Source organism: Roseibium sp. LAB1, assembly GCF_054658235.1.
Genome location: NZ_BAAGIB010000010.1, coordinates 1 through 54,067 on the forward strand (window position 1 = coordinate 1; position 54,067 = coordinate 54,067).

60 protein-coding genes and 1 pseudogene (1 of these 61 cut by a window edge) are annotated in these 54,067 nt (G+C 58.2%); 42 read left to right on the top strand and 19 right to left on the bottom strand.

What is annotated here, in order from left to right:
- Positions 1 to 311 precede the first annotated feature (311 nt).
- Positions 312 to 695: a hypothetical protein gene (locus tag ACYQ54_RS27675; protein WP_460088220.1), complete on the top strand. Its 384-nt coding sequence runs from the start codon at positions 312 to 314 to the stop codon at positions 693 to 695.
- A gap of 69 nt (positions 696 to 764) precedes the next feature.
- Here the strand turns inward: ACYQ54_RS27675 and ACYQ54_RS27680 are convergent, their stop codons facing one another.
- From ACYQ54_RS27680 to repC, 4 genes are all read right to left on the bottom strand, one after another.
- On the bottom strand, positions 765 to 1,544 hold the full coding sequence (locus tag ACYQ54_RS27680; RefSeq protein WP_460088223.1) for a hypothetical protein: 780 nt from the start codon (positions 1,542 to 1,544) through the stop codon (positions 765 to 767).
- A gap of 62 nt (positions 1,545 to 1,606) precedes the next feature.
- Entirely contained in the window at positions 1,607 to 2,119 is a 513-nt protein-coding gene (locus ACYQ54_RS27685; RefSeq protein WP_460088225.1) for a thermonuclease family protein, read from the bottom strand.
- Between the two features lie 168 nt (positions 2,120 to 2,287).
- Positions 2,288 to 2,824, bottom strand: coding sequence for an RrF2 family transcriptional regulator (locus ACYQ54_RS27690; protein WP_460088228.1), 537 nt, complete (start codon positions 2,822 to 2,824; stop codon positions 2,288 to 2,290).
- 5 nt (positions 2,825 to 2,829) lie between these two features.
- Positions 2,830 to 4,173 (bottom strand): plasmid replication protein RepC, encoded by a 1,344-nt coding sequence (repC, locus tag ACYQ54_RS27695; RefSeq protein ID WP_460088230.1) that lies wholly within the window; start codon positions 4,171 to 4,173, stop codon positions 2,830 to 2,832.
- Positions 4,174 to 4,821: 648 nt separating this feature from the next.
- On the opposite strand from repC, the gene trbB reads away from it, so the two are divergent.
- Genes trbB through ACYQ54_RS27755 form a run of 12 tightly spaced genes read left to right on the top strand, consistent with a single transcriptional unit; the run spans position 4,822 to position 15,183 of the window.
- Entirely contained in the window at positions 4,822 to 5,835 is a 1,014-nt protein-coding gene (gene trbB / locus ACYQ54_RS27700; RefSeq protein WP_460088233.1) for a P-type conjugative transfer ATPase TrbB, read from the top strand.
- A complete protein-coding gene (locus ACYQ54_RS27705) occupies positions 5,825 to 6,184 on the top strand; it encodes a TrbC/VirB2 family protein (protein WP_460088235.1) in 360 nt (119 codons plus the stop codon). The genes trbB and ACYQ54_RS27705 overlap by 11 nt, the downstream gene beginning before the upstream one ends.
- On the top strand, positions 6,177 to 6,473 hold the full coding sequence (locus tag ACYQ54_RS27710; RefSeq protein ID WP_228933519.1) for a conjugal transfer protein TrbD: 297 nt from the start codon (positions 6,177 to 6,179) through the stop codon (positions 6,471 to 6,473). Before ACYQ54_RS27705 ends, ACYQ54_RS27710 begins: the two co-directional genes overlap by 8 nt.
- A 2-nt stretch (positions 6,474 to 6,475) precedes the next feature.
- Positions 6,476 to 8,923 carry a conjugal transfer protein TrbE gene (locus tag ACYQ54_RS27715; protein ID WP_460088238.1) on the top strand — a complete coding sequence of 816 codons (2,448 nt, stop codon included), beginning with the start codon at positions 6,476 to 6,478 and terminating at the stop codon, positions 8,921 to 8,923.
- Positions 8,901 to 9,692 carry a P-type conjugative transfer protein TrbJ gene (trbJ, locus tag ACYQ54_RS27720; protein ID WP_460088241.1) on the top strand — a complete coding sequence of 264 codons (792 nt, stop codon included), beginning with the start codon at positions 8,901 to 8,903 and terminating at the stop codon, positions 9,690 to 9,692. The genes ACYQ54_RS27715 and trbJ overlap by 23 nt, the downstream gene beginning before the upstream one ends.
- Positions 9,693 to 9,696: 4 nt before the next feature.
- Positions 9,697 to 9,939, top strand: a complete 243-nt coding sequence (locus ACYQ54_RS27725; protein ID WP_460088244.1) for a hypothetical protein — start codon at positions 9,697 to 9,699, stop codon at positions 9,937 to 9,939.
- Positions 9,940 to 9,959: 20 nt separating this feature from the next.
- Entirely contained in the window at positions 9,960 to 11,177 is a 1,218-nt protein-coding gene (trbL, locus tag ACYQ54_RS27730) for a P-type conjugative transfer protein TrbL (protein WP_460088247.1), read from the top strand.
- Between the two features lie 15 nt (positions 11,178 to 11,192).
- Positions 11,193 to 11,855: a conjugal transfer protein TrbF gene (trbF, locus tag ACYQ54_RS27735; RefSeq protein ID WP_460088249.1), complete on the top strand. Its 663-nt coding sequence runs from the start codon at positions 11,193 to 11,195 to the stop codon at positions 11,853 to 11,855.
- A gap of 29 nt (positions 11,856 to 11,884) precedes the next feature.
- Positions 11,885 to 12,718, top strand: coding sequence for a P-type conjugative transfer protein TrbG (trbG, locus tag ACYQ54_RS27740; RefSeq protein ID WP_460088252.1), 834 nt, complete (start codon positions 11,885 to 11,887; stop codon positions 12,716 to 12,718).
- Positions 12,719 to 12,720: 2 nt separating this feature from the next.
- On the top strand, positions 12,721 to 13,185 hold the full coding sequence (locus ACYQ54_RS27745) for a conjugal transfer protein TrbH (protein WP_460088254.1): 465 nt from the start codon (positions 12,721 to 12,723) through the stop codon (positions 13,183 to 13,185).
- Between the two features lie 12 nt (positions 13,186 to 13,197).
- Complete coding sequence (gene trbI, locus ACYQ54_RS27750; protein ID WP_228933584.1) at positions 13,198 to 14,541, top strand: IncP-type conjugal transfer protein TrbI; 1,344 nt, start codon at positions 13,198 to 13,200, stop codon at positions 14,539 to 14,541.
- A 48-nt stretch (positions 14,542 to 14,589) separates the two neighbouring features.
- On the top strand, positions 14,590 to 15,183 hold the full coding sequence (locus ACYQ54_RS27755) for a hypothetical protein (RefSeq protein WP_460088256.1): 594 nt from the start codon (positions 14,590 to 14,592) through the stop codon (positions 15,181 to 15,183).
- Positions 15,184 to 15,205: 22 nt separating this feature from the next.
- Here the strand turns inward: ACYQ54_RS27755 and ACYQ54_RS27760 are convergent, their stop codons facing one another.
- The 3 genes from ACYQ54_RS27760 to ACYQ54_RS27770 are packed head-to-tail and all read right to left on the bottom strand — an operon-like array spanning position 15,206 to position 17,464.
- Positions 15,206 to 15,649, bottom strand: a complete 444-nt coding sequence (locus ACYQ54_RS27760; RefSeq protein WP_460088258.1) for a DUF6527 family protein — start codon at positions 15,647 to 15,649, stop codon at positions 15,206 to 15,208.
- Entirely contained in the window at positions 15,646 to 16,827 is a 1,182-nt protein-coding gene (locus ACYQ54_RS27765; RefSeq protein ID WP_460088259.1) for a ThiF family adenylyltransferase, read from the bottom strand. Before ACYQ54_RS27765 ends, ACYQ54_RS27760 begins: the two co-directional genes overlap by 4 nt.
- A complete protein-coding gene (locus ACYQ54_RS27770; RefSeq protein ID WP_460088261.1) occupies positions 16,802 to 17,464 on the bottom strand; it encodes a multiubiquitin domain-containing protein in 663 nt (220 codons plus the stop codon). The genes ACYQ54_RS27765 and ACYQ54_RS27770 overlap by 26 nt, the downstream gene beginning before the upstream one ends.
- 146 nt (positions 17,465 to 17,610) lie before the next feature.
- Here ACYQ54_RS27770 and ACYQ54_RS27775 point away from each other — a divergent pair, with 146 nt between their 5' ends.
- Genes ACYQ54_RS27775 through ACYQ54_RS27795 form a run of 5 tightly spaced genes read left to right on the top strand, consistent with a single transcriptional unit; the run spans position 17,611 to position 20,565 of the window.
- On the top strand, positions 17,611 to 17,820 hold the full coding sequence (locus ACYQ54_RS27775) for a transcriptional regulator (RefSeq protein ID WP_298987331.1): 210 nt from the start codon (positions 17,611 to 17,613) through the stop codon (positions 17,818 to 17,820).
- Complete coding sequence (locus tag ACYQ54_RS27780; RefSeq protein ID WP_298987328.1) at positions 17,817 to 18,464, top strand: hypothetical protein; 648 nt, start codon at positions 17,817 to 17,819, stop codon at positions 18,462 to 18,464. Before ACYQ54_RS27775 ends, ACYQ54_RS27780 begins: the two co-directional genes overlap by 4 nt.
- Before the next feature lie 16 nt (positions 18,465 to 18,480).
- Entirely contained in the window at positions 18,481 to 18,999 is a 519-nt protein-coding gene (locus ACYQ54_RS27785; protein WP_460088263.1) for a helix-turn-helix domain-containing protein, read from the top strand.
- Positions 19,000 to 19,008: 9 nt separating this feature from the next.
- Positions 19,009 to 19,992: an ImmA/IrrE family metallo-endopeptidase gene (locus ACYQ54_RS27790; protein WP_460088375.1), complete on the top strand. Its 984-nt coding sequence runs from the start codon at positions 19,009 to 19,011 to the stop codon at positions 19,990 to 19,992.
- Complete coding sequence (locus ACYQ54_RS27795) at positions 19,993 to 20,565, top strand: hypothetical protein (protein ID WP_460088265.1); 573 nt, start codon at positions 19,993 to 19,995, stop codon at positions 20,563 to 20,565.
- Between the two features lie 83 nt (positions 20,566 to 20,648).
- Here the strand turns inward: ACYQ54_RS27795 and ACYQ54_RS27800 are convergent, their stop codons facing one another.
- The 3 genes from ACYQ54_RS27800 to ACYQ54_RS27810 form a co-directional block, all read right to left on the bottom strand.
- The gene (locus ACYQ54_RS27800) at positions 20,649 to 21,074 is read right to left on the bottom strand and encodes a hypothetical protein (protein ID WP_460088266.1); all 426 of its coding nucleotides are present in this window, start codon (positions 21,072 to 21,074) and stop codon (positions 20,649 to 20,651) included.
- Entirely contained in the window at positions 21,067 to 21,309 is a 243-nt protein-coding gene (locus ACYQ54_RS27805) for a type II toxin-antitoxin system prevent-host-death family antitoxin (protein ID WP_460088269.1), read from the bottom strand. Before ACYQ54_RS27805 ends, ACYQ54_RS27800 begins: the two co-directional genes overlap by 8 nt.
- 235 nt (positions 21,310 to 21,544) lie before the next feature.
- Positions 21,545 to 21,961, bottom strand: coding sequence for a MerR family transcriptional regulator (locus tag ACYQ54_RS27810; RefSeq protein WP_460088270.1), 417 nt, complete (start codon positions 21,959 to 21,961; stop codon positions 21,545 to 21,547).
- 76 nt (positions 21,962 to 22,037) lie between these two features.
- On the opposite strand from ACYQ54_RS27810, the gene ACYQ54_RS27815 reads away from it, so the two are divergent.
- From ACYQ54_RS27815 to merA, 4 genes are read left to right on the top strand one after another with little or no spacing between them, the layout of a single operon-like run.
- On the top strand, positions 22,038 to 22,427 hold the full coding sequence (locus tag ACYQ54_RS27815) for a mercuric transporter MerT family protein (RefSeq protein ID WP_055661665.1): 390 nt from the start codon (positions 22,038 to 22,040) through the stop codon (positions 22,425 to 22,427).
- Between the two features lie 18 nt (positions 22,428 to 22,445).
- Entirely contained in the window at positions 22,446 to 22,757 is a 312-nt protein-coding gene (locus tag ACYQ54_RS27820; protein WP_460088273.1) for a heavy-metal-associated domain-containing protein, read from the top strand.
- Between the two features lie 4 nt (positions 22,758 to 22,761).
- The gene (gene merF / locus ACYQ54_RS27825; RefSeq protein ID WP_460088276.1) at positions 22,762 to 22,995 is read left to right on the top strand and encodes a mercury resistance system transport protein MerF; all 234 of its coding nucleotides are present in this window, start codon (positions 22,762 to 22,764) and stop codon (positions 22,993 to 22,995) included.
- Between the two features lie 4 nt (positions 22,996 to 22,999).
- Positions 23,000 to 24,424 carry a mercury(II) reductase gene (gene merA, locus ACYQ54_RS27830; protein WP_460088376.1) on the top strand — a complete coding sequence of 475 codons (1,425 nt, stop codon included), beginning with the start codon at positions 23,000 to 23,002 and terminating at the stop codon, positions 24,422 to 24,424.
- A gap of 229 nt (positions 24,425 to 24,653) precedes the next feature.
- On the opposite strand, the gene ACYQ54_RS27835 is transcribed toward merA, so the two are convergent.
- The 6 genes from ACYQ54_RS27835 to traA form a co-directional block, all read right to left on the bottom strand.
- The gene (locus ACYQ54_RS27835) at positions 24,654 to 25,265 is read right to left on the bottom strand and encodes a lysozyme family protein (protein WP_460088277.1); all 612 of its coding nucleotides are present in this window, start codon (positions 25,263 to 25,265) and stop codon (positions 24,654 to 24,656) included.
- A 4-nt stretch (positions 25,266 to 25,269) separates the two neighbouring features.
- Entirely contained in the window at positions 25,270 to 26,496 is a 1,227-nt protein-coding gene (locus ACYQ54_RS27840) for a conjugal transfer protein TraB (protein ID WP_460088278.1), read from the bottom strand.
- Positions 26,497 to 26,529: 33 nt separating this feature from the next.
- Entirely contained in the window at positions 26,530 to 26,856 is a 327-nt protein-coding gene (locus ACYQ54_RS27845) for a type II toxin-antitoxin system RelE/ParE family toxin (RefSeq protein ID WP_460088279.1), read from the bottom strand.
- Positions 26,853 to 27,143, bottom strand: coding sequence for a type II toxin-antitoxin system ParD family antitoxin (locus ACYQ54_RS27850; protein WP_460088280.1), 291 nt, complete (start codon positions 27,141 to 27,143; stop codon positions 26,853 to 26,855). The genes ACYQ54_RS27845 and ACYQ54_RS27850 overlap by 4 nt, the downstream gene beginning before the upstream one ends.
- A 64-nt stretch (positions 27,144 to 27,207) precedes the next feature.
- Entirely contained in the window at positions 27,208 to 27,729 is a 522-nt protein-coding gene (gene traF, locus ACYQ54_RS27855) for a conjugative transfer signal peptidase TraF (RefSeq protein ID WP_460088283.1), read from the bottom strand.
- 35 nt (positions 27,730 to 27,764) lie between these two features.
- The gene (gene traA / locus ACYQ54_RS27860; RefSeq protein ID WP_460088284.1) at positions 27,765 to 31,388 is read right to left on the bottom strand and encodes a Ti-type conjugative transfer relaxase TraA; all 3,624 of its coding nucleotides are present in this window, start codon (positions 31,386 to 31,388) and stop codon (positions 27,765 to 27,767) included.
- A gap of 1,071 nt (positions 31,389 to 32,459) precedes the next feature.
- Here traA and ACYQ54_RS27865 point away from each other — a divergent pair.
- The 4 genes and pseudogenes from ACYQ54_RS27865 to ACYQ54_RS27880 all read left to right on the top strand — a co-directional run bounded on the left by ACYQ54_RS27865 (position 32,460) and on the right by ACYQ54_RS27880 (position 35,721).
- Positions 32,460 to 32,711 (top strand): TraC family protein, encoded by a 252-nt coding sequence (locus ACYQ54_RS27865; protein WP_460088287.1) that lies wholly within the window; start codon positions 32,460 to 32,462, stop codon positions 32,709 to 32,711.
- Positions 32,712 to 32,739: 28 nt separating this feature from the next.
- Positions 32,740 to 32,940 (top strand): annotated as a pseudogene (gene traD, locus ACYQ54_RS27870) (conjugal transfer protein TraD); the annotation flags it as partial.
- Between the two features lie 40 nt (positions 32,941 to 32,980).
- Positions 32,981 to 34,855: a Ti-type conjugative transfer system protein TraG gene (traG, locus tag ACYQ54_RS27875; protein ID WP_460088379.1), complete on the top strand. Its 1,875-nt coding sequence runs from the start codon at positions 32,981 to 32,983 to the stop codon at positions 34,853 to 34,855.
- Between the two features lie 128 nt (positions 34,856 to 34,983).
- Positions 34,984 to 35,721 (top strand): tyrosine-type recombinase/integrase, encoded by a 738-nt coding sequence (locus tag ACYQ54_RS27880; RefSeq protein ID WP_460088288.1) that lies wholly within the window; start codon positions 34,984 to 34,986, stop codon positions 35,719 to 35,721.
- 49 nt (positions 35,722 to 35,770) lie between these two features.
- On the opposite strand, the gene ACYQ54_RS27885 is transcribed toward ACYQ54_RS27880, so the two are convergent.
- Positions 35,771 to 38,740 (bottom strand): Tn3 family transposase, encoded by a 2,970-nt coding sequence (locus ACYQ54_RS27885; protein WP_460088289.1) that lies wholly within the window; start codon positions 38,738 to 38,740, stop codon positions 35,771 to 35,773.
- Between the two features lie 143 nt (positions 38,741 to 38,883).
- On the opposite strand from ACYQ54_RS27885, the gene ACYQ54_RS27890 reads away from it, so the two are divergent.
- The 4 genes from ACYQ54_RS27890 (at position 38,884) to ACYQ54_RS27905 (ending at position 43,301) form a co-directional block, all read left to right on the top strand.
- Positions 38,884 to 39,453: a recombinase family protein gene (locus ACYQ54_RS27890; protein ID WP_460088291.1), complete on the top strand. Its 570-nt coding sequence runs from the start codon at positions 38,884 to 38,886 to the stop codon at positions 39,451 to 39,453.
- A gap of 261 nt (positions 39,454 to 39,714) precedes the next feature.
- Complete coding sequence (locus ACYQ54_RS27895) at positions 39,715 to 41,058, top strand: IS1380 family transposase (RefSeq protein WP_460088292.1); 1,344 nt, start codon at positions 39,715 to 39,717, stop codon at positions 41,056 to 41,058.
- A 512-nt stretch (positions 41,059 to 41,570) separates the two neighbouring features.
- Complete coding sequence (locus ACYQ54_RS27900; protein WP_460088295.1) at positions 41,571 to 42,095, top strand: PAS domain-containing protein; 525 nt, start codon at positions 41,571 to 41,573, stop codon at positions 42,093 to 42,095.
- A gap of 81 nt (positions 42,096 to 42,176) precedes the next feature.
- A complete protein-coding gene (locus ACYQ54_RS27905) occupies positions 42,177 to 43,301 on the top strand; it encodes a methyl-accepting chemotaxis protein (protein WP_460088297.1) in 1,125 nt (374 codons plus the stop codon).
- Positions 43,302 to 43,468: 167 nt separating this feature from the next.
- Here ACYQ54_RS27905 and ACYQ54_RS27910 read toward each other — a convergent pair whose 3' ends face one another.
- Together ACYQ54_RS27910 and ACYQ54_RS27915 are read right to left on the bottom strand one after the other, a co-directional pair.
- Complete coding sequence (locus ACYQ54_RS27910; RefSeq protein ID WP_460088299.1) at positions 43,469 to 44,806, bottom strand: APC family permease; 1,338 nt, start codon at positions 44,804 to 44,806, stop codon at positions 43,469 to 43,471.
- Between the two features lie 115 nt (positions 44,807 to 44,921).
- The gene (locus ACYQ54_RS27915; protein ID WP_460088301.1) at positions 44,922 to 45,128 is read right to left on the bottom strand and encodes a heavy-metal-associated domain-containing protein; all 207 of its coding nucleotides are present in this window, start codon (positions 45,126 to 45,128) and stop codon (positions 44,922 to 44,924) included.
- Positions 45,129 to 45,292: 164 nt separating this feature from the next.
- Here ACYQ54_RS27915 and ACYQ54_RS27920 point away from each other — a divergent pair, with 164 nt between their 5' ends.
- From ACYQ54_RS27920 to ACYQ54_RS27975, 12 genes are all read left to right on the top strand, one after another.
- The gene (locus ACYQ54_RS27920) at positions 45,293 to 47,800 is read left to right on the top strand and encodes a heavy metal translocating P-type ATPase (protein WP_460088304.1); all 2,508 of its coding nucleotides are present in this window, start codon (positions 45,293 to 45,295) and stop codon (positions 47,798 to 47,800) included.
- 11 nt (positions 47,801 to 47,811) lie between these two features.
- A complete protein-coding gene (gene cueR, locus ACYQ54_RS27925; RefSeq protein WP_460088305.1) occupies positions 47,812 to 48,213 on the top strand; it encodes a Cu(I)-responsive transcriptional regulator in 402 nt (133 codons plus the stop codon).
- Positions 48,203 to 48,622, top strand: coding sequence for a c-type cytochrome (locus tag ACYQ54_RS27930; RefSeq protein ID WP_460088308.1), 420 nt, complete (start codon positions 48,203 to 48,205; stop codon positions 48,620 to 48,622). Before cueR ends, ACYQ54_RS27930 begins: the two co-directional genes overlap by 11 nt.
- A gap of 10 nt (positions 48,623 to 48,632) precedes the next feature.
- Complete coding sequence (locus tag ACYQ54_RS27935) at positions 48,633 to 48,989, top strand: hypothetical protein (protein ID WP_460088309.1); 357 nt, start codon at positions 48,633 to 48,635, stop codon at positions 48,987 to 48,989.
- A gap of 49 nt (positions 48,990 to 49,038) precedes the next feature.
- Positions 49,039 to 49,653, top strand: a complete 615-nt coding sequence (locus tag ACYQ54_RS27940; RefSeq protein WP_460088311.1) for a c-type cytochrome — start codon at positions 49,039 to 49,041, stop codon at positions 49,651 to 49,653.
- A 3-nt stretch (positions 49,654 to 49,656) separates the two neighbouring features.
- Positions 49,657 to 50,547 carry a c-type cytochrome gene (locus tag ACYQ54_RS27945; protein ID WP_460088313.1) on the top strand — a complete coding sequence of 297 codons (891 nt, stop codon included), beginning with the start codon at positions 49,657 to 49,659 and terminating at the stop codon, positions 50,545 to 50,547.
- 4 nt (positions 50,548 to 50,551) lie between these two features.
- Positions 50,552 to 51,946: a multicopper oxidase family protein gene (locus ACYQ54_RS27950; protein WP_460088315.1), complete on the top strand. Its 1,395-nt coding sequence runs from the start codon at positions 50,552 to 50,554 to the stop codon at positions 51,944 to 51,946.
- A gap of 65 nt (positions 51,947 to 52,011) precedes the next feature.
- Positions 52,012 to 52,356 (top strand): hypothetical protein, encoded by a 345-nt coding sequence (locus ACYQ54_RS27955; RefSeq protein ID WP_460088317.1) that lies wholly within the window; start codon positions 52,012 to 52,014, stop codon positions 52,354 to 52,356.
- A gap of 66 nt (positions 52,357 to 52,422) precedes the next feature.
- Complete coding sequence (locus tag ACYQ54_RS27960; RefSeq protein WP_460088381.1) at positions 52,423 to 52,989, top strand: L,D-transpeptidase; 567 nt, start codon at positions 52,423 to 52,425, stop codon at positions 52,987 to 52,989.
- A complete protein-coding gene (locus ACYQ54_RS27965) occupies positions 52,986 to 53,291 on the top strand; it encodes a hypothetical protein (RefSeq protein ID WP_460088318.1) in 306 nt (101 codons plus the stop codon). The genes ACYQ54_RS27960 and ACYQ54_RS27965 overlap by 4 nt, the downstream gene beginning before the upstream one ends.
- Positions 53,284 to 53,748: a DUF411 domain-containing protein gene (locus ACYQ54_RS27970; protein ID WP_460088320.1), complete on the top strand. Its 465-nt coding sequence runs from the start codon at positions 53,284 to 53,286 to the stop codon at positions 53,746 to 53,748. The genes ACYQ54_RS27965 and ACYQ54_RS27970 overlap by 8 nt, the downstream gene beginning before the upstream one ends.
- A gap of 6 nt (positions 53,749 to 53,754) precedes the next feature.
- Positions 53,755 to 54,067, top strand: partial view of a L,D-transpeptidase gene (locus ACYQ54_RS27975; RefSeq protein ID WP_460088322.1) — the 5' end (the start) only. It continues 356 nt past the right edge of the window; 313 of the gene's 669 nt are visible here — the first part of the coding sequence; the start codon lies at positions 53,755 to 53,757; the stop codon falls past the right edge of the window.

The window sequence follows — 54,067 nt, forward strand, 5'->3', positions numbered from 1 at the left end:
ATGACCGCCTGCAGGGCGGCCTATTTGGAGATGGCAAGCGGAGAGCGCAGGGCGAAGCCCGGAGGCGGGAGGATCGTTACCGATGGCCGAGACGGGCGCTTGCGCCTGGCTCGGGGAGCGCAGCGACTAGAGCCGTGCCCAAAGGGTGCCGCCCAAATTCTCTTTACCTGTTGAGGACATTGACGAAAGCCGCAATTTCGCAATCGTGGTGCTCAGCTTCGCGGGGTCACATTAACCGGGGTTTGTTGCGACGACGGACAAGGCCATTTAAGCAGGCGACGTGGACCAGAATCCTGTGCGAGTGAAATATTTTGACTGACACTGATAACACCACGGACCTGCCGCCAGAAGACAAGATGGGCTTTGCTGTTCCGAAAACGCCGACCCATTCGCTCATGCTCTTGAACAGTTATATGCGGACCGACATGCTACAGCATATCCACTCGCGCCTTCATAAGATGAGGGATAGCGACAGGGATGGTTCACCGTTGCATCAAATGGCGAAAACCCTCGAGCAGGTCATCGACACTTGGGGTGACCTCAATCTGTTCGAGTGCTTTACCCGCAACCCCTTCCACATCGATCGGGATTACGAATTCCGGCCGGAGCAAGATTATCTCCACGACATCCGGCTAATGAAACATCACCTCAAATGCCACAGGAAAACGATCAAGGAGTTGGGTCGCTGGCACTGAACGGTGAGCTGCGAAGTCCCTTATGCAGGTTTTCTGTTCCGTTGCTATTCAGACCCCAAGCTTCGCATGTCAGGCTGCACCGCGCTTCGTGCGCCGGAACGTTTCTTTGTCCTCACAACAGTCTCTGAGTTCCGTGTCTTGCTGGAGCCGCTGATCCCAATGGCGGAACTCGGCAACAATGGCTTCACCGGCGCTGATATGCTCTTCTCTGCCGGGATGGTTATCGGCTCTCACGGCCCGGACCGTGATGAGACCCAGGTGCTGGAGATAGTCGAGTTTGCCCTTGAAGCTGTTGGGATGCATGTTCAGGCATTTCGCCAGTTTGGTCCGTGTAACGGGGCCGAATTGAGCGTTCAGCCGGGCGAGGAAGATAAAAAAGCCGATTGTTTGGAGCGCACAGGTCGGCGTCTCGCTTGCTCGCCGGCTTTCGCGTATCTGGCAGGATATGTGATGGATCAGCAGGCCGATATTGGAACCTTCGACGCGGGCGCCTTCCGGATCCCCGATCACGCGCTGCGCTTCCTTTAGGAAATCGACCATGGGCTGAGGAACTAAAAGCTCATGCCATTTCTTAAAGTGTTCCCGGTGTTCGACAACCTCGACCAGTTCGAGGCGTTTCAAATAGTCAAGTAGGTGCCGCACTCCAGTCGGCGTTACCCCGAAATATTCGGCAAGTCTGGGGGCAGAGACACTTTCTCCGCTCGCCTGGAACCAGGCTATGGCATTCAACAGACCATAGCATTTTAGGGCTTTGGATGATGTATCGCCTTTATTTGCGCAGTTTAGCAATTTGGAATAGGCGACCAAAAACAGAAGGGGGCCGGCGGGCAATTTGTTTTCTTGGTTCATTACGGCGTGAAACCTAATTTAATTGCGGAATTTGGCGTGGCTGCACCGCTCCGCCTCCTTACTCATTGGGTAAATGACTTTCGATAGGTCTGGCCGTCGAGTTTGAACGTGGACGACCAGATTCCGAGAAATTTTGAGCGGGCGATCTTTTCGAAAGACTCGTATTCGGGGACGATCAGAATGCCTTTTTCCCTGGCGGCGATCGCCATACCTTCCGCTAGTGCTTTTTTTGCGACATCGGACCCGTCCGGCAGGAAGCAGCGACCAAGAACGGTCGCGTATCCGCCAGCCCCTTCTTTGAGGCAACGAATGGTGTAGCCGAGCGTGTTTTCCGTCAGCCACCCCGCGGCCACAGCGCCGCAAGGCCACGAAATTCCTTGATAGTGGGCTCGCTGATTTATGGCGCACGCAGAAACGCCAAAAAGTTTCACGGTCAGACCACTTTCCACGATCTGGAAACTGGATCCGTCGATAACGCTGACTTTGCCTTCAATAGAATCCGCATGCGCGCCGGCGGGGACCAGCAGCACGTTTAGGAGGAAAAGATGGGAGGCAATACACTTTTTACGGGTCATGCATGCCATATGACAGCTCATTCACCCGCAAACAAGTCTTCAGTAGATCAATTTGTGTGATGATAATGATTTGACTAAATGGTCAACCATTTGAATGCCTTAGGAGAGATCTAGCTGCTATCCTTTACGTAAGGTTGCGCAGGATTCCGCCGCCCAATATCGATAATACTATGACGCATCGGTGAGCGACCGACTTTCTTTGCGCCGCTTGCTGTACCGCTCAAGGTCACCGCTGACCAATCCGTTGCTACTAATGTATTTTTCGGCGGCTCTACGGGCGACTTTTACGTTCACGTCAGTTTGCAGGTCAGCCAGACAGAACTTGTCAAAAATGCGAATAAACTCGTGGAGCGCTTGCTGGTACATGGGCTGCACCGCGCAATGGCCTTTCATGTAACAATCGCACCCTGCAGGATTGTCGCACTGCGCGAACTGCCAGCCACTTCGCTGTTCGCAGATCGAAATCACTTCCGAGACGAGAATATCGCTGATCGGTCGGGAGAGGAGGATGCCTCCGTATTTTCCGCTGCGCGTGTCGAGCAGTCCGGCCTTCGCCAAGCTCGATGTTGTCTCATTCACCGTTGACCGTTTGGTGTCGAGGACCTGACAGAGTTCGGGCGTCAAAACCCGGCGCGCTTTGTCCTCCTGAGCGTCGAGATAGAGAAAGAGCCTGACGGCCAAGTCTGAATGGCTTGAAAGTCGCATCTACATTAATTCCATGCGGCCGGCCCTTCCGGCCGATTGCCGTCCTTGGCCTTGTTCCAGTGGAAGAGCGACTTGGATAGGGCAAGCTGCCCGTTCTTCGCCTTCGTGATGATGCCGTTCAGATATGCGCCCGGAGACTGGATCAGTCCGGCTTCATGCTTTTCGAAAATGAGGGCGACGGCGACCGCGGCTTGTTCCCGGCCGAGCGCCAGGGTTGCTGCGCTCCAGGTGGAATCCGCGATCAACAGGTGTCCTCTCATCACAGTTTCGACCGTGTTTATTATGTCCGTCCAAGTCGGCACTTTGTCTGAAACTACCCATTCCTTAAATTGTGGGCAAAGCAAAAGCAAAGTTTTTGGATCCACGGGTTTTGCTGCAAGCTTTTCCGGTTGTTTTGGATCCGGGCGCCGCAAAGGCTCTTTCTCAGAGCCACTTTCATCGGCGAAGCCGATGTCAGAAGGGAATTGTTGTTCGGCGGAAGCCGAACGCCGTTTCGTGTACAAAGAAGAATCTGTTTTCTGGATTGTACTCTGTATGAAGGTGCCGCTAGTGGGACCCATGGGTGTCATTTCTGATACCCTGGAGGGCTCTTCTTCAGCGTTATCAACATCGCTGTCCCCGTGGGAAAACGTCTCGCTCGCGGCGGCATAAGCGGTTTTGACGCGCTCCAACAGAGTTTCCAGGGCGTCACACAGCTCGGCCAGCTCGTGGAGCGGAGCACTCGGCCGCCGTCGTTGAACGATCGCCTGAAGATCGCGGGTGCATCTGTCCCAGGGACCGGCAATGTGATGTTCGGATGCGGTTTCGATGATGCTGGCAATGAGCCTGCGGGAAATCGTGAACTTGCGGCTCAGCTCGCGATGCTGAACGGCCCGTTGTTTGTCCCGCTCGAACAGATCCTCCAGTTCGGGGGTTCTCAGACCGAGAGGGGAGAGGTCGATACCGAAGGACGACGCCAGCACGATCTTGCCGTTCTGATCGCGCTTTCCGAAGCGCTGCCCTTTGGGACTGTCTTTGAAGCTGATCAGTCCTGCCTCGGCAAGCTTACGAAAGTTGCGGCGCAGAGCGGACAGCTCGAAGGAACATTCGCAGACAAGGCGTGAGTTGTCGGGCCAGACGATTGGCCGGCTAAACCCGGTCCAGTCCTGCTCCTGGCTGAAACTGAGGAGTTTGTTCATGAGTTCGATCGCCTGGGAATTGAGCCGCAGGAGATGGGTAACGCGGTTGAATGCGGTGACGGCGCGTCTCTTATCGACGGCGGTCTGAGTGCCCCATTCGTCGGCAAGCGACATGGCATCGTTTATGGCAGGCGTGATCTTTCGCAGCCCGGACGGTCGTGGCTTCGGCATAGGGAATATCCTTTTTTAGACATGGCTTTCCCGTGCGCCGAAGAGGCGTTTTGCGTTGACTGATTGTCTGGAGATCCCTATTCTCAGATCATGTTTGGGAAATGATCGTCGAGTTGGCGCTCGAGGACTTTGAGAATAGGGCTTCCGTCGCTTCGGCTACGGGAGCTTTTTTCTTTTTAGGGCTGCCTCAATTTTCCTTTTAACACCATTTTTTTCGGTATTGATTGATTCATTGAATCTCGCTCAAGCTAGTCTTCCAATCGCCTCCGATCAAGTTTGAAGAACGTCCATCAAGCGTGTCTGCCGCTGCACAATTTTGAACGTGCAGCTCCACATTTTTGGACCTCCCGCTGCACACTTTTAAAACTCCCGTTGCACATTTTTGGTAGTACTATCAGTGACTAGTGCGGATTTTTCATCCTTGTAACCTCCACTTCGAGACACATGCACTAGGACAGGCGTCAATTCCTCACCGAAGGGTCCTTAAAAGGCTTGCGGCAGAGCCAAAAGTGAATACAACCCGACACGGAATTGTTGCACCCAGGGCATGAACACGCGTAAAAGAATATCGATACCGTTACATATCGCTTTATAGAGTGTTATCGAGCGGTTAAAACTCAGCCCGCTTAGACAAATCAAGGGGTGGTCATGGTGGCCGTTAAAGGTGGTGAAAGCCGTCGCAGGCTGATCGCCGGGCTAGAGGATTCGCTTGGGAAAGCGATCATGTCGGCGCTGTCGGAGCAGGACGTGGTTGAGATCATGCTCAATCCGGATGGGCAACTGTTCGTCGAGCGGGTCGGCAAGGGCATGGAGCCTTCCGGCGAGATGACGCCCCATGACGCCCAGATCATCATGGGCAAGGTCGCTCACGCCCTCGGTACGGAAATCACTTCTGACAGGCCGATCATTTCCGGAGAGTTGCCGATTGGGGGCCATCGTTTCGAGGGCCTGTTGCCGCCCGTCGTTTCCAAGCCCTCCTTCACGATCCGCAAGAAGGCATCGCTGCTCATTCCGCTTTCCAGGTACGTCGAGGACGGCGTGATGACGGACGGCCAGGCCGCCGTGATCCGTGATGCGGTTGCCGGCCGCAGGAACATTCTTGTCTCGGGCGGCACGGGCACCGGCAAAACGACCCTGACGAACGCGATCATCGGCGAAATGGTCTCGGTCGCTCCGGATCATCGCCTCGTCATTCTGGAGGACACAGCGGAAATCCAGTGCGCAGCCAGGAACGCCGTAATCTTGCACACGTCCGACACCGTCGATATGCAGCGGCTCCTGAAATCGACCATGCGCTTGCGTCCCGACAGGATCATTGTCGGCGAAGTGCGCGACGGCGCGGCGCTGACGCTGCTCAAGGCATGGAATACCGGCCATCCCGGCGGCATCGCCACGGTTCACTCCGACAATGCCTATACCGCACTGACGCGGCTCGAACAGCTCATTGCGGAAGTGTCTCAGCAGCCCATGAGCCAAGTGATTGCGGAAGCTGTTGACCTGATCGTCTCAATCGAGCGCTCCCCGGAAAAGGGTCGCATCGTTCGGGACATCGTGACCGTCTCCGGGTTCCGGGACGGCTCCTATGACGTCCACTCAGCCGTCCTACCCAAGTTCCAAACTGATATTTCCAACGAAAGGCAAGGGACCCTTCATGTCGCGTAATTTTGTGATTTTTCTAGGCCTGGCCGGGGCCGGACTTTTCTTCATCGAACCAGCCTTTGCCTCTGGTGGTGGTTCGCTTCCCTGGGAAGGCCCGCTTCAGCAAATCCAGGCATCCATCAACGGTCCTGTCGCCGGCGCTGTTGGCCTGATCGCGGTCGCGATCGCCGGCGGCATGTTGATCTTTGGCGGCGAGCTCAACGACTTCGCCCGCCGCATGGCTTACGTGGTTCTCGTCCTCGGGATCCTGCTCGGCGCCTCCACCATCGTCGGCCTGTTCGGGTCTTCCGGTGCCTCCATCGGCATCGCTCCCGAAGTGGAAGCGGCAACCGTGGAACCGGCTCATGGCTGACGCGCCGGGCCTCAACAGAGCGCGGATCCACCGCGCTCTTTCACGCCCGACACTGTTGTTCGGGGCAGACCGGGAGCTGGTGCTCGTGACCGGTCTTGCCTCGGTCATTCTGATTTTCGTGATCCTGAAACCCTATGCCGCCGTGCTCGGCGTAGCGATCTGGATCGTGGTGGTTGGCGTGCTGCGGATGATGGCAAAGGCGGACCCTCGGATGAGAGCTGTCTATCTGCGGCACGTCAAGTACCGCGCTTACTACCGGCCGACATCCACGCCCTGGCGGAAATACTGAACATGGTTGCTCTCAAAAAATTCCGGCACGTTGCGCCATCCTTTGCCGATCTTCTGCCTTATGCCGCACTGATCGACAACGGCATCGTGCTCCTGAAGGACGGGGGCTTGATGGCCGGCTGGTATTTTGCCGGGCCGGACAGCGAAAGCTCTACCGCATTTGAGCGGAACGAAGTCTCCAGGCAGATCAATTCGGTTCTTGCCCGCCTCGGCAACGGCTGGATGATCCAGATGGAAGCCGTGCGCATTCCCTCAACTGGATATCCGGACAAGGAAAGCTCGCATTTCCCGGACCCGATCACGGCGCTGATCGATGACGAGCGCCGGCAGCGTTTCGAAGCAGGGGAGGGGCATTTCGAAAGCCAGCATGCCCTCATATTGACCTACCGGCCGCCGGAGAAAAACAAGTCCAAGCTGGTCAAATACATCTATTCGGACGAAGCCAGCCGCAACACGTCATTTGCCTCCCGGACGCTTGAGCACTTCAAGACGACGATCCGCGAATTCGAACAGTATATTTCGAACGTCGTGTCGATCCGGCGCATGGAAACCCACGAAGTGCCGGAAAGAGAAGCGGGGAGGGCAGGGGAGAGGCGCGGCCGCTACGATGATCTGCTGCAGTTTGCCCGCTTCGCGCTGATCGGAGAAAACCATCCGATCCGCTTGCCCGACATTGCCATGTATCTCGACTATCTGGTGACGGCGGAATTCCATCACGGTCTTAACCCCATTATCGACGGCCGCTATGTCGGCGTCGTGGCGATCGACGGGTTCCCGGCCGAAAGCTGGCCTGGAATCCTCAATGCTCTCGATCTGATGCCGATCACCTATCGCTGGTCGAGCCGGTTCATATTCCTGGATCCGATCGAGGCGCGCGCGGTCCTGGAAAAGACACGCAAGAAGTGGCTGCAGAAGGTGCGGCCGCTGATGGACCAGCTCTTCAAGACCAATTCCGGATCGCTCGATCAGGACGCCATGGTGATGGTCGGGGAAACCGAGGACGCGATTGCCGAGGCGAACTCGCAGCTCGTCGCCTTCGGCCACTACACGCCGGTCATCGTGCTCTTCGACACGAACCAGGCGCGGCTTCAGGAGAAATGCGAGGCGGTGCGCAGGCTCGTGCAGAACGAAGGGTTTGGCGGCCGCATAGAAACCCTGAACACCACCGAAGCGTTCCTGGGAAGCCTGCCGGGTGTTTCCTATGCGAACGTTCGCGAGCCTCTGGTGAGCACGCGCAATCTCGCGGACCTCGCTCCACTCAACTCAGTCTGGGCCGGCTCTCCGGAAGCGCCATGCCCCTTTTACCCCGTTGGATCGCCGCCCCTCATGCAGGTGGCGTCAGGTTCCTCGCCGTTCCGGTTCAATCTCCATGTCGGTGATCTGGGGCACACGCTGATCTTCGGGCCGACCGGTTCGGGTAAATCGACGCTTCTGGCGCTGATCGCAGCTCAGTTCCGGCGCTATGAGAACGCGCAAGTGTTTGTCTTCGACAAGGGCAAGTCGATGTACCCGCTGACGCTTGCGGTCGGCGCGGATCATTATGACGTCGGCAAATCGGACACACTGGCCTTTGCGCCGCTCTCATCGCTTGAGGACGACACCGACAAGGCGTTTGCTGCCGAGTGGCTGGAAACCCTGATCGAAATGCAGGGCGTGAAGGTCTTGCCGGAGCACCGCAACGCGATCACGACGCAGATCGACTTGATGTCAAAGTCGCAGCGCCGGTCGCTGACCGACTTCGTGTCGGGCGTCCAGAACCGGGAGATCAAGGACGCGCTGCAATATTACACGGTGGACGGTCCCATGGGTTCGCTCCTCGATGCCGAAGAGGACGGCCTGGCGCTCTCCAAGTTCCAGACCTTCGAGATTGAGGAGCTGATGAACATGGGCGACCGGAACCTGATCCCGGTCCTGCTCTATCTCTTCCGCCGGATCGAAAAACGCCTGACCGGTGAACCAAGCCTGCTCATCCTGGACGAGGCCTGGCTGATGCTCGGCCATCCGGTGTTCCGCGACAAGATCCGGGAGTGGCTGAAAGTTCTCCGCAAGGCCAATTGCGCGGTGGTCCTGGCAACGCAATCGATCTCGGATGCCGACCGCTCCGGAATCATCGACGTTCTGAAGGAAAGCTGCCCGACAAAGGTTTGCTTGCCCAATGGCGAGGCTCGGGTTTCCGGAACGCGCGAGTTTTACGAAAAGCTCGGCCTCAACGAACAGCAAATTGAAATCATCGCCTCCGCGATCCCGAAGCGCGAGTACTACGTCACGTCTCCGGATGGGCGCCGGCTCTTCGACATGGCGCTCGGCCCGATCACGCTGTCCTTCGTCGGGGCGTCCGCCAAGGACGACCTCAAACGGATCGAAGACCTTCACCTCCACTACGGCGACAAATGGCCCACTGAGTGGCTCAAGCAAAGAGGAATTGCCAATGCCGAACAGCTTCTTGGCTAGATCGCTCGCCAGCGTTCTTATTGTGATCGGAATTGCAGGACCGGTCCAGGCTGGTGGCGCGGTCACCGGTGCAACCGAGTTCACCCAGATTCTCAACAACAGTGAGCTTATTGCCCTCGGCGGTCAGAACGCCGAGCAGATCGCCAATCAGGTGCAGCAAATCGGCAATCAGATCCAGATGATCGAAAACCAGATCTCCATCTACGAGAACATGCTGCAGAACACGCTCTCCCTGCCGATGCAGGTTTGGGGTGAGGTTGAACAGAACCTCGGCCAACTGCAGAGCCTGGTTCAAAAGGGTCAGGCCATGGCGTTCTCAATGGGCAACCTCGACGACACGCTGAAGCAGCGGTTCCAGAGCTACGCCGACTTCGCGAAGAACGGCCTGCCGGAAGGGCAGTCGTTTTCGACGATGTACCAAGGCTGGTCCGACACCAACCGGGACACGATTTCTTCGACCTTGAAAGCGGCCGGCTACACCTCGGACCAGTTCGCGACCGAAGAGGACACCATGCGCCAGCTCCGGCAGCATTCCCAATCCGCGGAGGGGCAAAAGCAGGCCCTGCAGGTGGGTCATGAGATTGCAGCCCAGCAGGTTGAGCAGATGCAGAAACTTCGCGGCCTTGTCTCTCAACAAATGACGATGATGGGCACTTGGTACCAGTCCGAACAGACGGCACGCGATCACACCAAAGCAGCTTCAGATCAGTTCTTCAAAAACCCGAACGTCTCTTCTGGGAACGGGCAAGACTTCAAACCTCAGTGGTAAACATATGACATTCAAACTTCCTATCGTTGTGTTGATCGCGCTTCTCGCGGCTGTTGCCGGTGCGGGCGCAACATACGTGATCGTCACGAAAACCGATCCCGAAGTTACTGAACTGCTGAGACGCCAAGTTGAGTTGGCGGACGAAGCAAAAGCAAAGCGTGAAGCTTCCCAGAAGGCCGCCAAAGAATTCTTCAAGGCGCCCGATATTGAACCGGGCAGCGGGCAGGATTTCAAACCTCAGTGGTAGGTAGGTAGGGGGCTGTGACTATGGCCAGGGGAAAGTTCGGACCGCTTTTGGGAACACTCGTTTTGGGAATGGTGTTCGCAAGCATATTTGCCTCGACTGGATTTGCCCAGAGCGGCGGGGCGCTGGATACTGTTCAAAACAGTTTGGCAAACGCCGCAAAGAGCTGGGAGTCCACGCTCATAAGCGGAGCAACATCTCTTTTCTGGCTGCTAGCCACGATCGAGATCGGCTTGGCGGCTGTCTGGCTTGGCGTGAACGCTGCCTCTCTGGAGGTCTGGGCGACAGAATTGGTCAAACGGATCATTTTTATCGGCTTTTTCGCATTCGTACTGACCCAAGGCCCACAGCTAGCAAAGGACATCGTTGATAGCCTTTGGGGGATCGGAAGCGGAAGTGTCTCGGGTAAACTCTCCCCTGCTGACCTCTTCGATACAGGTCTGCAGGTCAACGGCATCCTGAACGAGCAGATTCAAAATCTGGATTGGACTGCCATTGCTCAAGCATTGATGCTTGCCGGCTCCGGCCTCATCGTTCTCCTTTGCATGGCGTTGTTTGCGGCAGTTTTGCTCTCTGTCATCGTGGAAATGTACATCGGGCTTATCGCCGGCATGATCATGCTCGGTTTGGGCGGCTCGTCCTACACTAAAGACTTTGCCGTTCGCTACCTGATCTACGCCTTCAGCATCGGCATGAAATTGATGGCCCTCAGCATCATCGCCAAGACCGGTTCAAGTCTTTTGACGAACCTGGCGGCGGATCCGACCATGACGACAACCGCATCTGGTCCCGGCATGCTGGCAGCTATTGCGTTGGCGATGTTCGCGCTTTCAATCTTCGTTCCGAACATCGTCCAGGGCGTGGTTCAAGGCGTGTCCGCCGGCAGCGGTATGGAAGTCATTAGATCGGGACAAGGGACATCCTACTACGCTGGCGCCGCGTTCCGGCAAACCGCCAGCGTGGCGGGGGGAATTGCTGGAGCCGGGATCGGCGCGGCCGGATTGGCGTCAGGTTCTTATCAAGCTGGGAGAGCAGCGTCCGATGCCGGGCACTCGCCAGCCCGCAGTGTTGCGGCTGCATTTGGCACAGGTGGAAAAGCCCTAGCCTCTGCGGCCGCGGACAAGTTGACCGGAGCGCCGAGCGCTCACGGCTCCTCAACGCTTGGTCTCGCCAATCACAAGCTGAAGCAATCCCTTCCGAACAAACCAACTGGCGGCGGGTCTTCGCCCAAATCCTCCTGAGCAATAGGCAACTAGATGGCAAAACAAACTCCAATCGACAATCCCTATCTTGCCGCTCGGATGGAATGGAACGAGCGCTACGGATCGTACGTCCGTACCGCTCGCGTCTGGCAGGGCGTCGGCCTTATCTCGCTGGTAATGGCGACAATCGGCTTTAGTTTCGCGCTCTACCAGAGCACGCAAGTCAAACTCGTTCCCTATATCGTCGAGGTGGACAAGCTAGGCACACCCGCTATCGGTGGCTTCCCCGCTCAGATCGAATATGCCGACGAGCGCGTTGTCCGCTCCATGCTCGGAGCCTGGATCACCAATTTCCGCTCGGTCACCCCGGATACGGTGGTTGCCAAGGGATACATCGACCGGGTTTACGCGATGCTGCGGCAGACGGACGTTGCGACCCAAAAGGTCAACAATTTCTACCGAACGAACTCTCCTTTTGACCGGGCACAGTCTCGAACCGTGTCCGTCGAGGTGACGAGTATCGTCCCGCTCTCCAATCAATCTTACCAGATCGATTGGACGGAGATCGAACGGGACAGGAAGGGCAAAGAGCTTCAGACGAAGCGCTGGCGCGGAGTTGCAGCCGTGACTCTATCGCCACCACAGGATGAAGCTATCATCAGGCTTAATCCAATCGGTCTTTACCTGAAGGACTTCGATTGGACCGCGCAATTGTAAGCAAATCACACGCTCAGAGAGTGAGAGTTATGTTCCAGAAAATCCGACTGCACGCGGGCGTGTGCATGTTCGCGGCCGCGGCCGCTGTCACCGCCCTACCTGTTCAAGCGTTGGCTGCCGACTACACGGCAAAGGAGCTGCGCGCCCTCGGGCTTTCAAGCGACTGGCGCAACGGCCGCGGCGTCATCACCAAAGGTCCGGACGGAAAAGTCATCTATCTCTATGGCCAAGTGCAGCCAACGGTGGTTTGCGCTCCCCTGCAGGTCTGCGACGTGGAGCTGCAGCCTGGGGAAGCTGTTCGCAACGTCATGGTCGGGGATACGGTGCGCTGGAAGGTGGATCCGGCAACATCCGGGGGACCGGGGGGAAACTCAGTTCACCTGATCATCAAGCCGACTGAACCTGGGCTCGTCACATCCATGGTGGTGACGACATCGAGGCGCACCTATCAGATCAAGCTTCAAAGTGACAGTCACCGTTACATGGCCCGGGTGGGCTTCGATTACCCTGAAGACATCCAGGCGAAATTCGAAGCGGCCAATCGCCAGCTTGAAGCCAGCATCATCCCAGGCGCCGGCGTCCCTGCCGAAAACCTGGACTTCAAATATCACGTTCACGGGCAAGCCCGCTGGCGGCCGACACGTGTCTATTCGGACGGCACCAAGACTTACATCCAGTTTCCCTCGGGAATGGCGTCCGGGGATGCGCCGGTTCTTTACATCACCTCCGGGGGACAGAACCAGATCGTCAACTATCGCCTGAAGGGCAGCCTCATGATCGTGGATTACACGATCGACCAGGCGGTGCTCGTGTCGGGCGTTGGTTACAGCCAACAAAAAGTTCGCATCAATAGGGGAGGCTGATCATGTTGCACACTCGCCGCTCAATTCTGAAAGCCATCGGCATTTCGGCGCTGGTAACACCCATGGCCGGCTGCATGACGCAAAGTGGCTGGTTCAACCCGACAACAAGCGTTGACGCTGCCAATCTGTCGCCTTCAGCCGCAAGCATCGTCGCCGGCGACATGGTTGCGAAACTCTCTGAACATGTCGGAGCTGGAACGGGGACCATCTTCCTCAAGGCTGACAACTCCCAGTTCGGCCTTGCCCTCGAAAGTTCACTACGCGGATGGGGTTACGCGGTCGCTGAGGCCGACCAACAGCCATCGGGCGACACGATCATTCCCTTGGCTTACACGGTCGATTCCGATGCCGGGCAGATCTTCGTTCGCCTCACCACGCCAACCGTCGAGTTGGCACGGACCTATCAGGCAACGGCGGCCGGCGCGTCTCCGACAAGCCCTGTTTCCGTGCTGACGCGCACAGCGTAAGGGCCACCCTATATGAGCAATTCGGATTCCAATGTGCATCTGGCGGGTGACGACATTCGCGCCGACGATGAAGCTCCCAAGATTCGTCGCTTAAACCGGCTGCCGATATTTCTATTCATCGGGCTCGTTGTCGTTTTCGGTGTTGTGATCATCTATGGCCTCGCGAACCGCGGCATCACGTCGGGCGGCAGTATTGTCGAGGATGGAGGTGGCACGCCGGCAAGCGGTTTTGCGGACCAACTCAAGGCCGGCATCAGCAACGGCGTGATCGATCCCCCAGGGCAACCGATCACGCCGGTTCGGCCGGAACCAGTTGAAGTTGCCAAACCGGAAATCGTGCAAGCGCAGAAGCCGTATAGCAATCCGTTTCAGCAGCAGCCCGTCTCACCGGCCGCGGTGATCGAACCGCAGGAAACGGAGATAGATTGGCGCGAAAGGATGAAACGCCGCAACGAAGAGCAGGAAATGCAGGAATTGCAGCGGCAACGGATGAAGCGGCTGCAATCAATTGACGCGGCTTATGACAGTCCAATCGTCGTGAATATCGATGACCTGGAGGGGCAGGGGCAAGGATCGCAGACCATCCAGGGCAATCAGACAGGAAACGGGGCCTTTACGCGCAGCCCGTCTTCTCCGGATCTTCTATCGGCAGCCCTGCAGGCGGCTCAAGGCGGGTCTGCTAATGCGGATCCAAACGGACAATTCGGCAAACAGGATTTCTTCAATCAGGACATCTCGGAAGCCGGATATCTCGCGAACCGCGTTGTTCCGCAGCAATCACCCTATGAATTGAAACGCGGCTCGGTGATCCCGGCAACGCTCATCACCGGCATTAATTCGGACCTTCCCGGCCGGATCACCGGACAGGTCAGACAGAACGTCTATGATAGCGCGACCGGCCATCTGCTTTTGATCCCTCAAGGAACCAAACTGTTCGGCCGCTATGATTCCGATGTGTCGTTCGGTCAGAAGCGCGTGCTCGTCGTCTGGACAGATATCATCTTCCCAAATGGAGCTACCTTGCACATCGGCTCCATGGGGGGCGTTGACGGCGAAGGTTATGGCGGTTTCAAGGATAAGGTGAACAACCATTACCTACGCACCTTTGGGTCCGCAGCGCTTCTCGCAATTATCGGAACTGGAATTGATATGGCTGTTCCGGAGAGCTCTACGCTTTCCACCCAGGACACGGCCTCAGATGCCGCCCGACGCAACTTCGCGGAAGTGTTCGGCCGGGTGGTGGAGCGGACTATCAACAAGAACCTCGATGTCCAGCCGACACTTCAGATCCGGCCGGGATACAATTTCAATATTCTGGTCGATCAGGACATCATCTTTCCGGGATCGTATGGCTGACTATGCTGGAATACAGGAAGGCAATTGAACCAAGGAAGAGATGTTTCAATGGCTGAGGGCATAGCAAATTCAATAGGAGATTTTCTTCACGCTGCGGTGCTGGCCGTGGCACCTTGGCTATTCGAGGTACATTGGTTCACTTGGATTTTGTTGTCTCCCGTGCTGTTTCTGGCATACGCGATGTTCGCCGGGAAGCGCTCGAACAGTAAGTTCAAACGCCTAGAGTTGCCGGTTGAAATGAATCACGAAGCATTTCAACAAGCCGGTCTGAGAGTTTGTTACAAGGATGCGACGGTCTCGTTTCCTGGCGGAAGGACCTACCCTGTAACGGCCGTGCGATCACTACGATTCGAGAACTTCTTGAGGCCCAACCAAAAAAAGTGGTTCGCTTATATTGAAGTCGAGGACATGGAACAGCCGGTTTATACGTTCGCGTTTTCATATGGCTGGGTAGCGGAGCAATTTATTCCTCGCGTACGAATGGCTCTGGAGAAGGCAGGGGCGCTACCATTTCGCACTATCTCCTCGGAACACGTGGAGTTGATCGATCAACATCATATTGATCCGCGGAAAGGCTCCTACACGCCAACTGTCGTCGACGCAGGTACGGTCATAGAACTCCAGCCAATCCGCGAATGCTAATCGACAAACGAATTAGCGGCAATTAGTTGAACCAAGACTTTATCCAGCCCGCAAATCGAGACAGAGTCGTTGAACCTTCCCCTTTTTCCGCGGGATGATCCCGGTGCGTCGAAAGCCGATTCACAGCTGCTGAACCGCGCTTACTGATCAGATCTCGCTCCCGGTTGCGCTGAATTTGCTCATTGCTCCAGTTCCCTGCCCATCTAATCTTTCCGTGGTCGATGATGTAATGAGAGCGACAGGGGAAGGCCCAATTCCCAATCGACGGATGAACACTGATGGAAACGCCATCAAATGTCAGTTTCCAATCCTTCGGACTCAAGGGAGTTACGACTTCGCGGCCGCAGCCGCACGCGCAAAGGTGAAGCATCGTCGCGTACTCAAGAGACACATACAAAACTCCTGCTTCCATTGAACGGGGCACACTTTTGACGAATTGGTGCTCAAGCTCGAAAACCCCCGTCATGCCCTGTCCTCGTTTAGAACGTGGTTTCCGTCGATTGTGTAGATACTAAAGTGCTCCCGCTCTGTGTCTCGATAGAATCCGAACATCTTCTTCCAGCGAACCACTGCCAGACAGGCATTCATCGCATTCAATTCACAGACCTGAATGTTGCGGGAATAGACATTGTCACCTTGACCCGGCATGAGCGGTATCCGGCGTCGATCATGCACGTGGTGACGCTTGCTAGGCGTGCTGACAGTGGTCCTCAATTGCCCGGTCAGGCCGCCATCAACTTCATCTATCCCCATACCCACATCGATGAAGGGGGTCTGAGCAGACTCAAGGAACTCAATAATTTGAAGCTTCACTTCATTGGCATCGATGCAAACGAACACCATATCATGCCCCTCGAGCAGCTCGAGACTTTCCTCGTCGACATAACAAGGATGAGGAACGATCCCGCGATGCAGTCTGGAATAGATCTGCGCGTAGTGGTCGACTTTTTTAAGCCTTTGTTGCAGTTGCCCAAACGACGAGGCGCCCGGAGCTCGGAAGGCATTGTGCTGCTCGAATACATCACCGTCGATCAGATGAATTTCCTCAACCGGCGTCTTGGCAACAAAATCCAGAACATATGATCCCGTTCCGCCCAGCCCGATGATCGCCACCGATTTCATACGTAGCTTGTTGGTGATCGCCGTAATGCTCGCTCGACCCGAGGCATTGTCAAAATACTGGAAGGGCGAGTCATCATATGAAGCGATTACGCGACCCGTTCGCGCCGTTGCACCGAGCTCAATCGCCGCCGCAGGGCTTTCGAGAATGGTGGCGTAAGTCGTCATTTTCTCAAAATGATCTCTGTACTGCCCGGTTTTAGGCTTGCTCGAAAAATGATGATCCACAGTGAGATCACCGCCGATGACGTGCCGCTGCGAAGCGTTACCAATAGCGGTCAGTAGACGGCCCTTGGCATCGCAAGGAAACTCCCCGGAAAACCAGACCTGATGCGTATCGGGAGCAGCCTGTTCAGTAATTGAACCGGGTAGGGTGGACACGAGGATGCCGCGTTTAACCTGACGCGATGCGTTCACATAAGGAACGCCACGCATTACGAGGTGACCATACTCGATCGATACTTCGTAGCCATCGTCAAGCAGGCGCGCGACATCTGACCTAAGATTTGTCGGTCTCAGAGACATTGAAGATCATCCTTTTTCTCAGTTTGACGGCCTCGCCATCAATCAGCGTACCTTCGGGTGCTCCGCCATGACCTTTACGAAAGCTTACGGTATAAGCGGTATTCGCGTCCTGCTGCGCATTGGGAAAGGCGAGCTTCACTACCTCCCAGAAAGTCAATTTGCCCGGGTCAACCAGGATCTCACGTGTGTTGACCACGATGCAGATCTGGTGAGGCTGTCGCGACAAAATACGCTCTACACCTTTAGGATTCAGGCGGACAAATCCGTCATCTTCAATCGAACGATCACCGCTGCTGTCGAGGACAAGTTCGTGATCATCGGGAACGTTGGCATAGAGCCGGATATCGTTGGCGGAGATTTCAGGGGCGCCCCATTCGAATCCCCGCTCGTTGATCGTAAACGAAAAAACCCGATCCCCCCTGAACGAGCGGAACACCGGACGAGCTTTGTCCTCAAGGTCGATTTTTTCTTCCAGACCGACTGACCGCGAGGTTGCTTCTCTGATTTGGATCAATTGGTAGTCGCTCGCGGGATTAAGGCCGGCATGCGCCCGAATATCGCGACCCGTCAAAATTGCATCATTGGTCGCATATTGCTCGCCGTCCAACTCGAATTTGTATTCGCTCATATCAGGCATAATTGCCTCCTTTTGGTTGACTTACACCACCGATATATGAAGTCAGCATATAATTTCAAGCTAATTTTTAGCTATTTTCCAATTATATTTTCCTTGACAATTGCACGCTTTTTCACTATTTCAAGATTCGCAAAAAGGGGAGAAAAATGACAAAACGCACAATGACGCTCAATCTGACCGAAGCGGAGATGAACGCTTTGGAAGGAATGTGCGAGCAAAAAGGCCTGTCAAAGATGGCTCTCGTGCGCCAGGCGCTACGGCTTTATAAGTCAGTAGATGACCGGCTGGCGCGCGGCGACAAGGTGTTCATCGAGAGCGCCGACAAGGCCGAGAAAGCTGAGCTAATGGTCCTATGAAGACATTGCTCGACAAAACGTTCTTGCTGAATCGAACGACGGGAAAATTCGAGGAAGCGGAAATCTTTCACGGCATCAGCGCCGATAATATCGCGCATGTGGAAGGCCGGTGGCGGCCCATGTTCGAAACGCGACGAAGGGATGCCGAAGCTGCAGGCATGACGATGGCCGATGTGAACGCCGAGGACTACCATTGGGAATGGGCCAAAAAAGCTTTCGGAGCCCTCAATAATCCACTGCTCTACGACGTGTTCGTCATCGAATGCGGCGGCGGCACGCAGGCTATAATGATCACTTGCAAGGGCGGTGAAGATTGTTTCAGTCGCCACCACGAACATGAACGCGCGCCGCTGGTTTATGTCGAGTTGGTTGCGACCGCCCCCTGGAACCGGCCAAAGCTCGTAGCTACACCGACTTACAAGGGGCCCGGCAGGGCGATGATAGGCACGGCCGTCAGCCTGAGCCTGGAAGAAGAATTCGAAGGCAGAATCGGACTCCATTCGCTTCCGGGAGCTGAAGTATTTTACCGGGACGCGATCGGGATGACCGATTTCGGAATAGATAAAGAAGGAGTGCATGAAGGACTGAGATACTTTGAACTTCCACGCAGCCGGGCGGCAACCTTCTTTTCCTTGCCACACTAACCAAGAGGAGCTGACCATGAAACTGCATTTCACATCTGACTGGTTGCGCAGGCATATTGAAACTGATCCGGACGTTGATTGCGAAGCGGGCTTTCCACTACGTGACGCGACTCCTCTTAAGCGTTTCGTTGAAGAGGAGAAGGTTCCTGTTCAGCCAATGCGGGAAGTGGCGCCCGAGCAGAAAACTGCTGTGCTGAACGTGCTTGTCTATCAAGTTCGCCGTCGCGACAAACTATCGATCGAGCAGTTTGCCGACAGAATTCGCGTTGATGCGGCAGAGCTCAGATCGATTGAAGAAGATCCGGGATACTCTCCTCGTCCACGCACACTTCATAAGCTGGCCGAGTATCTGAAGGTGCCGGCGACAGCGGTCCAAAGCCTGACTGCCGATGCCATCATCCGTAACGACAATATCGAAGACGCGGCTTTGCGCTTTGCCGCCAGTTCGGACGATTTAACGGCTCTTTCGCGAAACGAAAGGCAGGAACTGAATGCTTTCGTGAAGTTCCTATCAACACTGGACAAAGGAAAATGACCATTGCCTGTGCTCGAACCTCAAATCGGACAATATGAAGTCCAGGACATCAATGATCGAATAGCACGGTTGCTGCGGGACATGGGGAACCCGCAGCCTCCGCTACGTCTTGAAGAGGTCCGAGCACAACAGAAACTTGACCTGACCTACTACAGTAAATCCGACCTGGGTCTGCTGGACGAGATAGCTCACCGCACGGTCCTTGCGGGAAAAGCCGTCGTCTCCGCAGTTAAATCGATGCGAGAAGTGGTCGAGCGATACGGCATCCGTGGAATGCTTATGCATGCCGATGGCAACCGACGCATCTTCATCGACAAGGATGAAGTCAAGCAACTAAAACGGCGTTTTGTCATCGCGCATGAAATCGCTCACGACCTGCTCGATTGGCATCGAGAGCTGCTGCTTGGCGACAATGAAAGTACACTTAGCCCTGTTTGTCACCAGATGATGGAGGCCGAAGCGAACTATGGTGCCAGACGCCTAATTTTCTTGGGTGACCGCTTTCAGCAGGAAGCAAGAGATTACGACTTCAACTGGAAGACGGTGTCGGACCTGAAGAATCGCTTCGGCAACACTTTAACCACCACACTTTGGCAAATGATCTGTGAGCGGGATCCGTCACATCCGACTTTCGGCTTGATCAGCAAGCACCCCTACTACGCCGACATCTGTAAGAAGGTGAAGGAAGGAAGCGTCGCGTATTTTCCACGTTCTCAAGGATTGATCAAACAGTTCCCAGCTCTGACGCCTGAGATCGCCTATGCCGCGGTATGTCAGCACGCAACGAGGCGAAAATCAGGTCCTATCGGTTCTGGAGAAAGCATTTTTTACGATGCCAATGGAGAACCCCATCTCTTCGAAGTCTACAGCTTCTGCAACCGCTATGATTTGCTTACTTATGGCCTATATTTAAAGCCGTACAGCCATATTCACGCGATAGGCACTTTTGCCGCGCGAGGGAGTTCGGAAAAACACTATCGACGGGAGAACTGAATGTTAATTGGTGAGCCACTTTTTCGCCAAGGCGACCTTGGAGAGTATCTTCGACAGCAAGTAGCGGCTATTGAACCGTACGTAAGCAAAAATGTAACTTCTTCTGATTTGGAGAGATCAGATGTGGAGATCGCAGAAGCGCTGCTGCGGGAGGCGAAAATCGATCCACTAGTTATCGATTTCGATAATCCCAGCAGAAATGTCGAAGAAGCGCGCGTTCGCGTGCATGACATGTTTGATGGTGTCGTCGAGATCGATGGTGTCCGGGCAACGAAAGCCTTCAGATTTACCGGCGAAAGCGATCTGTTTCGCTTTCGACCAAACAGATGGTCCAATTCTCCGCATGGTGTCATTCGGAACGGTCAAGTAGTGATCGGAATCGAAGGGAGAAACGACGCCGACGCTATCAAAGGTGAAATTGATCGTCAGGAATCCTCTCTTCGCGAGCATGCTGAAAACTCTTCGGCGCAAGTGGCCGAGCACAATGCAGCGCTGGAGCAGCTATTGATTGAAGCCGTAGCAAGACGGCGCGACAGACTAGGCGGCATTGAAAAATTACGGGATGCGTTTTAATGAAGTAGTGCCCCAATGGGGAATAGTTCCATAATTACTATTACGCGTTTTTTGATAAAGAGTTGATTTATAAAAGATAATAGCTATCTGCGGACAATACGCTCCGCCTTGCGAGCCTTGATAGCTTTCACCAGCTGCACCTGAACTTGCTTGGTGAACTTGATGCTGAATGCGCCTATCCTGCCACCCGGTTCGAAATAATAAGACTGTTCTGGAAAATCGGAGTTGAACTCGTCGCAGATCACCCAAAGTTTGAGTTGCTCGTCGAGCCCAGCCCGCTTTTTCTCGATCTGCGGAACTTCGATGAAATGAGTGCCTGTAGCCGGCTCTTTGGTAGTGACTGGGACCAGGATAACTTCGGTTTGGTTCTCTTGTCGTCGATTGATGAGCACCAAAGCACATGGCCTTGCTTTCCGGCCTTCGGTTTCGCCGCGGCCGGCTTGCCAACTCCACAGGTACGGATATTCCCAGACATCGCCCAGGCTAGGTGTGTCCTGTCGATCAGTCATTCTCGATACTGTCTTCCAGCGCCGAGAGCAGATCACCGGCATCTGCATCGGACAGATCAGTCACGTGAACGGCTTTTCTGGTATCCTTCTTCTGCTGAATGCGTTCAAACTCTTCTGTCGTCAGCACGACAAACCGGGATTTCCCGTGCCGTTGAATGGCGACAGGCTCCTGGGCGGCCGCCGCGAGGACGTCTCCGGTCTTGTTGGCAAGTTCTGTTGAGCTGAACGAACGCATGGCGAACTCCAATCGGCTTTGAAAAATTCACTATATTAGCTAAAATAGATAAAATCAACATTATAAAGGATAGACTGGAATGGGCCGCAAAGAGACTGCCGGCTTCTTTGCTCCGATTGGGCTTAGCTGACATTCATCAGCTCAGGTTGCGGTGGCGTTTCCGGCCCGGAGCTGCCGCTCGACCGCCAATATAATGAATGGCCGCTTAAGAGCTATTTATGGTTGCGGTGTTTTTTCATGGGTGCGTAATTGCGTCGAGCACCGGACAATCCGGGACCTTGGCGCCCGAACACCTGGATGCGGTTGCAGCGAGGACGGCTTCGATCCGCCTGAGATCCGCGATCCTCGTGCGGATATCGGCAAGGTGACGCTCTGTCCGCTCCTTGACCTCGGCGCAGGTCGGCGCGGCGCCGTCTTCTAGCCCCATCAGCCCGCGAATGTCCTCCATCGAGAACCCGAGTTCGCGGGCGCGCAGGATGAAGCGCAGGCGCGTGGCGTGTGCGGTGGAATAGATGCGGTAGCCAGCGTCGGTCCGGGGTGGGTCGGGCAACAGTCCGGTCTTCTCGTAGTAGCGGATCGTCTCGATGTTGCAGCCGGTCGCCCGGGCCAGGTCGCCGCGTGTGAAGCCGCTCTCGCGCTCGTGATCGGTCATGGGCAAGTTTCCTCTTGAGCCTGTAGTTGCTACAGACCCTACACCTCTCGTCTAATACAGGCGAGAGGTGCGCGACATGGCGCTGACAAACGACAAAACAGATAGCCCGGGCGGGGATCGCCCGGCCCGAAAGTCATGGCTCGCGGCAGGAGGAGTGCTGGGCGCCTTTCTCGCTTCGGCCTGCTGTGTCGGGCCGCTGGTGCTGCTGACCGTCGGCATCTCCGGCGCGTGGATCGGCAACCTGACGGCGCTGGAGCCTTACAAGCCGATCTTCGCCGTGATCGCGCTCGGCTTCATCGGGGCCGGCTTCCGGCAGGTGTATTTCCGCAAGCCGACCGTTTGCGAGCCGGGTTCGTATTGCGCGCGCCCATCCTCGGCGCGCATCACCAAGACCGCGCTCTGGGCATCCCTGATCCTCGTTGTTGCCGCGCTCACCATCGACTGGTGGGCGCCGCTTCTCTACTGACCCCGAAAGGACACCCTCATGAAGAAGATCCTTGCCCTTGCCCTTGCCCTTTTCGGCCTGACAGCCGTCGCACCGATCACCGCCATTCCTGCCACCGCGCAGACCGTCGCCGCCGAGCAGACCGTGACTTTCGCAGTCGATAATATGACTTGCGCTCTTTGTCCGGTCACCGTGAAGCGCGCGATGGAAAGTGTCGAGGGGGTCCGCGCCGTCGAGATCGACTTCGAGGCGCGGACCGCCACGGTCGTCTTCGACACCGCCGCGACCAGTGCCGACGCCATAGCGACCGCGTCGGCCAATGCAGGCTACCCGGCGCGTGTGTCGGGCTGACGGGATGACCGAGAAGACTGACCGCAAGCTGATCGCGACAGGGATCACCGGCACCGTCATCGCGGCGCTCTGCTGCTTCACGCCGGTGCTCGTCGTGCTTTTCGGCGCCGTGGGCCTGTCGGCCTGGCTTGGCTGGCTCGACTATGTGCTGCTGCCCGCGTTCGCCTTCTTCGCCGCGATCACCGTCTATGCCGTCTGGCGGCGGCAGCGGCGCCAGACCACTCGGACGGATGGATGACTTGATGAAAGACGACTGTTGCGCGCCCAAAGGCGATTTCGACCTTGCCGTGATCGGCGCCGGATCGGCCGGGTTCTCGGCCGCGATCACCGCCGCCGAGGGTGGCAAACGCGTTGCGCTAATCGGGCATGGCACCATCGGCGGCACCTGCGTGAACGTGGGCTGCGTGCCCTCCAAGACGATGATCCGAGCGGCCGAGGCAGTGCACGGCGCGCGGGCGGCGTCCCGGTTGCCGGGCCTGCGCGGCGAGGCGCAGGTATCTGACTGGGCCGCGCTCGTCGCGGCCAAGGACGATCTGGTCGCGACGTTGCGCCAGAAGAAGTACGCCGATCTGCTGCCGAGCTACGATGGCGTAACCTATATCGACGAGGGCCCGGCGCGGCTCGTCCCCGGCGGGGTCGATGTCGGCGGGCGCAGGATCACGGCTCCCAAGGTGATCGTTGCCACCGGCGGCCGACCCGCCGTGCCCGACATCCGTGGAATCCAGGACGCCCCGGCGCTAGACAGCACGTCGCTTCTCGAACTGGAACAGCCGCCCGAGAGCCTGATCTTCCTCGGCGGCGGCTATATCGGCGTGGAGCTGGCGCAGATGATGGCGCGGATGGGCACCCACGTGACGATCATCTGTCGTTCGCGCTTGTTGCCGCGCACCGAGCCGGAGGTGTCCGAAGCGCTCACGGCGACCCTGCGGGCCGAGGGCCTCACGATCCTCGATGGCGCGACCTATCACGCCGCGCGGCGCGACGGGGACCGTGCAGTCCTGACCGTCACGGTGGACGGCGCAGTCCGCGATCTGACGGCCGACCGCCTTGTCCTGACGACGGGACGCGTACCCAACACCGAGGAGCTGGGCTTGTCTGAAGTTGGCGTCGAGACCGACCAACGCGGTGCGATCCGGGTTGGCGATGACATGCAGACCACGGAGCCCGGAATCTTCGCCGCCGGTGACGTCACCGATCGCGATCAGTTCGTCTACATGGCCGCCTACGGTGCCAAGCTCGCTTCCCGCAACGCCGTGCTGGGCGGGGCGGAGTACTACGATAATTCGGCCATGCCCTGGGTGGCATTCACCGATCCCCAGGTCGCGGGCGTCGGTCTGACCGAGGCGCAGGCGCGCGCGGCGGGCCATGACGTCAAGACCAGCGTGCTGACCCTCGACAACGTGCCCCGCGCGCTCGCCGCCCGCGACACGCGAGGGCTGATCAAGTTGGTCGCGAACCGGGTGACCGACCGCCTGCTGGGCGGCGTGATCCTAGCACCGGAGGGAGCCGACAGTGTCCAGACGCTCGTCCTGGCGTTGAAGTTCGGCATGACGACAAAGGCTCTCGGCGAGACGATCTTTCCCTACCTCACCACTGTTGAGGGCCTCAAGCTTGCCGCGCAGACTTTCGACATAGACGTGACGAAGCTGTCGTGCTGCGCGGGGTGATCCCAAAAAAGCTAGTATTCATAGATCATTTAAACTGGTGACCGATCTCAGGATAATTGCGCTATTGAGTGAGAATGTTGCCACAATTGTGGCAACTCAGAGCCTGCGGATCGGACATCCAACAGTGGCGCAGCGAACAACCATTCCCCGCCCTTCCTGGGCGCTCAGTCAGTTTGCAGCGAACGGCCGCTTTGCTGTCGGATAGAATCCTGTCGAACTGCTGAGATGGTCATTCTCTGTTGAAGTCCCCTATTCCGGACAGATCGACGCCAATGTCCGCCTTGTTTGGATCCTGCGCCCAGAGCTGTTGCCGCAGCTCATTCTTTGAATTTTGACCTGCGTTTTCGGTGTCTGGCGCCGACGCGTCCTCCATCGACGTGTCCGCCTCCGGGGTTGCCAGCTCAACGCTCTCTCCTGGGTCTTTCACTGTCAACACATACTCGCCGTCGAAATACCCAGTCTGGTACGCTTCAATGGCATCTTCGAACGCCTCTTGAACGGGCGTGCCATACCATTTCGTCACGACCCGATAGACGCGGGCGAACAGCGCGGTACCGATTTTGATGTTGTTGCAAGTGTCGAACACATCCGCGGTGAACTGGGACTTGTCGGTGGCGCCAATTCCAACGGGATATTGCGTGAGACCGACGCGCACGACGGCTTTGCCTAGGTGCTCCTGAACGAGCTTCATCGCCTCTTCGGGTGATTTGGCTTTCGGCACCAGAAACGTCTTCGATCCGGCCCGAACGGTCACGTTCAACGGATCCTCTGATCCTGCAGCCGCGATGAACTCTTCAACGATGGCAGGGGTCAGAGAAGGATCGGCACACTGTTCTATCATGGCTTCACTCGTTGAATGCGACCACCAGCGGAACGTCGAACAGCTTTGCCCAGGCTGTGACGCTGGCGCGCTGAATGGCGATAATGTTAGTGTCCCCCGTCCACCATCCGTTGGCGATTGCCACGATGATATCGGCATTCATAGCCATGGATTGCAGGACAGGCCACACAATCAACTGCTCGTAGCAGATCAAGGGCGCTGCGCGATAGCCCGCGACCTGCATAACTGGATTGTCGAAGATGTAGGCGTTGGCTCCGCCGCCGTCTTCTGTGAGCACCCTCCAGGGCTGCCACATGGAGACCGGGACCGGCATGCGTTCGCGATAGAGGATCCGCGCGCCGCTTCCTAAGATCTCCACCATCACCGTGTCATAGCCGCTCTTTTGAATGGCCGCAGCGCCCCCGATCACCGTCACTGACAGATCCGACAAAGCATCCGTCCAGAGCCGTTCCGTCGTCGGAGTCCACAGCCCTAAACCGCTCTCCGGCAGAACCGCGACTTTCACCCCCTGCCCGGCCGCCTTGCGAACCATGGCAATGGTTTCCTGCTGCTGCTCATACCCGGCGTACTCGCCAGCCCCACTGTTCAGGAAACGCGTGTTGATGCCGGTCCAGCCCTCGGCTACCTTCGGCTCGGTCCAGACTGCCGCGGACCAGGCCGCAAGCCCCGTGACGACGGGAACCGCGATCTGCCAAAAGCTTGTGGTCATCATGAGCATCAGGATCGCGGTTGCTGCCAGTCCGAACCAGCTCCACCCCGGAAAAAGCACGCCGGCCGCAGTGATCGGGCTGGCCCACCCCATGATTCCGAAAGGTGGCAAGCTCATCAGAACACTTGCGATCAGATACCGCAGCATTCGCGGCCATCCGGATCGGGCCGACCACAGCGTGGAATAGATGGCGACAAAGACGAGGGACGCTGCGAACCAAAGCCCTATGCCGATGGCGTATTGGGATCCGAAGAATATGCTTGCGCCCTGCGGCAAGCCTCGTGACGCTCCCAAGAAGTGCACTGCTGCCACCAGCGCCGCCACGGATCGAGACGGGGCATAAGCCCAGAAAGCCGGAAACAGCATTCCGGCCGGCAGCAGAAGCACGTTGCCCGACCAGCCGATTGTGCCGGTCGCTATGCCTCCCAGGACGCAAAACAGACCTCGCGCGAATTTAAGGCTGGAAGGTGAGCACTTCTCGCGCCAGGCCGAGAACACCGCCCGCCGGGGTGGGCGCAACATAGAAAGAAAACTCAAAATGAAAAACCTAGCCGATCAAAACCCCAGATCGCGCAAATGCTCGTCAATATTCATGCGCTCGTGGAAGATTTCAACGACCTCCAAGACATCCGGCTTGTCCCTCAAAATAAGATAATGACCGCCTTCGCGAATGTAGGTCAAACCGGCATCGTCCCGTATTCCCTTCATCAGCAGGTCACAGGTTCGCGGTTTTGAGCCTACCCCGTTGGCCACGGCTTCTAGCCGCTCCGACAGTTTCCTCAGATAGGCCTCTGCCTGGATTTCACCAAATTGGTCCCACGTATAGCTGGCAATATCCGCCAAACGATCCAGCGCGGCAGGCGAATAAACTATCTGCTTCACGCTGAAGCCGGGCGATTTTGCCGGACCTTTGCCATCACGCCGAAGACAAGCTCTTCAGAACCGAGTGTGATCCCCTCGCCGCGATCAAGCTGCTCCAACCCGACGGCGACGCGCATGCGGAGTTCCGCAAGCTCCACGTCCCGGAGCTCCCGGCGCTCCTTCAAAACACGCAGACCTTCGCGCAGGACTTCGCTTGCATTGGCATATTCGCCGGACGCAACAAGTTCGTCGACAAAAGACGAAAGCTGCGCGGTCAAAGCGACATTACGGGCGTGAGCCGCAGGCATGTGAACCATCTCCTTAAAGCTGGATTTGAACGATCTTAACATCGGGTGGCCAACTTAGCCATCCTCATTTAACATCGAAGATAAAAACCGGCGTCGCCAGGCCGAGAACACCGCCCGCCGGGATGGGTCCAAAATATCTTGAATCATAAGAAGCCACGTAATCGGAATGAACAAAAAGTGCGTCGGCCGGAACGATGCCCCCGGTATAGGCGGTCAATGGACGCCCCTGCCCGTCCTTCGCCTGGATGGAAGAATGCGCAAGACGCTCGCCATCGATGGCAACCTCGCCGCCCTTGATGATGACGGTCTGCCCCGGCAAAGCCACAACGGTTTTGATCAGCGGTGCCATGCCGCCATTGCACAGGCCCGCAGGGAGATACAGCCGCTCGCGCGCCAGTTCGATCGCAGGCGAATTGGCCGGTGGACATATGAACAGAGTGTCGCCTACCCGGACCTCGCGGGACAGTTCCTCGATCCGCCAAAGTCCGAGTGGAAAGCTCGGCGTGGTATTGATCCGGTATCCGCCGAGGAAACCGGCGGCGGCAATGCCGCCAACCGCTAGTCCGGCAAGCGACAGGATTGCCAAGGCTTTCCGCCTACCCCGTCGCCGCGACTTCTCTGTCACCTGGTCATGCCCTGATCTTTGGAAAGATCCTTTTTCAGAGCCTGCGCCTGAGCTTTCTCCTGGGAACGCTTCTTTGCATCGACTTTCTGCAGCGCGTTGAACTTCGGCCATGCGTCCGCAAGCTTGCCCCGGTCTTCGTCGGCAACCCGGGCCGCGGCCTTCTCAAAGGCAGGCCCCTCCGGTTTGAGACCGGCCATGAACGTTCTCTCGCCGAACCGCTGGTCCAGCTTCGCGGCGACTTCACCGAGCTCGGCCTCGACTTGTCTGTCCGCCAGAAGGAAGGACAGGCCCGCATTCAAATCGTTGCGGTCGATGGCATCGCGGATCCGCGACAAGACGCCATCGGCCGCCGGCGACAGCGCCGGCACATCGACGCGCGACAGATCCCGCTCACCTTCTAGCTCGACGGTGCGCAAGTCTCCGATGTCAGCCCTGAGACGAATGTAGTTTTTCACGTCATCACGAAGCTGCGGAACGTTGTTCAACGCCTGCTCGCGATCTTCGCGAGCGGATTTGCCCGCAAGCATCCCCGTCTTGCCGCGTAGCGATCCGAACTGTTCGGGCGCATTCGCCAAATCTTCAGCGAGCTTGTCTCGTGCGGACATCTGCTCAGCGCCGCTCGACTTCACGATGTCATCGATCCGCATTGCCTTTACGGCCTCGTCCGGCTGCTCGTAAACGAGACGGGCGCGGTTCTGGATTTCAACCCAATGGGCTGTCAACGTTGCATCCGACTGCAATTTGGCCTCCACAGTCTGTTTGACGGATAGTGCCCATTCCTCAACGCCTTTGATCCAGGGTTGCAGCGGGGCCGCCTGTTCGCGTGTTCCTCTTTGAGCGGAATTGGTGCCCGTGACAAGCCCGAGCGAACCCGTCTTCAGCTTTGCCCCGAACGCAGCAAGCCGTTCCCCGAGGCTCGTGAGCTTGGCCTTCTGCTCAGAAAGCCAACGGCGCTGGTTCTGGATCATGGCCTTGGCGACCCTTAGGCCATAGAGCCCGCGGTTGTTGGCGTAGGCGAGCGCCTGGGCGTAAAGCTCCGATCTCGCGTAGTCGAGCGTCGTTTCCTTCGCTCCGGACCGGGACAAGAAGAATTTCAATTGGTCCGCAATCAAGTCGGCGGAGGTTTTCACCTTCCACTCATTGCGGTGTGCCATCTCGCCGTTCGATAGCTGAAACTCCACCTTGCCAACGTGATGAAGGCCAATCTTGTCTCCAGGCTGGCAACCGGCCTCGCTCAGTGCTCGCTCCAAGTCCACGCTCCAAGTCGTGTGCTGCTCGCCTTTCGAGTTTTGGAGCGTCACAAAATAGCTGTCGCTGTTGTTGACCTTGTTCTCGAACGGCGCCTTTCCATGCGCAACGAGTTCCCCGGAACGGCGGTCGTTAAATTCCTCCTCCGACGCATAGAGCTTCATGTCGCTCCGATGGCGGGTCAGCGCCACATAGGCGAGATGCCGGTCCAGGGTGCGCGTTGCCAAAACCTTCACCCTATCGACCGTCGCGCCCTGGGATTTGTGGATCGTGGTCGCATAGCCATGATTGACATGCCGATAGGTTTTCTGATCGACCTCCACGCGCCGCGCTTGATCCGAACCCGGCTCACCGATCTCGGCGACGAAGCGCCCCTCGCCCGCTTCAACGACACGGGCCAGCATGCCGTTCTTGACGTTCAGATCCCGGTCGTTCTTCAGGAACACGATTTGATCGCCGGCCGCCAAGAACCGCTCACCCTCTTCGGTGTGGAAGCCGTGCCCTTCTTCCAACAGCCCGCGGTCGATCAGCGTTGAACGAGCAAGCTCGTTGAGCTGCGCAACATCGGCCCGGCGATGTGCGAGCATCAGCATCGACCGGCCGGGGTCGTAGTCGGCCGCCCAATCCTCGATCATCTCGTTGATGGTTTCTTCCAGAAGCGGCTTGCTGACGAGGCTTCCGTTTGACTGATAGGCTTTGAGAGCATCTTCGACCTTGCCGCGCGCCAGGTCCATCGACGCATCGCGCATCCACTGCTCGCGCTGCCGGTAGATCGTGCCGAGTTCCGCGTAACCGGTTCGCGCTGTCAAGGAACGGAAGGCAGCGCCGGCTTCGATCGGCTGGAGCTGTTCCGCATCGCCGATCAAAACCAACTTGCCGCCGGCCTTCGCAACCGTCTCGACAAAGACGCTCATCTGACGGCTATCGACCATCCCCGCCTCATCGATCACGAAGACGGTCTTTCTGTTCGGCAGGCCCTCACCCTTCGACCATGACAGTTGCCAGGACGCCAAAGTGCGAGATGCAATGCCGGCTTCTTTCTCAAGGCCCTCGGCAGCCTTGCCGGCTAGCGCGGCTCCGACAACATGATAGCCGCCCGCCTCCCACACCTCCCGCGCTGCTTTCATCATCGTGGTCTTGCCGGCACCTGCCCGGCCGACGACCGATGCCATACGCTCTTTCGCCGTGATGCGCTCAATCGCAACACGTTGCTCATCCGAAAGCTGCGCGACCCCTGCCAGCACTTTGGAGCAGATCTTCGCATCGACGCCATGCGACGACGCGGAAACCATCTTGTCGGCAAAGCGGCCCATCTCAGCTTCAAGCCGCAACAGATCGCGGCTGGTGTACTTTGCTGGCTCCAGCTTCTCCGTGTCCGGATTGATCGCTTCAACAGCGAGCTTCACCGCATCCGGAGAAATCAGAACGCGGGCAAGCAGGTCCTGGAAAAGATCGGGATCATCGGCATACCTGTGAATGTACTTCGCGATGTCCCGCTGATCGAAAACACTCTTCTCCCGCGTGACGGCATCGAGCACGATTTCCGGACGGCTGGTGATCCGCCGGATATTCTCGCGGCGGCTCTCCTCGTGCCAAGCGGTTCTCTCTAGATCAACGTCACGCCCCTGCCCTTTCGCCTCTTCCGCAATGTTGCGCGCGCTCACTCCGATCTTCGTAGTCGGATGGAGATGGATGCCCTGGGCTTCATAAGAGCGATGATCAATTCGGGCATCGTGCCCGGATTGCTCAAGGCTCTTGTTTGCATGAACCGCCCATAGCTCACGCCACTCCTTGAGCGTGGCTTTGTCGCCCGCCCAAGCCTTGTACTGGAGCTTGCCGCCTTTCCGAACCGGCTCACCTTTCTCATCAAGAAGGGTTTCCCACTTCGACCCGAAACCCTTTTCCGTGAGCGGTGCCATCGTCAGCATGACATGGACATGGGGATTGTCTTCTTTGTCATGATAGACCCAATCCGCGACCATGCCCCGAGAAGTGAACGCATCGGCGACGAAGTTCCGCATCAGAACAATGTTCTCTTCCCGGCTCAGATCGGACGGCAGCGCCAGAACGATCTCACGGGCAAGCTGAGCGTTGGTGCGGGTCTCATGCGCCTCCACCGCATTCCAAAGCGCCTCACTCGCGCCTGCGACACTCCGCCCGTCGATTAACGTCCGGAACCACTGCGGCGTCTGATCCGGCAGCGCCAGTTCCTCATGAACCAGATCGCCGCCCTTATGGGCGTAATTGAATTTCTTGTGGTCCAGATCGTTCGATACCGTCATCTGCGTACGATGCCGGTATGCAGCAGCCGCGACACTCGACCGGCCTTCACTCCGGGAGATCACCTGAACATGGAAATGGTAGATGGCCATGGAGGGCGCTGAACCTGCGGGCGGCGATGATGGGGGCGAACGGTGGCGGGTCAAACTTCGCGACAAAGTTGCGAATGCACTTGACGCTTAGCACGTCAGGATTGTAACCACAATCCTATAAGTGCGCATTAGAAAGTTCTGCTTGAAAAGCAGTCCTCTTAATGAGCAGCCGCCATGCGGCGGCTGGGCGCAAGCCCATCTCTTCGGTTTCAAGTCGCGAAGCTCATTTTCTGAAAAAGGCGCTTCAAGAAATGATTGACTGGCTAATTCGCCGCAAAAGGCGGACACAGGTTGCTCCAATCGAGTGTCATGAGCTGTGGGAGTATCTTACTCCGAAACGCCGGGACGCGGCATCGGATACGCGCGGCGTTCAAACTCTCGTGGCGCTGCTTTCCTTATGCAAGGCTTGTCACCGGATGTTTCATCCGGGACGCGCTGAAGCGCACAGCCAGTCTGACGAAGTGTGGGAGCGCATTGCCTGGGCTAACCGGTGGACGGGCGAACAGGCTGCCGCGTATTCCCGTGTCGTTCATAAAATCTGGCAACGGCGATCTGCGATCAGTTGGGATCTCGATCTAAGGCTGGTTCGCAATTGGGAACTCGTAGTTAGAAGGCGAAGGTCAATATGCGCGATGACGGCCGTCTCCAAGATGTCAAATCGGATCGCATCACCGGCCTCATGGACGTCAACTGGCGCTTCTCCAAAGAGAACAAATTTCAAAAAGCGTTGCCTCTTCCGGACTGGTTGACTGTCTAACCGACCTCGCGCCCGGATCTGGTTTACCACAGGCTACGGCTTTCTCTTCGGCGCTTGATGGGGAGCGCGTTCAAGCCTCCGCCCGCTCCGTCCGGTTTTCCTCAAAACCGGACTGCGGCCCTTCGGGCTGGAAAACCAGATCCTCAAAACCCGCATGTCGAAACCGACAGGCCCATATCTTTTTGCCTGAGCGGACTCCGCATTGGTTGAGCCAACCGCTCGCACTGCAACCCGTCTCGACACGGAGTCCCCGACCCGTTAAGAGCGAACCATGCCGCTCCGGCAACCATTCATTTGAAGAGGAATATTTTGCGATGGCTCCACGCACTGCTAAAACCGCGTCCGAACAGATCGACGACATCGAGGCACAGATTGCGAAGCTTCAGCAGCGCAAAAAGGAAGTGCTCAAGAAGCAGTCCGAGCGCGTTGCGAAACTTGTCATGGAGAGCGGCCTGGCCGATCTCGACATTGACGAGGCAGAGCTCTCCAAAGCTCTGAAAGACTTGGCTGCCCGATTTCAAAGCCCGTCCACTCCACAAGTTCACACTCCGGCTCCGCAGAATTGAGGGGCAATTCCGAACTCTCGAAAACCGGATAAAGCGGGCTCGCCTCATGGACCGCAAGAAAGACGCAAGAGAGAAGATCCAGCTCGGCGGCCTCATCGTCAAAGCCGGACTTCGCGAAACCGACAAGGCCATCCTTCTCGGCATCCTCACCGATGCCGCGAAACGCCTTGGCGATATTAACGAGCGCGACAGATGGCGCGCGATCGGAAAGGCGGCGTTCAAGGATGACACTCAAAAGGGCAATGTTGATGCTGATCCCGATAGCCCTCATGCTGGCGGCGGTATGGGGCTTGAGCGGGATTGAGACAAAGGTGGCCTCGTTTGCCACGAGCCAGAAAGCCTACATGATGCTCGGCAGGATCGGGCTCACCCTCCCCTTCCTCGTTGCTGCCGGCCTCGGTCTCATTGTTCTCTTCTCGGCGCGCGGCAACCTCGACGTTAAGTGGGCCGGCTTCGGCGTCTTCATCGGCGGCGTGATGGTCTTCGCCGTCGCGGCGCTCCATGAGGTGCTGCGGCTGAATTCATTCTCATCTCAGGTGCAGCCTGGGACGATCCTGCAATATGCCGATCTCTATTCGCTCGGCGGCGCGGCCGGCGCGCTCTTCGTCGGCCTGTTCGGATTGAAGGTCGGCCTGAAAGGCAACACGGCGTTCGGCGTCAACCGGCCGAAACGTGTTTCCGGCCGACGGGCGATCCACGGCGAAAGCGACTGGATGGACAACGCGACTGCCGCAAGGATCTTTCCGGAGCAAGGCGGAATTGTTCTAGGTGAGCGCTATCGGGTCGATAAGGATAGCGTGACGGATGTCAATTTCGATCCGCGCCATAAAGAGACCTGGGGCAAAGGCGGCAAGGCTCCCCTCGTTGCTTTCGATCAGGGGTTCGGATCCACACACGGTATCGTCTTTGCCGGATCGGGCGGCTACAAGACGACATCGGTAGTCATTCCGACCTGCCTTAAATATCCCGGCTCCATGGTCGTTCTCGATCCTTCGACAGAGATAGCGCCGATGGTATCTGAGAGCCGCAGCGCGATGGGACAGAAAGTTATCTGTCTCGATCCCAAGGAATCTGACGTCGGCTTCAATGTCCTCGATTGGGTCGGCCAGTTCGGATCGTCTATTGAAGAGGACATTGCGACCGTCGCCGCCTGGCTCATGTCGGAAAAGCCGCGGCTTGCGTCCGGCGCCGATGACTTCTTCCGCACCAATGCCGAACAGCTCATCACCAGCGTGATCGCGCATGTGGTGTTTTCCGATCAAGAGAACGCCACGGGAAGCCGGTCGCTGCGCGCCGTGCGGAGCATTCTGACGAAACCGGAAGAGAACCTGAAAGAGTTCCTGGCCGAGATCCACGACACGGCCCCGAACGAGTTCGTGAAAGAGCTCGTCGGTCCGTTCATCAACATGACACCTCAGACCTTCTCGGGCGTCTATGCCACTGCTGCCAAGGAAACGCACTGGCTTTCCTATGACAACTATGCGGCGCTGGTATCCGGCAACACGTTTGAAACGGATACGATTACCAACGGCCGAACGACGATCTTTCTCAACATCGATCTGTCCACCCTGGAGAACCACCCCGGCATGGCAAGGGTGATCATCGGCGCATTCCTGAAGGCCGTCTATAACCGGGACGGCAACATCAACGGCCGGGTGCTCTTCATGCTGGATGAGGCTGCGCGCCTCGGTTACATGCGCATCATCGAGACGGCGCGGGACGCCGGCCGCAAATACTGCATCTCGCTCTTGATGCTGTTCCAGTCTCTCGGACAGATGCGGGAAGCCTTCGGCGGAAAAGATGCCACATCCAAGTGGTTCGAATCCGCGTCCTGGGTTTCTTTTTCCGCGATCAACGATCCGGACACGGCCCGCTACATTTCCGACCGTTGCGGCATGACGACAATCGAGGTGGAACAGGTCAGCCGCTCCTCACGCGCCGGTCATATCACGCGTAATCGGTCCCGCCAGCTCTCTCAGCGTCCTCTCATCCAGCCGCATGAAGTTCTGCAGATGCGATCCGACGAACAAATCATATTCACCAGCGGCAACGAGCCTTTGCGTTGCGGCCGGGCCATGTTCTTCCGAAGAAACGACATGACCGAGAAAGTCGGCGCGTCCCGGTTCAGGAATGCGGCCGGTTAGCGGCCCCTTGCACGAACCCGCTTCGCGGGAGGGTGCTCGTGGCGAGGTTTAGTGGTTTCGTCTGAGGCTCTGGGCAAGTAGAGGCTGTAGTCCGAGCATGGAGTTCCTTTCAACAAGAGGAACTCGAGATGACCACCTTACAGACCGACACCCCGATCACACCGCTGCGTCAGCGCATGCAGCAAGACATGGTGATGCGGGGCCTGGGATCGCATACACAGAATGATTACGTTCGCCACGTCAGGAACTTCGCTGCGTTTCTCGGGCGCCCTCCCGACACAGCGACCGCCGAGGACATCCGGCAATACCAGTTGCACCAGCACGAGACCGGCGTGGGCCCGGCGACGATCAACAGCACGGTTTCGGCGCTGCGCTTCCTGTTCACGGTAACGCTGAACCGGCGGGATTTGTCGCGAACTCTGGTGATCACCCGCAACCCGCGCAAGCTGCCCGAGGTGTTGAGCGTGGAGGAAGCCGCACGTTTGCTCGAGGCGGCGTCTGGCATCAAATACAAGGCGGCACTCGGTCAGGTTGATCACGGTCGCGCCCGCCGGGATCTGTTCCGCCGCCTCCGGTGTGCGGATGTCGAACTGGATCTGCCTGACCCGATCCGCATCGGCGCCGCCTTGCCGGGACGCCAGAATGATTGGGCTATCGGTATGTTCGAGAAGCAGGGGCACGACCCGGCGGCCGACATCGCCGGTGCCTCCCAAAAGAACGACGGGTGCAGTAATGGAGGGGGCTCCCTTTGGAATATTGACGAGACCGAAGGACGGTCATTGCGCAAGTGTCGGAACCTGAAGAGGGACGTTGCCGTCGTCGGTCCCTGCTTGCCGGTTCAAGACGTGTGCTGGTGGAGGGCATAGCGCTAATTTCCCGCCAGACAACGCTAAGCCGGTACAAAGCTGGAACATCCTACGCCACTCGTTGACCACCGGTTAGGGTGAGCGGCTTCCGTCCTGATGTTTCTGCGGCACGGTCCCAAAGGAAGTCGCCGGAAAAGGCGATGTGCTCCCATCCTGCCGGCGACGTGTGTGGCAAGAGATTGTCATCTATCTGATGGCCTTCGGCGCGCAGGTGTTTGATGGCATCCGCCATATAGGTCGAGTTCCAGTAGACAATCGCCGCAATGACGAGGTTCAGGCCAGAGGCCCGGTACTGCTGGGCTTCCCGGCTGCGGTCGATGACGCGCCCCTGACGGAAAGTATAGATGGCTTGAGCGAGAGCATGGCGCTGTTCCCCCTTGTTGAGCCCGGCCTGGCACCGGCGGCGCAGGGAAGGATTTTCAAGCCAGTCGAGCATGAACAGGGTCCGTTCGATCTTGCCGATTTCCTGAAGCGCGATGTCCAGCTTGTTCTGACGCTCATAGGCTGCAAGCTTGCGCAAGATTACCGATGGCGCGACGTGACCGGATTTCAACGAGGCGACCAGCCGGACCACGCCGTTCCAATGCTCCCGGATGATATCCGTGCGAACACGTTTGCCAAGAAGCGGGGCAATCGAGCCGTAGCTGGAAGGCTGTGTGATCGGGATCAGGCGCCGATCGGCAAAGTCGCGCAATCGCGGGCAAAACCGGAAGCCGAGCATGGCGCACAGGGCGAATACATGATCGGAAACGCCGCCCGTATCGGTGTAATGCTCCAGGATGGACAGATCGCTGCCATGGTGGAGCAGGCCGTCGAGCACATAGGGTGCTTCATGTGTTGCGGCCGTTATCACCCCTATATGAAATGGCCCATGCTGATCGGAGACGTGGGTGTAGAAGCTGAAGCCGGGATCGACACCATAGCGCGCATTGATATCGCCGCCCGAAGCACCCCGCTTGGCTCCGCGGAAAAACTGCCCGTCTGAACTCGATGTCGTTCCGTCGCCCCAGATGCTGGAAATCGGCAAACGATGCTGTGCGTTGATGATAGCCGCAAGCGCCTGCCGATACGTGTCTTCGCGAACATAGGCATCTTGCGTCCAGATGAGCTGGTCCCGGGTCACGCCCTGGCTGGCTGCGGCCATCCGCGACAGACCGAGATTGGTGGCATCGGCCAGGATGGCTGCAAGCAGGGCGTTTTCGTTCCGGCACGTCTCGCCCGTGCGCAGATTGGTGAAGGTCGACATGAACCCGGTCTCTCGGGCAACGTCGTGCAGGAGTTCCGTGATCCGGATGCGTGGCAACAATGCGTCGAGGCGATCGGCCAGCGTTTCCGCTTCGGGCGGGACTGCGGACCTGATCGGAGAAATCTGAAGGCGTTCCCCGGTAAACCGCACGCCTTCAAGCTGATTGCGCTTGAGACGACGTTCGAACCTCTTTAGCCGCCAGTCCAGTTCACGACCGCGCTGCGCAAGCCATTCGTCGGCTGTGTCCGGCAAACCCAATTCGGAAACGATCGAAGCCGCGGTTGGTTCGGGCAACAGATAACTGTCGAAGCGCCGGTAGGCGGATGACCGCTCCACCCAGACATCTCCGGATCTCAGCTTGTTCCGCAGGTGGGCCAGGGTCGCGGTTTCATAGAGGCGGCGATTGATTTTGCCATCGGCTTCGATCACCAGTTTGCGCCAGTCCTTCTTGAAAGGCATCGGCGGATCCGGCGGCACAGTGCGTTTGCCCGATTTGTTGAGATCGCGGAGCGTTTGTACCGCAGCGATGGTTTTGGCGCTTCCCCGGCCAGCCTTGAATTCGAGCGCTTCGATCAGGGCCGGAGCGAACTTTCGTAGAGTGGCATACCGGTCCACCGCCATCACGAGAGGATCGACATCCGCTGTCTCTGCCAGCGCTTCGACTTCATGCCTGGCCTTGAGCAGGTTGGCCCAGCCGACTGTCTCGTCGACCAGTTCGATCGGGTCGGAGTCATTATGATGGGCAGTAGAAAGGGCATCGATCGTTCCGCGGAACAGCCGCATCAGCCGAGCAACGTCCTTGGCGGTCCCAACATAGCGCCGGGACTGTTCGTTCTGCGCGCGGCTGAACATGCCGCCGACCAGCTTGTCCGCCATTTCGATTGCCGCATCGGTCAGCCGTTCTTCAAGATCGATCAGCAGTGCAACCAGTGTCGCACGGCGGCGGGACACCGTGTAACGCTCGATCATATAGGCGGGAGATATACGCGCCTCCTGCACGAACTGGCGGTACCGGTCTGGATGAACCGTAGTGCTCAGCTTCGCGGGGATATTCACCTCTCGTATTGCTTGCAGACGTTCGAGAATGCCGCGCACATGATCGGGCTTCGCGGCCGTTGGGATCGCTTTCAACCAGGTCAGCGGAACCGTCCCCGTGCCAGTCTCGTCAATCAGCAGGGCATCGAGCTCTTGCAGTTGCGCAGGGCTGAGGCCGGACAGAAGCGCATGAGCCGCCAGCTTGCGGGCCCGAGCCCGGCCCGCGATGCCTGTGCGTTCGATGGTCGAGATCGCTGGCAGCAGAATTTTAACTTCCCGCAAAGCGCTTATGATGCCGGCGGCAATATCTACGCCCTTGTCCGTGCTCCATGCTGCCGTTGCCGCCGCATCGATCATGAACGGGATGTCCGTTCTGGCCGCCGGGCGCAGTCCGAGTGCGGTGGCGAGCTCGCGGGCATGATCCGTCATCGTTTGCCCCCGCACCGCATAGTCGGCAAGCACGCTCGCTGGAATCTCCAACTGTTCGGCAACAAATAACAACAGCTCATTGGGAAGCCCGGCAGGCCGGTAAAGAACCTGGGCCAGCGACATGCCGGGATGTCGAAGCAGCGCGAGTTGCAGGGCCAAGCCGAGACGGTTGTGGTCCTCCCGCCGGTTCCAGATCAGCTCAAGGTCGCTCATCTCGAAGGTATAAAGCCGGGCAAGAGTGTCTCGATCAACTGGGATACCGAACAACTGTTCCCGTTCAGCTTCGCTCAGCAATTCATGTTTACGCATGTCACCTCTTTCCCCGTCCATAAAAGGAGCTACAAATTGATGGACGGGAAGGAATAAAGAGACCTATTCTGTGGACGGAATTGAAGCTGTTCGTCGCGGCGACCGAGGGTTGTCCACAGAACGGCCGTTTCGGAGACAGGGATATGGGGGCAATTCTCGGCTACGCACGCGTCTCGACCGGCGACCAGGATCTGACCGGTCAGACAATGCGCCTCGACCAGGCTGGTGCCATCAAGGTGTTCACGGACATCAAATCCGGGAAGAGCATGGACCGACCGGGCCTGGCGTCCCTCCTGGATTACGCTCGCGAGGGGGACACGCTGGCCGTGGTGCGGCTCGACCGACTCGGCCGGTCGCTGGCGGAACTCCTGGAAACCGTGAAGATGCTGCAAGAGCGGCAGATCGACCTTCTCAGCCTCGAGGAGAAGATTGACACGTCCTCAGCGACCGGCGAATTGATCTTCCACGTCTTCGGTGCGATTGCACATTTCGAGCGGCGGTTGATCTCGGAACGGACGAAAGACGGTATTGCTGCGGCCAAAGCCAAGGGGCGGCGGCCGGGACGGCAGCCCCTCGACTTGAAGAAGGTGGATGCTGCAATGAAATTGATCGAGGCGAACGTCTCGCCGGCAGAAGCTGCGAAGCAACTCGGTCTCGGGCGGTCTACCGTCTATCGTGAGATGAGACGGTTTGGTGTACGGCGACCGACGTAAGTCAGCGAAAACAGCGGAAGTCTTGCAATTTCAGATAATCTCAACTCGAGGTGTGAGCCATTTTGTTTCCTATACAGAATTCGAAAGGCTCTACCTTTTTGCGTGTTCTTAGCGACGAACAACACGTAGCAACTTACTTAGCCTGTCTTATTCACGACGGGTCTTGAATGGGCTGGCGAATGTAGCTTAAGCGATTGATTTGGCGTAGGATTCGGTTGTCTAATCCAATCCGTTCACCGCCTCTTTCGAGCCACACTCGCCATGACCGACGATACTTTGGTGCCGTTTGCTTTTCCAGCCGTTGGTCGGAAGAAGATCCGAGCTGCGTTCGACGGTGGCCGCATCACTTCCCACGGCGGTGTGATGCTGCTGGCGGTGGCCGAGCGGCGCCTGCAACTGGCCGACAGGCTTGCCGCTGCGATCCACGATCCGCGGGATCCGGGCCGGGTGAGGCATGCCTTGGCCGACATCCTGCGCGCTCGTATCTTCGCCATCGCCTGCGGCTACGAAGACGCCAATGATCTCGACCGGCTCCGTTTTGACCCGGCCTTCAAGCTCGCCTGCGGACGATTACCCGACAGTGGGCTCGACCTCGCCTCGCAACCCACCTGCTCGCGGATGGAGAACCTGCCCGACCTCAGGACCGTCATTCGCCTGGGCCGGGTGCTGGTCGACCTGTGGCTGTCGAGCTATACCGCACCGCCGGAAAGCGTCACTCTCGACATCGACGACACGGTGGATGTCGTGCACGGCCATCAGCAGCTCTCACTCTTGAATGCTCACCATGACGAGCGCTGCTTCCTGCCGATCCACATCTACGATGCCGCCACCGGCCGGCCCGTCGCCATGATCCTGCGTCCCGGCAAGACACCGGCGGGCAAGGAGATCCGCAGCTATCTGCGCCGCCTTGTCCGGATGATCCGGCGCGTGTGGCCGACAACCCGCATCCTGATCCGCGGCGACAGCCACTATGGCCGGGCGGAAGTCATGCAGTGGTGCGAGAAGAGTGATATCGACTATCTGTTCGGCTTCGCCGGCAACAAGGTTCTCAAGCGTCTCGTCGAGGAGACCGCCGACGACATTCGCACCCGCCGGGCACTGGAACACAAGCCGGTGCTGCGCGGCTACGCCGAAACCCGGTACGGGGCGAAGTCCTGGAAGGTGGAACGCCGCGTCTGCGCGCGCATCGAGGCGACGACGATGGGCCTCGACATCCGCTTCGTCGTCACCAACCTTGGTGAAGGCACCGCCGAGCACATCTACGACGTTATCTACTGCGCCCGTGGCCAGGCCGAGAACCTGATCAAGATGCACAAGAGCCAGCTCGCCTCCGACCGGACCTCCTGCCGCGCCCCGATCGCCAACCAGGTCCGCCTCATCCTGCACACCGCCGCCTACTGGCTGATGCTCACGATGCGCGATGCCGTGCCCGCAACAGACGGCCTGCACAAGGCCGAGTTCACCACCCTCAGGCTGCGCCTTCTCAAGCTCGGCGCCCGCGTCATCGAAACCGCCTCGCGCATCCGCATCGCCTTCGCCGCAGCCTGCCCCGAGGCAGAGATCTTCCGGCAACTTGCTGACGCCTTGCAGCCGGCCCCACCTTGAAAGCCGGGGCACAGATGCCCCCAAAGCCCACAACTGCCAAAATCAAACGCGTGCCACCAAGTCCCAGCTCAACCGCGGCGAAACAGACGCAACGGATCAACGTGACACGATATTGCTGGCCAGAAAAATTCACCGCTCATGAATAAGACGGGTTAGCGCATCAAGCGCTTACGACTTTCGTTTGAAGGCAATCGTGAAATACATAGTTATACTTATGTACCTCTAAATTGCTTTACGTGAACAGCATTGATTCAAAGTAGCTTTTTGTTGGCGAAAGACGAAAATCTTGTCGTAAAATGTCAAGTCGGCACCGAGATTTAACCCCTCGGTAATGAATATTCTACAACTTTTAAACAAATTTAGAAAGGGCGCTACGGCAGGAACTCAGAAAAGCCATAAAATCACGAGCCGCGTCAGATGACGCAAGTAAAAATCAAGTAATAGATTGAAGCGGTGTTCGATGGCCATTGCCCAGATTAGACTGAACGTGCCCCGTCGGCAGAGGTGAATAGATGTCCAAGGATGTAATCGTGACTGGTGTAGAACGGTATTTCGGAGAAGACGAAATCATTGTCAGCAAAACGGATCTGAAGGGGCGCATCACCTACTGTAATGACGTCTTCTTGCGAGTTGCCGGCTACACCGAAAAAGAATGCCTGGGCCAGCCGCATAGCATGATCCGTCACCCGGAGATGCCACGCTGTGTCTTTGACCTTTTATGGGAATTTATCCAGGACGGTCGCGAGATTTTTGCTTACGTGATGAACCGGTGCAAGAACGGCGATCACTACTGGGTTCAGGCCCATGTGACACCGAGCAGGGACCGGTCAGGAAACATTCTCGGCTACCATTCGAACCGCAGAGTGCCCGAACGGCATATTCTGGAAAACACTATCATGCCGCTCTACCGGGACCTTCTAGCTGTGGAGCGCCACGAGACCAATCGAAAGGTCGGATTGCAGTCGTCCCGGCAATGGATCAGCAACCTTCTTCAGGAGCACGGCATGCCATATGACCGGTTCATCGCCTGCCTCTGATCCCTTAAGGGAAATATACAACAATTTCTAAGAGCTGTTCTGCTGGGGGAAACGATGTTGATTGGTTCGAATAAAGCCGCGATGCGTAGGGCGCTAGACGTCGTGGAGCGCGTGGCAGAAGGTGATTTTGAAGCCCGGATACTCAATATTACTGAAGGTGGTGAGGCTGGCCGCCTGCTGCATGCCATCAACCGGATGATCGACAGAACCGATGCCTATGTGCGCGAAACCAAAGCGTCTCTCGAATATGTGGCTGAGAATAAGTACTATCGGCGTATTTCGACGCGAGGCATGACCGGCGCTTTCGGAGAGGCCAGCGATGTCATCAACAAAGCCATGCAGGCGATGGAGGACCGCGTCGGAGCTTTTTCGAACGTTGTCAGCAGTTTCGAGGAGCAGATGGCGGGAGTTGTCGGTGCCGTCGCATCGGCATCGTCCCAGTTGGAAGCGAGCGCCCGAACGATGAGCCAGTCATCGACGTCGCTGAACGAACAGGCCGTTATCGTCGCCTCTGCCTCCGAAGAGGCCTCCACCAATGTCAGCTCGGTTGCTGCGGCAACGGAAGAGATGACCCAGTCGGTCGCCGAAATCAACCAGCAGGTTAGCCATTCGGCCGGGATTACAAGTCAGGCGGTTGGCGAAGTTGACCAAGCCAATCGCGGCATTACTGCGCTCTCCGATGCTTCAGAGAAGATTGGTGAAGTGGTTTCACTCATCACCGAGATTGCAAATCAGACCAATCTTTTGGCGCTCAATGCCACTATCGAGGCCGCAAGAGCGGGCGAGATGGGCAAGGGATTTGCGGTTGTGGCTGCCGAAGTCAAGGATCTGGCTAGCCAAACGGCCAAGGCTACGGAAGAGATCGACGCTCAGATCCGGGAAATCCAGACTGCGAGCTCGGATGCGGTTGATTTCATCCGCTCCATCGGAACAACCATATCCCGTGTAGACGAAATCACCTCCGCCATCTCCGCCGCCGTCGAGCAGCAGGGAGCGGCCACCTCCGAAATCTCGCGCAACATCAATCAAGCGTCCATCGGCACAACCGAAGTTAGTTCCAGTATTGGCTCGATCAGCGCTGTTGCGGGCGAGGCCAAGCAGGAAGCCGATCAGGTGATGAAATCGGCAGAGGATCTCGCCAACAAAGGCCGCGTCTTGCGCGACGAGGTCGCCGGTTTTCTGGAGCAGGTCCGCAAGGTGATCTGAGGTATGCGACCGGTATTACCCAACCTTCCCAACCGCCCGATTTTTGATCCTTGGTAATCGCCGGCGTCTGGCTTCGTTGCCCACTCTGAACTGAGGGGCTGGAAGCTGCCCAAATGCTTCCAATACTGAACGATGTGGCATTTGTTCTGTTCACTAATTGTACTAGGTTAGTGTTGTCTGACGGGAAAGCAACGCTCTGCCCTCTGGTGCGGATCGGGTGGATTGAAGTGCAGGAAAGTTTTTACAAACGCAAAAACCACCGCGATGCCGGCGATGGCATAGACGACAATCGCCGGATCCTGCTGCCCCTTGAGGATTGCGAAAGCGGCCAGAACCACGATATCCAGTCCGATGGCCGTCAGCAGGATCCAGCCGCGCGCGCCGATGTCGCTGCGCAGATGCCTGAAGACGCCCCAATGAATGATGATATCCATGACGAGGTAAAAGAAAGCGCCGAGTGATGCGATCTGGCTGAGGTCGAAAAACACTGCGAGAACCGCCGCGACGACGACGGTGTAGACCAGTGTGTGATCCCGGATGACACCCGGCATGCCGAAATGGCTGTGCGGGATGAGCTTCATGTCCGTCAGCATGGCGAGCATGCGCGACACCGCGAACATGCTGGCGATCAGCCCGGAGGCTGTCGCGACAAGTGCTAGGGCGACGGTGAGATAGAATCCGACCGGCCCCAGCGCCGGCCTGGCCGCTTCGGCAAGCGCGTAGTCCTTCGCCTCGATGATCGTTTCGAGCGGCAGACTGGATCCGACAGCGAAGGCGACCAGCAGGTAGACAAGTATACAGATACAGATCGCGGCGATGATTGCCCGGCCGACATTGCGATGGGGATCGGTGATCTCCGCGCCGCTGTTGGTAATTGTCGTGAAGCCCTTGAACGCAAGAATTGACAAGGCCGTTGCGGCGATGAAGCCGGTGATTCCGCCATGGTCGGACACCTGGCCGGTCGCCTCGAAACTGAAACCGCCTGCCCAAAGGGCGGCAATACCGAACACGGCAATGCCCCCGACCTTGAGGATGGCCATGACCGTGGAAAACAGTCCGACGGATCTGTTGCCCGACGCATTGACCAGCCAGGAAAACAGGATGACGCCGACGGCGATCACGGGAACAGGCCAGCCGGAGGGGGCGAGATCAAAACCGCGCAGCAGATAGGTGGCGAAAGTGCGGGCGACCAAGCTCTCGTTGATCACCATTGACAGGGCCATGAGCAAGGCGGCCCCGGCCGTAACGGCCGTCGCACCATAGGCGTTCTGCAGGATCATGCCGATCCCGCCGGCGGAAGGATAGGCATTCGACATCTTGACATAGGTGTAGGCACTGAACGCGGTGACGACAGCGCCTGACACGAACACGAACGGGAAATTCGGACCGGCAAGCTCCGCGATCTGGCCGGTAAGGGCCAGAATGCCCGCACCGATCATCACGCCGGTACCCATGGCAACCGCATCGAAGAGTGTCAGGCTGTTTTTCTCGTATTCGGACGACAAGTCGGCCTCCCGTTATGACATTTGTCCTCGATGATCCGGGACCTGGAGGCGGCAACGGCAGACCATGCCGCCTGTCCGCCTTCGCAGGTCCCGGTCTCGAAATCCGGCCCGGGGATCAGCCCCAGACAGGCAGATGGCTGGCCTCGTAGCCCGCCTTGCGGATCGCCGCTTCGATGGTCTCGTGCGGTGTGGACGTGCCGATTTCGACGAGTTTGCCTTGCACGTCGCATGTGACATTCGCCGAGGCGTCGACGGTCTTGACCGCTTTTTCGATTGTCGCCGCGCAGTGACCGCAGCTCATTTCAGGAACGCTGAATTTCATGATTGGCTCCATCCGTTGATTGATTTTTTCAGTCCTTCTCTTTCCAGCAACAGGAAGGTCAAGCGAAAAAGTCTCGAAAAGAAATTTCCGAAACAGGCTTGACCTTCCAGTGACTGGAAACCCCATCTGAGGGAAATCGATCAATCCATTCCGGAGTTGGACCCATGTCCATCCATCGCAAAATCACTCTGTCGGTTCAGGGAATGTCCTGTGCTTCCTGTGTCGGGCGCGTCGAACGCGGTCTGTCGGCCGTCGACGGTCTTGAGGACGTTGCCGTCAACCTGGCAAGCGAAAGCGCCCAGTTCACCACCGCTCCGGACCATGTTGCCGCGGCCGTCGCCAAGCTTGACGAGCTGGGCTATCCGGCCCGCACGCAGACGGTGACGCTCAATGTCCAGTCCATGTCATGCGCCTCCTGCGTCGGCCGGGTCGACAAGGCCCTGGAGGCCGTGCCTGGCGTGCTGGATGTCAGCGTCAATCTGGCGGCCGAGACGGCAACCGTCACCTTTGCCGAAGGTGCGACGAGCGTTCAGGACCTGATGAAGGCCAGCGCCGATAACGGCTATCCGGCGAGCATCGCCGAAGCCGGCGCCACCCAGAACCGCAGCGAACGCAAGGCGGAGGAAGCGCGTGAGCTCGCCCGCAAGATGGCGATTGCCGCCGTCTTCGCCCTGCCGGTGTTCCTGATCGAGATGGGCGGGCATCTTGTCCCGTCGCTGCATCATCTGATTTCGACAACCATTGGCCAGCAGGCAAGCTGGTATCTTCAGTTTGCCCTGACGACAGTTGTTCTGTTCGGGCCGGGCCGCGCGTTCTACACCAAGGGCATTCCGGCGCTGCTGAGAGGCGCACCGGACATGAACAGTCTCGTGGCTGTCGGGACCGGCGCCGCTTATCTCTACTCCGTTGTCGCGACTTTCCTGCCGGTGCTCATTCCAGCCGAAGTGCGCGCAGTCTATTTCGAGGCCGCGGCTGTGATCGTTGTTCTCATCCTGCTCGGGCGCTTCTTGGAAGCGCGCGCGAAGGGACGCACGGGAGCCGCCATCCAGAAACTCTTGGGGCTCCAGGCCAAAACCGCTCGGATTCTGCGCGACGGCGAAATGGTCGAGGTGCCGATCGAGGCGCTTGCGATCGGCGATATCGTTGTTGTGCGTCCCGGTGAACGCATCGCCGTTGACGGCGAGGTGACCGAGGGGGCGTCCCATGTTGATGAGAGCATGATCACGGGCGAGCCGGTCCCGGTCGCCAAATCCGCAGGCGCTGCGCTGACCGGCGGCACGGTCAACGGTGCTGGCGGGCTCCAGTTCAAGGCAACACGCGTTGGCGCCGACACGACCCTGTCGCAGATCATCCGCATGGTCGAGGAAGCCCAGGGAGCAAAGCTGCCGATCCAGGGGCTGGTCGACCGGATCACGCTCTGGTTCGTTCCGGCCGTCATGGCGGTGGCGCTTGTCACCGTGCTGGTCTGGCTGTTTGTCGGACCGGATCCGGCCCTAACCTTCGCGCTGGTCGCCGGCGTGTCGGTTCTGATCATTGCCTGTCCCTGCGCCATGGGACTGGCAACGCCTACCTCCATCATGGTCGGCACCGGCCGGGCCGCCGAGATGGGCGTCCTGTTCCGCAAGGGCGATGCGCTGCAGCAGCTGGCCGACGTCGGCGTGGTTGCCCTGGACAAGACCGGAACCGTCACCGAAGGACGTCCGGAACTGACCGATCTGGTGCTGGCGCCCGGCTTTGAACGGTCGTTCGTCCTTTCGCGTATTGCCGCTGTCGAGGCGCGCTCCGAACATCCCGTCGCCGAAGCCATCCTGCGCGCGGCGCGCAACGAAGGCCTCGAGCTGCTCGAGGTGAGCGAATTTGCCTCGATCACGGGACACGGCGTCGACGCGGTGGTCGATGGCGCGCGCGTCCTGGTCGGCGCGGACAGGCTGATGGAGCGTGAAGGTATCGCGACATCTGCTCTGTCAGGGGAAGAAACCGGGTTGGCGAAACGGGGCCGGACGGCGCTTTATGCGGCCATCGACGGTCAGGTTGCCGCCGTCATCGGCGTCGCTGACCCGGTCAAGCAATCCAGCCGGGCTGCGATCGCGGCTCTCCATGACCAGGGCCTGAAGGTCGCGATGATCACGGGCGACAAGCGCGAGACCGCAGAAGCGATTGCCGCGGAAACCGGCATCGACACCGTGATCGCGGGCGTGCTGCCCGACGGCAAGGTTACGGCCCTGACCGGGCTCAAAGAAGGTGGCCTGAAGATCGCCTTTGTCGGTGACGGCATCAACGACGCGCCTGCCCTTGCCCATGCGGATGTCGGGATTGCGATCGGAACCGGTACGGATGTCGCGATCGAGTCCGCAGACGTGGTGCTCATGTCGGGCGATCTGCGCGGTGTCGTGAACGCCCACGAGGTGTCCCGCCGGACCATGCGCAACATCCGGGAGAACCTGTTCTGGGCCTTTGCCTACAACACGGCCTTGATTCCGGTCGCCGCGGGAGCTCTTTATCCGGCATTCGGTATGCTTCTGTCCCCCGTTCTCGCGGCCGGCGCAATGGCGCTCTCCTCGGTCTTCGTGCTGACCAACGCGTTGCGTTTGCGGCGCATAATGCCGGCCATGGACGAGACGGCTCCGAAAGTCGCCATTACCCCGCGCGCATCGACGGTGCCTGCTGAATAAGGAGAGGTGTCATGAATATCGGTGAAGTGGCCCGCCAATCCGGCCTCCCGGCGAAGACCATTCGCTACTACGAGGATATCGGCCTGATCAGACCGCTGAGAACCGGCAATGGCTATCGATCCTTCCAGGACAAGGATCTCCACCGGCTCGCCTTTCTCGGGCGCGCCCGAGCGCTTGGTTTCAGCATCGAGGAATGCCGCGCGCTGATGTCGCTCTACAACGACGAGAACCGTGAAAGCGGTCAGGTGAAAAGCCTGGTGGAACTTCATCTGGAAAGGATTGACGACAAGATCGCCCAGCTCCAGTCGATGCGGGCAACGCTTGCACACCTTGCCGATGCGTGCGCAGGCGACCACCGGCCCGAATGTCCCATTCTCGATGATCTTGCCGGAGTCCGTTCTGATGCAGTATGACAGACGTGTGATGCTCCTGCTGATTGCAGCTGTGCTGATAGGCGGGTACTTCCTCATTGACCGGAACAGCTCGGACAAGGAGGCCTCAGGAGCCCCCATGGTCGAGGTGACCCTGCCCCCGCTGGAAGGCGCTGCGGCGATAGGCAAGACGGTTTTCAACAAGAACTGTGCAAGCTGTCACGGAGTGAACGCGGCCGGTCAGGAAGGCATAGCACCGCCGTTGGTACACAAGATTTACGAGCCTTCCCATCATGCTGACGGGTCGTTTTTCCTGGCAGTCCGGCAGGGTGTTCGCGCTCATCACTGGCCGTTTGGCAACATGCCGCCGATTGAAGACTTGACCGAACGGGATGTTGGCCGGATTGTTGCCTATGTCCGCACGCTCCAGCGCGCAAACGGGATCCAGTAGGTCAGCCACGATGCATCGCCGTTCTATTTTCCCTGCTTTCTTCAGGACCGTTCTCGCGGCGGCTTTCCTGCTGGCAGGGGGGACGTTCAGCCATGTGTCCGCCGACATGCCTCACGACCATGCACATGCCCTGGAAGCGAATGTCGACGACCATCACGCGCATGCCGGCACCGTCCCGGACGGGCAGCATGCCGCCGAGCACGAGACTGTTCACTGCGGTGCCTATCTGCTGGCCCTGACCGCGGATGCTCATCTGTCGGTTCCCGATCTTGTGCCGGACACCGGCACGATCTCGCCGGTTTCGGTATATTCCAGAACGGCAAACCTGGACCCGCCACCTCCACGAGCTGTTCCTCTTCCCGCTTGAATTCTTCTTCGGCGACCATCGCCGATCAAACGGTTACAGGAACAGATTCATGAAATTCAGAGTCATGACCATTGCCGGCACCCTTGTGCTGGCCGGAGCCGCTGCGGCCCTGGCGCATGGAGGTGCCACGGGCATCGTCAAGGAACGCATGGACGCCATGGGGGCGATGGGGGATGCGATGAAATCCCTCACGTCCATCATGCGCGGCGAAACGGATTATGACGCCGAGACGGTGCGCAAGGGTGCCGAGGTGATCCAGTCCCATTCAGGCGAGGCCCTGACGAAGCTCTTCCCGGAACACAGCATCGAAGGGCCCTCGGAGGCCAAGCCCGAGATCTGGTCAAACTGGCAGGAATTCGAGACCCTCGCCGATCAGCTGGATCTCTTCGCCGCGGCGCTCGGCAAGGCCGCGGACAACGGCCTTGCCCATGGCGCCGGTGCAGGCGTGATGGGGCAGGAAGGCATGATGGGCGGAAACGCGATGATGTCCGAAGGCGGCATGATGGGCGGCGGCGCCATGATGACCCAGGGCGGCATGATGGGGACGGAAACGCCAATGACGGATCCCGAAATGCTGGCCCAGATGCCGGCAGACGGGATCTTCAACATGGTCGCCCAAACCTGTTCGGCCTGCCATTCCAAGTTCCGGGTCGAGAAGAAATAGGCGATGCGCTTTTGGCTCATTGCGGCAATGGCTGCTCCCGCGTTTGCGGGAGTGGTCCTTGCAGGGCTGCATTTCTGGCCCATCGGCCGTGCGGAAGCGGTCGAAAATCTCGAAGCCGACCCGGGGCGGGGTGCTTATCTCGCCAGAATGTCCGGGTGCATTGCCTGTCACACGAATGCCGATGGAGGTGGCAAGCCGCTTGCGGGCGGTGTGGCCTTGCCGACGGATTTCGGGACCTTCTATTCGCCCAATCTGACAACCGATCCCGAGCACGGTATCGGCGACTGGAACCTGGAGGATTTCGCGCGTGCCCTGCGCCAGGGGGTGGCCCCTGACGGAAGCCCCTATTTTCCGTCGTTTCCCTATCCGTTCTACAGCAGCTTGAGCGACCAGGATGTCGCGGATCTCTGGGCGGCGTTCAAAACCGTTCCGCCCGTTGCCGAACCTTCGAAGGCGCACGAGATGCTGCCGCCTTTCAACCTGAGGGCAGGGCTCAAGGTCTGGCGAGCGCGCTACCATGACCCGGCGCCGTTTTCGCCGAACCCGGAAAAGAGCGATCTTTGGAACCGGGGCAAGTATATCGTGGAAGGGCCGGCCCATTGCGGCGCGTGCCACACGCCGCGGAACCTGCTTGGCGCCCGGGAGGCGGAAATGGCCCTGCATGGTGCCGAGGAGCTTCCCGACGGCGGCAAATCGCCACCGATCACGCAAAAGGCATTGAAGGACGGCGGTTGGGCCATAAACTCCCTGTCATACGCGCTCAAGACCGGGATCACGCCGGACGGCGATGTCTTTGGCGGTTCGATGGGCGAAGTGGTTCGGGACGGCACAGCCTTCCTGACCGACGAAGACAGGAAAGCGATCGCGACCTATCTCCTGGAAAGAGAGAACTGACACCATGCTGACAAGGCGCAGAGTGCTTAAACTGGCCGGAGCGGGGGCGACAGCTTTGTCCCTGCCTCCGCTCCTGACCGCTGCCCGGGCGTCCGACGGGTTTCTGGAACTGACTGCCGGGCCCTCCCGCAAGAAACTCTACCGCGACGATGCTTCTGCGTCCGAACTCTGGACCTATAACGGCACCGCACCCGGACCTGAAGTCCGGGTGCGGGTGGGTGAGACCGTGAAGGTGCGGCTCATCAACAATCTCGAGGAACCGACCTCCATCCACTGGCACGGAATCAGGATCGATAACGCGATGGACGGCGTCGCCGGGCTGACGCAGCCCGCGGTGCCGCCCGGTGAGAGCTTCGACTACGAGTTCGTCGTGCCGGATGCCGGAACCTACTGGTATCATGCGCACAACAAGAGCTGGAACCAGGTTGCGCGCGGGCTCTACGGCCCGTTGATCGTGGATGAAGGCGAGCCCGCCTTCAGCCGGGAGAACGATCTGACGCTGGTGATCGACGACTGGCGGCTCAACCGGGACGGCAGCCTCGACCTCGCCAGTCTCGGTCATCTGATGGACTGGAGCCATGGCGGCCGGTTCGGCAACTGGCTGACGGTGAACGGCGAAAGCAATCCGGAACTTCAGCTGGTTCGCGGACAGGCCACGCGTCTCAGGCTGATCAATGCGGCAAATGCCCGGATTTTCGAGATCGACCCGGGACGGTTCAACGCGAAGATCCTGGCCTATGACGGCCAGCCGCTCCCGGAGCCCAGAACACCGGCCTATGCCCCAATGCTGCTTGGCCCGGCACAACGCATGGATCTTCTGGTGACACCTGACGATGACTTCTTGCTGGAGGAGCTTTCGGGAGACGATCCCTATCCCTTTGTCCGGTTCCGGACCGTCGAGGTGAACGGGACACAGCAATCAGCCGTGTCCTTGCCGCTGAACGCCATTCCCGAACCGGATCTGGACAACGCCCGGGTGGTGCGTGTCGACATGACCGGTGGCGCCATGGGCCGGATGGTCGAGGCGGTCTACCAGGGCAAGGTGCTTTCTGGAGAGGACTATCCGCGCACCAAGCAGCTCTGGGCCTTCAACGGGGTTGCCAACCTGGCCGAGGAACCGCTTTTGGCGGCCCAAAGAGGCGAGACGATCATCCTGGAGGTCTTCAACGACACCGCCTTCATGCATGCCATGCATGTGCACGGGCACCATTTCCGGGTGATCGAGCGAAGCGGGGCGACCATCGATGACGGTGATCCCTGGCGGGATACGTTTCTGGTCGGTCCCGAACAGACAGTCCGGATTGCCTTCGTGGCGGACAATTCCGGCAAGTGGCTGTTTCATTGCCACATGCTGGAACACGCAGCGGCGGGCATGAACACCTGGTTTGATGTCGCCTAGTGCGTTCACTCAAGTGTGTAGGTTCACGTATGGAATTGTTGAGGTTTATCAGGTATCCAGACGTCATGCGCACGTGGGTTTCGGTCTTTCTGATTGCACTCTTCGCAGTGGTTCATACCGCCACTGCGTTTGAACTTGATCATGTAGAGACGCCGGCGCTTTCACATCAGCTCGAAGCGAATACAACGGCGCAGGCGTTCGCCAGCGCTCACCCCATGAAGTGCTGCGAGCAAGGCGGCGAACAAACCGAAACCCAGAAAGCATCGCATTGCAGTTCGGATTGCGTCTCTTACCTTGGCACGCATGCCGCCGCCCTGCCGCAGGTCAGGATTATCCCTGAACTTTGGCGGCCGGCTGAATTCTTTGCATGCAAACCTTCGCCGGAAAACCGGCCTCCAAGACAGATCTGATCAGGTGCCTGCGCTCTGGTCAGCGAGGACCGAGTGCGTGAAACCAATCTGTATTGGAGTAAAACAATGCTATCCAGGCGAGGCCTGATTTTTGGCGCAGTTGCAACGTTGGGGGCCTCTATCACCCCAGCCTATGCGCACCAGACCGGAAATAACACCTTCAAGGTCGACCCGAAATTCGAACCACAATCCGTACGATATTTCTCCCATCCGCCCGGAACCATCGTGGTGGATACGGCTAACCATTTTCTCTATCTCGTTGAAGGGTTCGGAAAGGCAAGGCGCTACGGCATAGGAGTTGGCAGAGCCGGGCTGTCCTTGAAAGGCGAAGCGATTGTGGAGCGCAAGGCAAAGTGGCCCAGTTGGCGGCCGACCGCCAACATGATCCAACGAAATCCAAGGAAATATGCCAAATATGCTGGTGGCGTTCCGGGCGGTCCTCGAAATCCGCTCGGCTCGCGGGCCCTTTATCTGTATCGCAATGGCCGCGACACGATGTACCGAATCCACGGCACAACCGAACCATCCTCGATCGGACGGTCCGTTTCGAACGGCTGTGTTCGTATGATCAACGCGCATGTCGAAGATCTGTTTGAGCGCGTCCCATTGGGAACGAGAGTGATCATCCTATGACCAATCAAGCGACAAACACAGACCTCAAAAAGTCCGTTCCGCCGGTTAAAGCCACTGCAACGACATCTCTCTCCTCCGGGAAGCTACTGTCAGGGCACAACCTCTTCATGCTCGCATGCTGCGCGGCAATGGTGATCGGCACAGGTTTCCTGATTGCGGCAGCCCCGGCGGGACAAACCATCGGACAGACTCTGCTTTATGCAGCGCCGATGCTGGGTTGCATAGGCATGCATTTTGTCATGCACCGCTTCATGGGCAAGTCATGCCACGGCCACTCGAAACAGGAAATGAAGAATGACTAAAACAAGATTGGCGTTTCTGGCTCTGGGCAGCTTCGCAGCTCTGACTGCCAGCAGCATTGCTGATGACAACAACACCATTACGGTCTTCAAATCCCCTTGGTGCGGCTGCTGCGAGGTGTGGACGGACGCGGCGAAGGCCGCGGGATACAATGTTGAAATCGAAGACATGGAGGACTTGTCGTCCGTCAAGAAACAGGCCGGCGTCCCCGACGACATGCAGGCCTGCCATACGGCAGTGATCGGCGATGACCGGAAATACGTCATTGAAGGCCATGTGCCGTTGGAAGCCATCCAGAAGATGATGACGGAGCGGCCGGACATCCGCGGCATCGCCGTTCCGGGGATGCCACAGGGATCCCTCGGCATGGGCTTTGATCCCAAAGCCAAATACACGGTCTTCACCCTTGAAAACGACGCGGCCGACCAGCCGCAGTCCTTCATGAACATGGGTGAATGAGGTCTCATGACAAAGCTGACAAGAAGAACCTTTCTTGCCGGAACGGCGAGCCTCGCAGGGCTCGCCGTCAGCGGCTGCGTTTCAAGCGACGGTGCCCAGGAACCTGTCCCTCTGTCCGAGGACCCTGCTTATCTGTCCATGTACAGGTCTATGCCGACTGAGCAATTTCCGCTTCCTGCCATTAATCTAAAGAAGGTACCGGAACGCTTCTATCGCCAGCAAGTCGATTATCGCACGACTGAAAAAGTCGGGACGCTGGTCGTAGATACTTCCAGTTTCTATCTCTACCTCGTTCAGGAGAACGGCAAGGCCATGCGCT

What these genes read in the sequence shown, in the direction of transcription:
- trbJ (WP_460088241.1), top strand. Translation starts at nt 8,901, where the DNA reads ATGCCGAACAGCTTCTTGGCTAGATCGCTCGCCAGCGTTCTTATTGTG.
- ACYQ54_RS27795 (WP_460088265.1), top strand. Translation starts at nt 19,993, where the DNA reads ATGTTAATTGGTGAGCCACTTTTTCGCCAAGGCGACCTTGGAGAGTAT.
- ACYQ54_RS27715 (WP_460088238.1), top strand. Translation starts at nt 6,476, where the DNA reads ATGGTTGCTCTCAAAAAATTCCGGCACGTTGCGCCATCCTTTGCCGAT.
- ACYQ54_RS27945 (WP_460088313.1), top strand. Translation starts at nt 49,657, where the DNA reads ATGCGCTTTTGGCTCATTGCGGCAATGGCTGCTCCCGCGTTTGCGGGA.
- ACYQ54_RS27765 (WP_460088259.1), bottom strand. Translation starts at nt 16,827, where the DNA reads ATGTCTCTGAGACCGACAAATCTTAGGTCAGATGTCGCGCGCCTGCTT.
- ACYQ54_RS27815 (WP_055661665.1), top strand. Translation starts at nt 22,038, where the DNA reads ATGGCGCTGACAAACGACAAAACAGATAGCCCGGGCGGGGATCGCCCG.
- ACYQ54_RS27880 (WP_460088288.1), top strand. Translation starts at nt 34,984, where the DNA reads ATGACCACCTTACAGACCGACACCCCGATCACACCGCTGCGTCAGCGC.
- ACYQ54_RS27850 (WP_460088280.1), bottom strand. Translation starts at nt 27,143, where the DNA reads ATGCCTGCGGCTCACGCCCGTAATGTCGCTTTGACCGCGCAGCTTTCG.
- ACYQ54_RS27805 (WP_460088269.1), bottom strand. Translation starts at nt 21,309, where the DNA reads ATGCGTTCGTTCAGCTCAACAGAACTTGCCAACAAGACCGGAGACGTC.
- trbI (WP_228933584.1), top strand. Translation starts at nt 13,198, where the DNA reads ATGAGCAATTCGGATTCCAATGTGCATCTGGCGGGTGACGACATTCGC.
- trbF (WP_460088249.1), top strand. Translation starts at nt 11,193, where the DNA reads ATGGCAAAACAAACTCCAATCGACAATCCCTATCTTGCCGCTCGGATG.
- ACYQ54_RS27920 (WP_460088304.1), top strand. Translation starts at nt 45,293, where the DNA reads ATGTCCATCCATCGCAAAATCACTCTGTCGGTTCAGGGAATGTCCTGT.
- ACYQ54_RS27800 (WP_460088266.1), bottom strand. Translation starts at nt 21,074, where the DNA reads ATGACTGATCGACAGGACACACCTAGCCTGGGCGATGTCTGGGAATAT.
- ACYQ54_RS27690 (WP_460088228.1), bottom strand. Translation starts at nt 2,824, where the DNA reads ATGCGACTTTCAAGCCATTCAGACTTGGCCGTCAGGCTCTTTCTCTAT.
- ACYQ54_RS27770 (WP_460088261.1), bottom strand. Translation starts at nt 17,464, where the DNA reads ATGCCTGATATGAGCGAATACAAATTCGAGTTGGACGGCGAGCAATAT.
- ACYQ54_RS27885 (WP_460088289.1), bottom strand. Translation starts at nt 38,740, where the DNA reads ATGCGTAAACATGAATTGCTGAGCGAAGCTGAACGGGAACAGTTGTTC.
- trbG (WP_460088252.1), top strand. Translation starts at nt 11,885, where the DNA reads ATGTTCCAGAAAATCCGACTGCACGCGGGCGTGTGCATGTTCGCGGCC.
- ACYQ54_RS27940 (WP_460088311.1), top strand. Translation starts at nt 49,039, where the DNA reads ATGAAATTCAGAGTCATGACCATTGCCGGCACCCTTGTGCTGGCCGGA.
- traG (WP_460088379.1), top strand. Translation starts at nt 32,981, where the DNA reads ATGCTGGCGGCGGTATGGGGCTTGAGCGGGATTGAGACAAAGGTGGCC.
- ACYQ54_RS27890 (WP_460088291.1), top strand. Translation starts at nt 38,884, where the DNA reads ATGGGGGCAATTCTCGGCTACGCACGCGTCTCGACCGGCGACCAGGAT.
- ACYQ54_RS27820 (WP_460088273.1), top strand. Translation starts at nt 22,446, where the DNA reads ATGAAGAAGATCCTTGCCCTTGCCCTTGCCCTTTTCGGCCTGACAGCC.
- merA (WP_460088376.1), top strand. Translation starts at nt 23,000, where the DNA reads ATGAAAGACGACTGTTGCGCGCCCAAAGGCGATTTCGACCTTGCCGTG.
- ACYQ54_RS27745 (WP_460088254.1), top strand. Translation starts at nt 12,721, where the DNA reads ATGTTGCACACTCGCCGCTCAATTCTGAAAGCCATCGGCATTTCGGCG.
- ACYQ54_RS27725 (WP_460088244.1), top strand. Translation starts at nt 9,697, where the DNA reads ATGACATTCAAACTTCCTATCGTTGTGTTGATCGCGCTTCTCGCGGCT.
- trbL (WP_460088247.1), top strand. Translation starts at nt 9,960, where the DNA reads ATGGCCAGGGGAAAGTTCGGACCGCTTTTGGGAACACTCGTTTTGGGA.
- ACYQ54_RS27810 (WP_460088270.1), bottom strand. Translation starts at nt 21,961, where the DNA reads ATGACCGATCACGAGCGCGAGAGCGGCTTCACACGCGGCGACCTGGCC.
- ACYQ54_RS27775 (WP_298987331.1), top strand. Translation starts at nt 17,611, where the DNA reads ATGACAAAACGCACAATGACGCTCAATCTGACCGAAGCGGAGATGAAC.
- traA (WP_460088284.1), bottom strand. Translation starts at nt 31,388, where the DNA reads ATGGCCATCTACCATTTCCATGTTCAGGTGATCTCCCGGAGTGAAGGC.
- ACYQ54_RS27955 (WP_460088317.1), top strand. Translation starts at nt 52,012, where the DNA reads ATGCGCACGTGGGTTTCGGTCTTTCTGATTGCACTCTTCGCAGTGGTT.
- ACYQ54_RS27970 (WP_460088320.1), top strand. Translation starts at nt 53,284, where the DNA reads ATGACTAAAACAAGATTGGCGTTTCTGGCTCTGGGCAGCTTCGCAGCT.
- repC (WP_460088230.1), bottom strand. Translation starts at nt 4,173, where the DNA reads ATGCCGAAGCCACGACCGTCCGGGCTGCGAAAGATCACGCCTGCCATA.
- ACYQ54_RS27680 (WP_460088223.1), bottom strand. Translation starts at nt 1,544, where the DNA reads ATGAACCAAGAAAACAAATTGCCCGCCGGCCCCCTTCTGTTTTTGGTC.
- merF (WP_460088276.1), top strand. Translation starts at nt 22,762, where the DNA reads ATGACCGAGAAGACTGACCGCAAGCTGATCGCGACAGGGATCACCGGC.
- ACYQ54_RS27915 (WP_460088301.1), bottom strand. Translation starts at nt 45,128, where the DNA reads ATGAAATTCAGCGTTCCTGAAATGAGCTGCGGTCACTGCGCGGCGACA.
- ACYQ54_RS27905 (WP_460088297.1), top strand. Translation starts at nt 42,177, where the DNA reads ATGCGTAGGGCGCTAGACGTCGTGGAGCGCGTGGCAGAAGGTGATTTT.
- ACYQ54_RS27835 (WP_460088277.1), bottom strand. Translation starts at nt 25,265, where the DNA reads ATGATAGAACAGTGTGCCGATCCTTCTCTGACCCCTGCCATCGTTGAA.
- ACYQ54_RS27710 (WP_228933519.1), top strand. Translation starts at nt 6,177, where the DNA reads ATGGCTGACGCGCCGGGCCTCAACAGAGCGCGGATCCACCGCGCTCTT.
- ACYQ54_RS27705 (WP_460088235.1), top strand. Translation starts at nt 5,825, where the DNA reads ATGTCGCGTAATTTTGTGATTTTTCTAGGCCTGGCCGGGGCCGGACTT.
- ACYQ54_RS27895 (WP_460088292.1), top strand. Translation starts at nt 39,715, where the DNA reads ATGACCGACGATACTTTGGTGCCGTTTGCTTTTCCAGCCGTTGGTCGG.
- ACYQ54_RS27780 (WP_298987328.1), top strand. Translation starts at nt 17,817, where the DNA reads ATGAAGACATTGCTCGACAAAACGTTCTTGCTGAATCGAACGACGGGA.
- ACYQ54_RS27865 (WP_460088287.1), top strand. Translation starts at nt 32,460, where the DNA reads ATGGCTCCACGCACTGCTAAAACCGCGTCCGAACAGATCGACGACATC.
- ACYQ54_RS27785 (WP_460088263.1), top strand. Translation starts at nt 18,481, where the DNA reads ATGAAACTGCATTTCACATCTGACTGGTTGCGCAGGCATATTGAAACT.
- ACYQ54_RS27900 (WP_460088295.1), top strand. Translation starts at nt 41,571, where the DNA reads ATGTCCAAGGATGTAATCGTGACTGGTGTAGAACGGTATTTCGGAGAA.
- ACYQ54_RS27840 (WP_460088278.1), bottom strand. Translation starts at nt 26,496, where the DNA reads ATGTTGCGCCCACCCCGGCGGGCGGTGTTCTCGGCCTGGCGCGAGAAG.
- ACYQ54_RS27685 (WP_460088225.1), bottom strand. Translation starts at nt 2,119, where the DNA reads ATGACCCGTAAAAAGTGTATTGCCTCCCATCTTTTCCTCCTAAACGTG.
- cueR (WP_460088305.1), top strand. Translation starts at nt 47,812, where the DNA reads ATGAATATCGGTGAAGTGGCCCGCCAATCCGGCCTCCCGGCGAAGACC.
- ACYQ54_RS27760 (WP_460088258.1), bottom strand. Translation starts at nt 15,649, where the DNA reads ATGACGGGGGTTTTCGAGCTTGAGCACCAATTCGTCAAAAGTGTGCCC.
- ACYQ54_RS27965 (WP_460088318.1), top strand. Translation starts at nt 52,986, where the DNA reads ATGACCAATCAAGCGACAAACACAGACCTCAAAAAGTCCGTTCCGCCG.
- ACYQ54_RS27960 (WP_460088381.1), top strand. Translation starts at nt 52,423, where the DNA reads ATGCTATCCAGGCGAGGCCTGATTTTTGGCGCAGTTGCAACGTTGGGG.
- ACYQ54_RS27755 (WP_460088256.1), top strand. Translation starts at nt 14,590, where the DNA reads ATGGCTGAGGGCATAGCAAATTCAATAGGAGATTTTCTTCACGCTGCG.
- trbB (WP_460088233.1), top strand. Translation starts at nt 4,822, where the DNA reads ATGGTGGCCGTTAAAGGTGGTGAAAGCCGTCGCAGGCTGATCGCCGGG.
- ACYQ54_RS27950 (WP_460088315.1), top strand. Translation starts at nt 50,552, where the DNA reads ATGCTGACAAGGCGCAGAGTGCTTAAACTGGCCGGAGCGGGGGCGACA.
- ACYQ54_RS27930 (WP_460088308.1), top strand. Translation starts at nt 48,203, where the DNA reads ATGCAGTATGACAGACGTGTGATGCTCCTGCTGATTGCAGCTGTGCTG.
- ACYQ54_RS27935 (WP_460088309.1), top strand. Translation starts at nt 48,633, where the DNA reads ATGCATCGCCGTTCTATTTTCCCTGCTTTCTTCAGGACCGTTCTCGCG.